This is a genomic window from Stenotrophomonas sp. GL_101 (assembly GCF_057835675.1).
Window position 1 is genome coordinate 4,097,236 of record NZ_CM174432.1, and the last position, 56,687, is coordinate 4,153,922.

Sequence of the window (56,687 nt, forward strand, 5' to 3'; positions counted from 1 at the left end):
GTGGACCTGGTCCGCGCCGGCGCCGCCGACTACGTGGCCAAGCCCTGGGACGACCGCAAGCTGCTGCTCACGGTGAACAACCTGCTGGAGCTGTCTGAAACCCGCCATGAGCTGGACCGCCGCCGCGAACGCGAACAGCGTGACCGCAGCGCGCTGGAGGCCCGCTACGACCTGCGGGGCGCGGTGGTGGCCGACCCGGCCAGCGAACGGGTGGTGAACCTGGCCTGCCAGGTGGCACGCTCGTCGCTGCCGGTGCTGATCACCGGCCCCAACGGGGCGGGCAAGGAGAAGATCGCCGAGATCATCCAGGCCAACTCGCTGGTGGCCAAGGGTCCGTTCATCGCACTCAACTGCGGCGCCATTCCCGCCGAGCTGATCGAGGCCGAGCTGTTCGGCAGCGAGGCCGGTGCCTACACCGGTGCCAACAAGGCGCGTGAGGGCAAGTTCGAGGCCGCCGATGGGGGCACGCTGTTCCTGGATGAGATCGGCAACCTGTCGCCCGGTGGCCAGATGAAGCTGCTGCGCGTACTGGAAACCGGACGCTTTGAACGGTTGGGGTCCAACCGCGAACGCCAGGTCAAGGTACGCGTGGTCAGTGCGACCAACGCCGATCTGGCCGCGATGATCCGCGACGGCAGCTTCCGCGAAGACCTCTACTATCGCCTCAATACCGTCGAGCTGGCGCTGCCGCCGCTGGCCGAGCGCACCGGTGACATCCTGCCGCTGGCCGAGCGCTTCCTCACAGGCGACAAGCCGCTGTCCAGTGCGGCCGCCAGTGCCCTGCAGCGGCATGGGTGGCCGGGCAACGTGCGCGAGCTGCGCAACGTGATCCAGCGCGCCGAACTGCTGGCGCAGGGCGCACGCATCGAGGTGACCGACCTCAACCTGCCGCGTACCGCCAGTGCACCGCGCCCGGCCAGCCCGGCAATCGACCCGGACCGCAGCCACATCGAATCGGCGCTGGCGCGCAACCACCACATCATCGCCCAGACCGCTGCCGAACTCGGCCTCAGCCGGCAGGCACTGTACCGGCGCATGGACCGCTACGGCATCCCGCGCGAATGAAGCGCAGCTCCTTCACCTTCCGCCTGTTCCTGCGCCTGCTGCCGGTGCTGGCGCTGGCTGCGGCGTTCCCCTGGGCGCTGGCCTTCTGGCTGGACCATGGCTGGGTGATTGCGCTGGTCTCGGTGGTGCTGCTGCTGGCATTGATGTGGTGGAGCCTGCGGCGGGCCACCGCCCCGGTGCGCTCGCTGCTGCGTGCCCTGTCGGGCACCACCAGCAGCTACCGCGATGGGGAATACAACTTCGGCGTGCATTGGCCCGGCAATGACGAGCTGGGCGACCTGGTACAGGCCCACCGCGAACTGGGCGATGTGCTGCGCGAGCAGCGCCAGGGCCTGGTCCAGCGCGAACTGCTGCTGGACACCATGGTGCAGAACACGCCGGTATCGATGCTGCTGCTGGCCAATGGCGGCGACGGCATCCAGCGCGTGATGTTCTCCAACCTGGCCGCACGCAAACTGCTGCACAACGGCTGGAAGCTGGAGGGCCAGCGCATGGCCGACGTGCTGGAAACCATGCCGGTGGAACTGCGCGATGCGATCACCCGCGGGGGCGACAGCCTGTTTGCGGTGCGCGAGGAAGGCAGCGAGGAGGACGACGATGAGGGCGAGCAGGTCTACCACCTGTCGCGGCGCAACTTCCATCTCAATGGCCGCCCGCACGACCTGCTGCTGATCCGCCTGCTCACCGCCGAACTGCGCCGCCAGGAAGTGCAGACCTGGAAGAAGGTGATCCGGGTAATCAGCCATGAACTGAACAATTCGCTGGCCCCGATCGCCTCGCTGGCGCATTCCGGCGGCGAACTGGTGCGGCGTGGCAAGACCGAGCGCCTGGAAGAGGTGTTTGCCACCATCGAAGACCGCGCGCGCCACCTGGAAGGCTTCATCCGCGGCTACGCACGCTTTGCCAAGCTGCCGCAGCCGCAGCTGCAGAACGTGCAATGGCTTCAGTTCCTGACCAGCCTGCAGCTCCAGATTCCGTTCCGCATGGCACCGGTGTCCGATGAGCTGCAGAGCCGGATCGACATCGCCCAGCTCGGCCAGGCGCTGCTGAACCTGCTCAAGAACGCACACGAATCGTGCAGTGAAGCCGATCCGCCCAACGACGATGTCGAGGTGCGCCTGACCCGGCTGCCGCAGTGGTTGCGGCTGGAAGTGCTGGACCGCGGCAAGGGCATGAACGAGGCCGTCCTGCAGAATGCACTGATGCCGTTCTACTCCACCAAGCGCAACGGCACCGGGCTGGGATTGGCACTGACCCGTGAGATCGTGGAAGCGCACGGCGGGCGCGTCTCGCTGCAGAACCGCCGCGAAGGCGGCCTGTGCGTGGCCATCTTCCTGCCGGCGTAGCCGGCGTGCCCACCAACGGTGGGCACCTACCCGGGGTTGCGGGGGGGCGCGCCGACGGTGGGCACCTCCCCCGGGTTGCGGGGGTGCGCACCGACGGTGGGCACCTACCCGGCGTTGCGGGGTGCGCGCCGACGGTGGGCACCTCCCCGGGGTTGCGGGGGTGCGCGCCGACGGTGGGCACCTACCCGGGGTTGCGGGGGTGCGCGCCGACGGTGGGCACCTACCCGGCGTTGCGGGGGTGCGCGCCGACGGTAGGCGACGACCGTTGGTCGTCGCGCGGTGATCAATGGGAACGCTGACAGCGTGTACCGACCAACGGTCGGTACCTACCGCGTGTTGGGCGGTACCTACCGGGTGTTGGTGAGTACCTACCGGTTGGTGGCGTCTACCGGCCACCGGCACCAGGAAAACGGGTAATCGCCAATCCGCTCCACCAACCCGGCCCTGACCGGATTCTCCACGACGTAGAGGGCGTGGCGGCGCAGCGGCCCATCTTCGTCGCATGAGCGCAGGCAGTGATCATGAAATCCTTTCTGCCATACTTGTCCCGTGCGATTGTGCAAGCGGTGGATGAACAAGGCACTGCGTGATTTGAAGCGCTGTGCAACATGGGAAAGCGGGGTGTGGCCCAGCTGGAAAAACCAATGGACGTGATCGGGCATGACCACCCAGGCCAGCGATATCGTCAGGCCTTGTGCATCAATCTGTGGGAACAGCTCGGTGATGACGCGAGCAGCATCCTGGCGGGTGAACCAGGGGTACCGGTGCGCGCAGACCATTGTGAGCAGGTATGCATGGTGGGCCATGGACGTGCGACCAAGACGAAGCCGTGGGCTGTTCATGCCACGATGATGGTCGACCCGGCAGCCCGACGATATCGGCACACCACATGCGTCGGGATCGGGGGGTTGGGCAACGCCGGGTAGGCGACGACCGTTGGTCGTCGCGCGCTCCCTCCGTATTAGCGTGCCCACCAACGGTGGGCACCCACCGGGCGCGTGTCGGCGTGCCCACCAACGGTGGGCACCTACCTGGGGTTGCGGGTTATTTCTTTACCGGGCGCTTCCAGCCATCGATGGTTTCCTGGCGTGCGCGCGCCAGGGTCAGCTTGCCCTCCGGCGCGGTGCGGGTGATCACCGAACCGGCGGCGATCGTGGCGCCTGCACCGATCACCAGCGGGGCCACCAGGGCGCTGTTGGAACCGATGAAGGCGTTGTCGCCGATGGTGGTCTGCGACTTGTTCACCCCGTCGTAGTTGCAGGTGATCGTGCCGGCACCGATGTTGACCTTGGCACCGATCACCGCATCGCCCAGGTAGGTCAGGTGGTTGGCCTTGCTGCCCGGGCCCAGGGTGACTTTCTTGGTCTCCACGAAGTTGCCCACGTGCGCGCCCTCGCCCAGCACCGTGCCCGGGCGCAACCGCGCGAACGGGCCGATCTCGGCTGCGCCATCGCTGACCACGCCGTCCAGGTCGCAATGCGGCTTGACCACCGTGCCGGCGGCCAGCCTGACGTCCTTGAGCCGGGTGAACGCACCGATGCTGACGCCGTCGCCGAGTTCCACCGTGCCTTCCAGGATCACGTTGACGTCGATCTGCACATCACGCCCCACGGTGACCGTGCCGCGGATGTCCAGGCGTGCCGGATCCAGCACGCGTGCGCCCTGCATGCACAGCATGCGCGCCTGGCGCAGCTGCCAGGCGCGCTCCAGCTGCGCCAGCTGCCACGGGTCGTTGGCACCTTCCGCTTCCTGGGCATCCTCGACAAAGGCCATGTCCGCCGGGGTGTAGTCGCGTGCCGCAGCCGCGAACACATCGGTGAGGTAATACTCGCCCTGCGCGTTGTGGTTGGACAGTTGCGACAGCCAGCCCCGCAGCGCGGTCGATTCGGCGCTGAGGATGCCGGTGTTGATGGTACGGAGGGCCAGCTGCTCCTCGTTGGCGTCCTTCTGCTCGATGATCGCCGCGACCCGGCCCTCGGCATTGCGCACGATGCGGCCATAGCCGGTCGGATTGGCGACCTCGGCCACCAATACCGCCAGCCGACCTGGCTGGGCGAGCAGATGGCGCAGTGTGTCGGCGCGGATCAACGGCACGTCGCCGTACAGCACCAGCACCGTCGCGGCGTCCGGTACCTGCGGCATCGCCTGCTGCACGGCATGGCCGGTGCCCAGCTGCTCGCGCTGTTCGGCCCAGCGCAGGTCGGGCTGGTCGGCGAAGGCCTCGCGCACCGCCTCGCCACCGTGCCCGTAGACGATATGGATCGCATCGGGCTGCAGGGTGCGTGCGGCGTCGATCACGTGGGCCAGCATCGGTTGGCCGGCGATGGGCTGCAGCACCTTGGGCAGCAGGGACTTCATGCGCTTGCCGGCGCCGGCGGCGAGGATGATGACGTGCAGGGGTTGGGTCATGGGGCGGCGGTGTGTAGGCGGTAGTCGCTGCGATTCTAGAACGCGGACAGTTAACATGCTGCGTTTCCGCATCGGCATCGTCTTCCCGTGAGCCTGATCCGCCAAGGCAGCAGCTTTCTGATCATCGGTGGGGTGCAGCTGGCCCTGGACTGGGGCGTGTTCGTGGCCGCCACCGCACTGGGCATGCCGGTGGCACCGGCCAATCTGCTGGGACGGGTATGCGGCATGCTGCTGGGGTTCTGGCTCAACGGCCGGCATACGTTCGCCGTTGCCGGGCAGGCGCGGCTGGGCTGGAGGCGCTTCGTGCGCTTCGGGGTGTTGTGGCTGCTGCTCACCGCGATCAGCACGTTGCTGGTGAGCGTTGCGGCCCACCGGTTGGGGCTGCGCGACGCCTGGCTGGCCAAGCCTCTGGTGGAGGGCGGCTTGGCGGTCGTGTCATTCCTGTTGATGCGGCGCTTCGTCTACCGTTGAGCGGCCGGCGCGACAACCGGGCACCTGCACGGTGCCCGGCCGCTATCAGCTTATTCGCACTTCAGCGCGCTGGCCACTTGGGCAAACTGGTCGTTGGCCGCCTTGCAGCCGGCCTCCAGCGCGGTCTTGTCCTGCATGGCGCCCCACTGGGCCTTGGCCTGGTCCACGCCCTGCTGGAAGGCCGCGGCCGTCTGCGCGTTGGACTTGTCAAAGCAGGTCTTGGCGCGGGTCAGGTAGGCCTCGCAGGCCTGCGGCAGGCCCGAGCCCACGCCGGCATCGGCGACCGGCGCGGTAGCGGCCGCCGGGGCGGGAGTTGCGGGAGCGGCAGCGTCTTCCTTCTTGCCGCACGCCACCAGGCCGGTGAGGACCACCGAGAGAATCAATACCTTCTTGAACATGGTCATTCCTTGATTGAACGGTCAGGGATTTCAGATGCCTGCATGACAGTCTCCAGCCGGGGGCATGTCGGGCGGTTGCAGTTCTAGCATCATTGCCCGGCAGAGTCATCCGGGGCCCGGGGCCGGGCAGGCGCGTCGCTCGTGCAGAAACCCACCGTGGCCCGCACCAGCGCGATACGACTGGCCTCCTCCCTCGTCGCCTCCGGCGCTGACCGCCGGGCGATGGCCTGTGCGAGCCGGTGCGGGCAGGTCGGCGCGGCACGCACATCGCCCAGCGGTGCCCAGTGCGAAAGCAGATGCTCATCGAGGACATCGATGCGTTGCCGGATAGCCTCCAGCGACGGCGCCGGCGGGGGTGGCGCGCCCAGCAGGAAGTGGTGCACGTCCACATGCTGCAGCAGCTTGTTGGCTTCGATCAGCTGGCGGTAGGTATCGACCACCCTGTCCGGGTCCAGCCCCATCCGTACGGCGCGCTCGCGCTTGTCCTCCAGTACGGCGGCCTCACGCTGCGGGTCTTCGATCGGACGTCCGGCGGGAAACTTGTAGGCCGCCACGTCGTGGGCGATGGCATTGCGCGCCGCCACCAGGTCGACCCAGTCGTCCAGGCTGTCGCGCGGCGCGCGCGCCGAAACGCTGGCCGACACCAGCAGGCTGCAGGCCATCGCGAGGGCCGTGGTGGTGCGTGCAGGGTTCATCATCAGCACTCGAGCAAGGGGTGCCGTCGATTCTGCCCGCCACACCCGCGCGCCGTTGCCGGATCGATCACACTCCCGGCCATTGCCACCCAGGTTGGCCCAGATACGACAACGCCGGCACAAGGCCGGCGCGGTCGAAAAACAGATGCGTGGTACTCAGTGCTTGAGCGTCTTGCGCAGGCGCTCCAGCGCCTGCAGCTGGACCACCGCTTCGGCCAGCTTCTGCTGCGCCTGCGCGATGTCCATCGCCTCACCACGGTTGGCCAGCATGCGCTCGGCTTCTTCCTTGGCTTTGCGCACCGACGCTTCGTCGATGTCCTGGGCGCGGATCGCGGTGTCGGCCAGCACGGTCACCACCTGCGGCTGCACCTCGAGGATGCCGCCGGAGATGGCGAAATCCAGCTGCTCGCCACTCGGCGTGGTCACCACCACCTTGCCCGGCTTCAGGCGGGTGATCAGCGGCGCGTGCTTGGGCGCGATGCCCAGCTCGCCCAGCTCACCGGTGGCCACGACCAGGGTTGCTTCACCCCGGAAGATTTCCTGCTCGGCGCTGACGATGTCGCAACGAATGGTGCTCATGTAACTCTCTTCGCTAGGGGGCGGGTGTTACCCACCGCAGGGATTCCGCAGCGGTGGGCATGCGCCCACCCCGTGTCACGGTCGGGACGGGCCATGCCCGCCCCTGCCGCATCAGGCCTTCTCGGCCATCTTCTTGGCTTTCTCAACCGCTTCTTCGATGCTGCCGACCATGTAGAACGCCTGCTCGGGCAGGTGGTCGTACTCGCCATCGACGATGGCCTTGAAGCCCCGGATGGTGTCCTTCAGCGACACGTACTTGCCCGGCGAACCGGTGAACACTTCGGCCACGTGGAACGGCTGGCTGAAGAAGCGCTCGATCTTGCGGGCGCGGGTCACGGCCTGCTTGTCTTCTTCGGACAGTTCGTCCATGCCCAGGATGGCGATGATGTCCTTCAGTTCCTTGTACTTCTGCAAGGTCTGCTGGACGCGCTGGGCGGTGTCGTAATGCTCGTGGCCGATGACCAGCGGGTCCATCTGGCGGCTGGTGGAATCCAGCGGATCCACGGCCGGGTAGATACCCAGCGAGGCGATCGAACGCGACAGGGTCACGGTCGAATCCAGATGGGCGAACGTGGTGGCCGGCGACGGATCGGTCAAGTCATCGGCGGGCACGTAGACGGCCTGGATCGAGGTGATCGAGCCATTCTTGGTCGAGGTGATGCGCTCCTGCAGGACGCCCATTTCCTCGGCCAGGGTCGGCTGGTAGCCCACGGCCGACGGCATGCGGCCCAGCAGCGCGGACACTTCGGTACCGGCCAGGGTGTAGCGGTAGATGTTGTCCACGAACAACAGCACGTCCTTGCCCTTGCCGTTCTCGTCCTTCTCGTCGCGGAAGTACTCGGCCATGGTCAGGCCGGTCAGCGCGACGCGCAGACGGTTGCCCGGCGGCTCGTTCATCTGGCCGTACACCATCGCGACCTTGTCCAGGACGTTGGAGTCCTTCATCTCGTGGTAGAAGTCGTTGCCCTCACGGGTACGCTCACCCACGCCGGCGAACACCGACAGGCCGCTGTGCGCCTTGGCGATGTTGTTGATCAGTTCCATCATGTTGACGGTCTTGCCGACGCCGGCGCCGCCGAACAGGCCGACCTTGCCGCCCTTGGCGAACGGGCACATCAGGTCGATGACCTTGATGCCGGTTTCCAGCAGCTCGGTGGCCGGGGACTGGTCTTCGTACGACGGGGCTTCGCGGTGGATTTCCCAGCTGTCGCTGGCGGTCACCGGACCGGCTTCGTCGATCGGACGGCCCAGCACGTCCATGATGCGGCCCAGCGTGCCTGCACCGACCGGCACCGAGATGGCGCGTTCGGTGTTGGTGGCCACCAGGTTGCGCTTCAGGCCGTCGGTGGAGCCCAGCGCGATGCAACGGACCACGCCGTCACCGAGCTGCTGCTGCACTTCCAGCGTGATTTCGGTGTTTTCCACCTTCAGCGCGTGGTACACCCTCGGCACCGACTCGCGGGGGAACTCTACGTCGACGACGGCGCCGATGATCTGAACGATCTTGCCCTGACTCATTGCTGCAATCCTCTAATGTGTGCTTTGACTGTGCGCGTCAGACTGCTGCCGCGCCGCCGACGATTTCGGAGATTTCCTGGGTGATCGCTGCCTGCCGGGCCTTGTTGTAGACCAGCTGCAGGGTTCCGATCAGCTTGTTCGCGTTGTCACTGGCCGACTTCATCGCGACCATGCGGGCTGCATGCTCGGACGCGACGTTTTCCAGCACCGCCTGGTACACCAGCGACTCGACGTAACGCGTCATCACATGCTCGAGCACGGTCGCGGCGTCGGGTTCGTACAGGTAGTCCCAGTCGTGATGCGCGACCTGCTTCTCAGCGGCCGGCAACGGCAGCAACTGGTCGAAGCTGGCCTTCTGCGTCATCGTGTTGATGAAGCGGTTGTAGACCAGGAACACGCGGTCGACCTTGCCGTCGGTGAACGCATCGAGCATCACCTTGATCACGCCGATCAGCTGTTCCAGGTGCGGCACGTCGCCCATGTGGGTGACACTGCCGACCATGTTGACCTTGACCCGGCGGAAGAAGGTGGACGCCTTCTGGCCGATGGTCACCACGTCGATCTCGGCACCCTGCTCCTGGAACTGGCGCATGTCACCGAGCATCTTGCGGAACAGGTTGTTGTTCAGGCCGCCGGCCAGGCCGCGGTCGGAGGAGATCACGATGTAGCCGACCCGCTTGACCTCGTCGCGCTGGACCAGGAACGGATGCTGGTAATCGGTGCTGGCCTGGGCCAGGTGGCCGATCACCTGCTTCATCGCCTGCGCATACGGACGCGACGTCTTCATCCGCTCCTGCGCCTTGCGGATCTTGGAGGCCGAGACCATTTCGAGCGCGCGCGTCACCTTGCGGGTGTTCTGCACGCTCTTGATCTTGGTTTTGATTTCGCGTCCGCTAGCCATCTCTTATTCCCGTAGAGCGGGGCGCTGCCCCGCTGCATTCAACGGTGTGGCGGGGCCATGGCCCCGCCCCACATGCGGCTTACCAGCTGCCGGTGGTCTTGAACTCGGCGATGCCCTTCTTGAAGGCCGCTTCGATGTCGTTGTCCCAACCGCCGGTGGCGTTGACCTTGCTGATCAGCTCGCCCTGGGTGTTGGCGAAGTGGGCATGCAGGCCCTCTTCCAGCGCCAGCAGCTTGTTGACCGGCACGTCGTCGAGATAACCCTCGTTGACGGCGTAGATGGTCAGCGCCTGGTTGGCGATCGACATCGGCGCGTACTGCTTCTGCTTCATCAGCTCGGTGACGCGCTGACCGCGCTCGAGCTGCTTGCGGGTGGCTTCGTCCAGGTCCGAGGCGAACTGCGCGAACGCAGCCAGCTCGCGGTACTGGGCCAGCGAGATACGGATGCCGCCGGACAGCTTCTTGATGATCTTGGTCTGGGCCGCACCACCGACGCGCGACACCGAGATACCGGCGTTCACGGCCGGGCGGATGCCCGAGTTGAACAGATCGGTTTCCAGGAAGATCTGGCCATCGGTGATCGAGATCACGTTGGTCGGCACGAACGCGGACACGTCGCCGGCCTGGGTTTCGATGATCGGCAGCGCGGTGAGCGAGCCGGTCTTGCCGGTGACGGCACCGTTGGTGAACTTCTCCACGTACGCTTCGGACACGCGCGCAGCGCGCTCGAGCAGGCGCGAGTGCAGATAGAACACGTCGCCCGGGTAGGCTTCACGGCCCGGCGGGCGCTTCAGCAGCAGCGAGATCTGGCGGTAGGCGACAGCCTGCTTGGACAGATCGTCGTACACGATCAGCGCGTCTTCGCCGCGGTCCATGAAGTACTCACCCATGGTGCAGCCCGAGTAGGCGCTGATGTACTGCATGGCGGCCGATTCGGACGCGGTGGCGGCCACGACCACGGTGTGGGCCATGGCGCCGTTCTCTTCCAGCTTGCGCACGATGTTGGCCACGGTCGAGGCCTTCTGGCCGATCGCGACGTACACGCACTTGATGCCGGTGGTCTTCTGGTTGATCACCGCATCGATGGCCAGGGCGGTCTTGCCGGTCTGGCGGTCACCGATGAGCAGCTCGCGCTGGCCGCGGCCGATCGGGATCATGGCGTCGACCGACTTGTAGCCGGTCTGCACCGGCTGGTCGACCGACTTGCGCCAGATCACGCCCGGGGCAACGCGCTCGACCGGCGCGGTGGCCTTGGCGGCGATCGGACCCTTGCCGTCGATCGGCTCGCCCAGTGCGTTGACCACGCGGCCGAGCATTTCCGGGCCGACCGGCACTTCCAGGATGCGCCCGGTGGTCTTGGCGACGTCGCCTTCGCGCAGGTGCTGATAATCACCCAGGACCACGGCGCCGACCGAGTCGCGCTCCAGGTTCAGGGCCAGGGCGAAGGTGGGCAAGCCGTTCGGAGCGAGCGGCAGCTCGATCATTTCGCCCTGCATCACATCGGCCAGGCCGAAGATGCGCACGATGCCGTCGGACACGCTGGTCACGGAGCCTTCGTTGCGCGATTCCGCGGCCAGCTTGACCTTCTCGATGCGGTTCTTGATCAGTTCGCTGATTTCGGAGGGGTTGAGCGTGGTTGCCATCGTCAAGTCCTAGTGCCGGCGGTTACGCCGGACGTTAAATGAATTCAGTTAGCGAGCGCGGTCTGCAGGCGCGACAGCTTGCCCTTGAGCGAGCCATCGATGACCACGTCGCCGGCATCGATGACGGCACCGCCGATCAACGACGCATCGACAGCAGTGGCGAGGTCCACTTCACGGCCGAAGCGCTTGCGCAGCGCGGCCTTGATGGCGTCCAGTTCCGCACCGGACAGTTCGGTGGCCGAGGTCACCGTGGCCTTGACCACGTGTTCGGCTTCCGCGCGCAGCTGGTCGTACATGCCGGCAATTTCCGGCAGCAGCGGCAGACGGTGCGCATCGGCCAGCACGGCCAGGAAGCGACCGAAGGTCTCGCTGGGCGATTCCGGGGCCAGCAACGCGACGGCATCGCCGCGGTCCAGTTCCGGGTTCGACAGCAAGGCCGCCACGCGCGGGTCGGCAGCTACGTGGGCGGAGAACGCAAGCGCGTCCGACCACGGCGCGAACGTGCCTTCGTCGCGCGCGGTCGCGAACGCGGCGCGGGCATACGGGCGTGCAAGCGTGAGGGCCTGGCTCATCGATCAGATCTCCGATGCCAGATCGTCGAGCAGCGCCTTGTGGGCGTTGGCGTCGATTTCACGCTTGAGCAGCTTTTCGGCACCGCTCACGGCCAGCGCGGACACCTGCTTGCGCAGATCTTCACGGGCACGGTTGGCGGCCGCATCGATTTCAGCGTGGGCCAGGTCTTTCTGGCGGTTGGCTTCGACGATGGCTTCGTTCTTGGCCGCTTCAACGATCTGGTTGGCACGTGCGTGGGCCTGATCGATGATCTCGTTGGCCTTGCCGCGTGCTTCCTTCAGTGCTTCGTTGACCTTGTCCTGCGCCTGGGCCAGATCCTTCTGGCTGCGGTCGGCAGCGGCGAGGCCTTCGGCGATTTTCTGCTGGCGCTCTTCGATGGCATTCATCAACGGCGGCCAGATCTTGGTCGCGATGATCCAGATCAGACCGGCAAAAGCCAGCGCCTGGGCAACGAGGGTAAAACCGATATCCATGGGGTTCGCTCAATCTGGGGTGATGGGGTGGATGGGCCGCCGTGGCGGCGCATCCGATCCTTCATCCGCGATCAGGCGCACACGGCGCCTGATCGTTTCGCTTTCGCTGGATCAGCCTGCAACGGCCGGCAGACGTGCAACGAACTCGCCGATGGTCGGGTTGGCGAAGGCCAGCAGCAGGCCGACGGCGACCGAGATGATGAACGCGGCATCGATCAGGCCGGCGGTGATGAACATGCGGACCTGCAGGACCGGAATCAGTTCCGGCTGGCGCGCGGCCGATTCCAGGAACTTACCGGACATGATGGCCAGACCGAGACCGGCACCCAGCGCGGCCAGGCCGATCATGATGCCGACGGCGAGGACGGTGGAGCTCTGGACTTGGGCGAGGTTGGTCAGGACGGCGAAGTACATGGTTATCTCCAGGAACTTAAGTTGCTAAGGGTAATGAAACGGATGAAGGGTGAAGCGAAAACTCAGTGAGCGTCTTCCGACAGGCTCAGATACACGATGGACAGCATCATGAAGATGAACGCCTGCAGCGGAATCACCAGCAGGTGGAACAGCATCCAGCCCAGGCCGAATGCACCGCCTGCGATGGCGCCGGCAATGCCTGCGCTGCCCAGCACCCAGATCAGCAGGAAGACGATTTCGCCGCCGAACATGTTGCCGAACAGTCGCATCGCCAGCGAGATCGGCTTGCTGAGCCACTCGACGATGTTGAGGATCAGGTTGAACGGCAGCATCCACTTGCCGAACGGTGCGGTCAGGAATTCCTTGGTGAAACCACCCAGGCCCTTGGCGCGCAACGCGAAGAACAGCATCAGGAAGAACACGCTGATCGACATGCCCAGGGTGGCATTGACGTCGGCGGTGGGCACCGGCTTCCAATACGGCACGCCCAGGGCTTCCAGCGGAATGGCGATGAAATCGGCCGGGATCATCTTGATGAGGTTCATCAACAGGATCCAGAAGAAGATCGTGATCGCGATCGGGGTCACCAGCTTGCTGGTGCCGTGGTAGGTGTCCTTGGCCTGGCGGTCAACGAACTCCAGGCAGATCTCGACGAACGCCTGCCACTTGCCCGGCACGCCGGCGGTCGCCTTGCGGGTCGCCATCCAGAAGCCAAACACCATCAACAAACCCATCAGGACCGAAGTCACAATGGTGTCGACGTGAATTGCCCAGAAACCACCTTCCTGCATGTGGAACGTCAGGTTGTGCAGGTGATGTTGGATGTAGGAGGTGGGTGTCAGCGCCTCGCCTGCCATGTGTCCGGAACCTTGAGTTAAATAAATTGGATCAGCGCCTGGCCAAAGCCAGGACCTGGAACATCAACCCGACGGCGATCCCGGCCAGCAGCGCCAATGCAGGCAGCTTGAAGACCAGGAAACCCACCATCAGGACGCCGAATACGAGCACCCACTTTGCCACTACCGCCAGGATCAGGCGTGCCATCGCCGAACCGGCCGCCTGCACCCCGCCACTCAGCGCCATCCGCGCCGCAACCCAACCGCCGGCCGATATCGCCACACCCGATGCCAGTGCACCCAGGGCGTACTTCGGGCCCACCAGCAGCAGGAAGCCCAGGGCCAGGACAGCCACTGCGGCAAGCGGGTAAACCGCTGCCCGCAGCATCAGTCGCCGACCCGCGTCAACGGAGTTCAGCACACGTATGTCCTGCATGGTCTTGAGTAGAAAAGGCCGAGGCCGCAGTCACACGCCTCGTCGAGCCGCCAAAGTATAGCAACGGGACAATTTGCGAGACAACCGCCCCCTGTTCATCCCGGATGTGCGCAGGTTGCTGCGTTGCCACAGAGGCGACGTTCCGCCGGTGGTCCAATCCCGGCCTGTCAGGCTTTCCGCCTGTTGCGACGCAACATATTGAACTTTGGTCGCAGCGCGCGGTCTGATCCAGCGACCTGCCGATTCGATCCTCGTCGGCGCCCCTGAAGCAGGTCTGCGCTCCGAAGTGGCCCCGAACTCTCTCCGGGGCCACTTTTTTATCCGGCTTCGGCGTCCGCGCGCCATCAACCGGCGACGCACCCGGCCCGCTCTGCGCCGCAACGCGATCGGTCGCTGCGGGCGGACAGCGGACACGACCGGCGGCCCGGCTCGCCGCATGAACGGTACACGCCCCGTCCACCATACGTTCACGAATGGTGGACGACGACGTCGGCAGAGTGATTCCACATCATTGAATCACTGCAAGGACACCTACCGATGCGCCTGATGCTTCCCCTGCTCGCCCTGCCGCTGGCCATGGCCGCGCTGACCCACGCCAACACCGCCAGCGCCGCGGAGGGCGATGATCGTTTCGCGCTGCGCCTGGGGGCGATGAACATCGATTCGGACAATACGATCCGCGGCAACAGCACCGTGGCCGGGCAGGACGTGGGCTTCTCCGAAGACTTCAAGCTGGGCGGCAAGGAATGGGAACCGCGTATCGACGGCATGTTCCGCATCAGCAACCGCCAGCGCCTGCTGTTCAACTACTTCAAATACGACAAGGACCGCCGCGAGACGCTCGGTGAAGGTGTGTCCTTCGGCGATGTGACGGTGCCGGCCGGCAGTTTCGTGAAGGGTGAGCTGAAGTACCAGGTGGCCAGCCTGGTATACGACTATTCGGTGGTGGACACCGACAAGTTCGACCTCGGCCTGCAGCTGGGTGCGGAGTACGCGAAGCTGAGCACGAAGGCCTATGCCGACGTGGGCGATCTGTACCAGGGGCAGTTCGTGGACGAGAAGGCCGACGGTGTCGCACCGGTGGTCGGCGCACGGATGAGCTTCACGCCGGCGGAAAAGTGGATGATCACCTTCCAGGGCCAGTACCTGAATACCAAGTGGGGCAACTTCGACGATTACGATGGCGACCTGACCCGCGCCAATGCGATCGTGGATTACCGCTTCACCGACAACTTCGGCGTGTTCGCCGGCTACGATTGGTTCAAGCTGGACGTGGACAAGAGTGGCAGCGATGGCACGATCGGCCTGAAGCAGGAATTCAAGGGTCCGGTGGCGGGTATCAGCGTTACCTTCTAAGCGTCAGTCCAAGCGTCACTGCCTGAGCGTCACCACGCTTCCAAGGCAAGCGTACAAAACAGCCCCGGCATTGTCGGGGCTGTTTTTTTTGTTCTTTTCTCGGTTGAGGGGAGAGCTTCAATCCAGCAGCGACGGCAGCCGGACGGTGGCGCTTGGTCCAAGTCTTGCGCGCGCATTGGGGGCCGCTTGGCGGCCGGCAGGCCCTTTCGCAAATGTCCCCCGGCGCCGGCCTGCGGCCGTCACCTCCTCCTTTATTTTGCCAAGGACCTGCCGGCCGCCAAGCGGCTCGGCTTGCGGACGGTAACGGCAACCCGCTCCTTGCTGCGGAGCTAGAGTGAGCATCGCCTCCCCTCTGGTAGGTCACCACCGTTGGTGGTGACGCTGTTGCTGTTGCTTGTGACGCTGCCCCTCGCCTACCGCAAGCCGAGGCCCCCGGACGCGCGCGCGAGGCCCGAACGAAGACACGCCGTTGCGAAAAAACAAAAACCCCGGCGCAGGGCCGGAGCTTTTGTGTGTCCGCAGGGCGATTTACCGCTTCTTCGGCATGTACAGATCGGTGATCGTGCCGTCGTAGATTTCCGCGGCCATCGCCACCGATTCGCTCAGCGTGGGATGCGCATGGATGGTGTGGCCGATGTCCTCGGCCTCTGCACCCATCTCGATCGCCAGGCCGATCTCGGCCAGCAGGTCGCCGGCGTGCACGCCCACGATCGCGCCACCGATGATGCGGTGGGTCTCTTCATCGAAGATCAGCTTGGTGAAGCCCTCGGTGCGACCGATGCCGATCGCACGGCCACTGGCCGCCCACGGGAACTTCGCCACGCCCACCTTCAGGCCCTGCGCCTTCGCTTCGGTCTCGGTCACGCCTACCCAGGCGATTTCCGGGTTGGTGTAGGCCACCGACGGAATCACCCGCGCCACCCACTCCTTCTTTTCGCCCGAGGCCACTTCCGCGGCCAGCTTGCCCTCGTGCGTGGCCTTGTGCGCCAGCATCGGGTTGCCGACGATGTCGCCGATGGCAAAGATGTGCGGCACGTTGGTACGCATCTGCCGGTCGGCCGGAATGAAGCCACGCTCGGTGACCTGCACGCCTGCCTTCTCGGCATCGATCTTCCTGCCGTTCGGCGAGCGGCCCACGGCCACCAGCACCCGGTCGAAGCTGCCCTGCTCCAGCGCCGGCTTCTCGCCTTCAGCGGCGGCTTCGAAGGTCACCGTCACCCCCTTGGCGTCGGCGCTTACACCGGCCGCCTTGGTCTTCAGGTGAACCTCGACGCCCTGCTTCTTCAAGCGGTCGGCCAGCGGCTTGACCAGGTCCTTGTCGGCGCCCGGCATCAGCTGGTCCATGAATTCCACCACCGTCACCTTGCTGCCCAGCGCCGCGTACACCGTCGCCATTTCCAGCCCGATGATGCCGCCACCGACCACCAGCAGCGTGCCCGGCACGTCGGCCAGTTCCAGCGCATCGGTGGAATCCATGATGCGCTTGTCGTCCCACGGGAAGTTCGGCAGCTTCACCGCCTGCGAACCGGCGGCGATGATGCACTGCTCGAAACGCAGCAGCTGGGTCTTGCCGTCGTCGCCGACGATTTCCAGCTCATTGGCCGAGACGAACTTCGCCAGGCCCTGCACCGTGCGCACCTTGCGCTGCTTGGCCATGCCGGCCAGGCCCTTGGTCAACTGGGTGACCACTTTTTCCTTGTAACCACGCAGCTTGTCCAGGGTGATCGTCGGCTTGCCGAACTCCACGCCGAAGTCACCGGCATGGGCGACTTCGTCGATCACCGCCGCGGCATGCAGCAGTGCCTTGGACGGAATGCAGCCCACGTTGAGGCAAACGCCGCCGAGGCTGGCGTAACGCTCGACCAGCACCGTGTCCACGCCCAGGTCGGCCGAGCGGAACGCGGCGGTGTAACCGCCCGGACCGGCGCCCAACACCACCATCTTGCATTCGATATCGGCCGGCTTGCCCGAGGACAGCGCCGGCTGCGGTGCGGCCGGTTCGGCCGGGGCGCGGTGCGACGGGGTCACCGGCGGCTTGCTGGCCGGCGTCTCGGCTTTCGGTGCCTCGGCCTTGGCCGGTGCGGCCGGTGCGGCGCCCTCGCCCTCGGCGTCCAGCACCAGCACCACGTCGCCTTCGGACAGGTTATCGCCGAGCTTGACCTTGATTTCCTTGATCACACCGGCCGCCGACGACGGCACTTCCAGCGTGGCCTTGTCCGATTCCAGCGTGACCAGGCCCTGGTCCTTCTTCACCGTGTCACCCACGGCAACCAGCACTTCGATCACCGGGACACCGCTGTAATCGCCGATGTCGGGAACCTTGATTTCAATTGCGGCCATTGTTGTTCTCCTGGTACTCAGCCGGCCTTGCCGGCGAGCAGTTGCTGCAGTTCGTCGAGCGACTCGTCCAGATCCTTCCAGCGACGGTCGAGCTTCTTTTCCTTGGTGTCGCTGGCTTCAATCAGCAGCGCCACCTGTTTCATCATCAGCCTGCCGCTGCCGCACTCCGGGCGCGGGCCGCTGAAGCGCTGCCCGTCCACCTGGAACGACAGCACCTCACCGTCCAGCACCGCAGCCTTGCGATCGGCCGGCACGGCCGTGTCCAGCGCGGCCTGCCAACCGCGCAGCAGGCGCTGCGCCAGTGCGGCCGGGATGTTCACCTGGTACTGGTCCGGCTGCTGGTCCACGCGCAGCTCCAACCCGCCCTGGCGGGCGCTGTTGTTCCAGTTGTAGACCCGCTTGTCGGCGCGGCTGTAGCGCAGCGTCCATTCCTGTTCCCGGGTGCCGGGCAGCAACGCAACGCCGGTCTCGACCCCGCTCTTGGGCAGGGTCACCAGCGACAGCGCCGGCTGCGCCTTGCCGTCGAACAGGGTTTCCACCGCCTGGCCATAGTTGCCCACCGCCGGCGGCCAGCCACGTCCCAGGCCGGACGCGCATTCCGCCGCGCCCGCCTGCGACGCCGGCAGTACCGCCAGCATCACGGCCACTGCCAGGCCATGCCTCACAGCAGCACGCGCCGCATGTCGGCCAGCACCTGGGACAGGTAGGTGGTGAAGCGTGCGGCCAGCGCACCGTCGATGACGCGGTGGTCGTAGCTCAGCGACAGCGGCAGCATCAGCTTCGGCGCGAATTCCTTGCCGTTCCAGACCGGCTGGATCGACGACTTGGACACGCCCAGGATGGCCACTTCGGGAGCATTGACGATCGGAGTGAACGCGGTGCCGCCGATGCCGCCCAGCGAGCTGATCGAGAAGCAGCCGCCACTCATGTCGGCCGGGCCCATCTTGCCGTCGCGCGCCTTCTTGGCCAGTTCGCCCGATTCCTGCGCGATCTGTACCACGCCCTTCTTGTCGACATCGCGGATCACCGGAACGACCAGGCCGTTCGGGGTGTCGGCAGCGAAGCCGATGTTGAAGTACTTCTTCAGGGTCAGGTTCTCGCCGCTGGCATCCAGCGAGGCGTTGAACTCGGGGAACTTCTTCAGCGCCGCCGCGCTGGCCTTGACCAGGAAGGCGAGCATGGTCAGCTTGATGCCGGCCTTCTCGTTCTCCTTGTTCAGCGCCACGCGCAGGGCTTCCAGCTCGGTGATGTCGGCCTGCTCGAACTGGGTGACGTGCGGAATCATCGCCCAGTTACGGGCCAGGTTCGCACCGGAAATCTTCTTGATCCGCGACAGCGGCTGCACTTCGGTCTCGCCGAACTTGCTGAAATCGACCTTCGGCCACGGCAGCAGGTTCAGGCCACCACCGGCAGCCACGGCGCCACCGCCGGCAGAAACGCCACCGGTCAGGGCCGACTTGACGAACTTCTGCACGTCGCCCTTGGTGATGCGGCCACCCTTCTCGGTGCCGCTCAGCTGGTTCAGGTCCACGCCCAGTTCGCGGGCGAACACGCGCACTGCCGGCGATGCGTACGGGACCTTCTGCGGCAGCACGCTGTCGGCATTGAACTGCACCGGCGGGCTGCTCGGCGAACCGGCCGACGGGGCGGCAGCGGCCGGTGCCGGCTGGGTCGGCCTGGCGGCGGCCTGCTCGATCTCGCGGGCGGCCAGCTTGTCCGGCTCCGCCGGGGCGGCAACCGGTTCGACCTTGGTCGCGGTTTCAGCCGCTTCGGTCTTGGCCGCGGCAGCCGGAGCGGCAGCGGCGGCGGGCTTGGCCTCGCCTTCGCTGACTTCGATCAGCGCCACGACCTTGCCCTCGGACAGGTTGTCGCCAATCTTGACCTTGATCTCCTTGACCACGCCGGCCACCGAAGACGGGACTTCCATCGTGGCCTTGTCCGACTCCAGCGTGACCAGGCCCTGGTCCTTCTTGACGGTGTCTCCAACGGCGACCAGCACCTCGATTACCGGGATATCGCTGTAGTCACCGATATCGGGGACAAGTGCTTCCTTGATTTCGGCCATGGGGATAACTCCGGCAATCTGGTGTAGGGAATCGCCTATTGTGGGGGCAGGAGGCGTCAGCGCCAACCGGTTCGCGGAATTTTCACTGCACCTGTCCCGGGACAGGCTGTTGCAGCGGCCTGCCTTGGCTGGATTGTGCTTGCGCCAGTGCAAAGCAGAATTTTCCAGTCGGCACCGTACTGTCGGCCCGGCGACGCCTGCTCAGTCGCGCAGGGCGTCGGCCACGGGCTGCCAGGCCACCTGCAACCGTGGCAACGGCCAGGCTGCGTTGGCCGGGCTGGTGGAGGGCAGCGCCCAGATCGGCGGCACCCGGGCCTGGGCTGCCAGCGATGGCACGATGAAACGCTGGAAGGCCCGGTGGGCAGCACCCCCATTGCAGGCCACCGCGCGCAGCCGGGGCAGCGTGGCGATCAGGGTCGCCAACGCATTGGGCACTTCACTGCCGCGCACGATCGAGGTGTCCAGGCTGCCGCGACGCTGGCAGCGCCCGATGACATCCCACACACCGACGCCGGCCTCGTTCAATGCGGCCATGCGCCCGGGGTACGGCTGCACGGCATCCACGCCGCACAGTTCCTGCATCAACGGCCAGAAACGATTGCGGGGGTGCGCGTAATACTGCGCGGCCTGCAGCGATGCGATACCCGGCATCGAGCCGAGCACCAGCACGCGGCAATCGCGCCGAACCTGCGCGGGAAAACCGATGCAGTGTGTTTGTTTCATCACATCTCCAACAGGTGCATGAATATCGGCGACCGCGTGATTGCCCGGAATTACAGGGCTTTTCCACTGATCGCTGAACGGAACAAACCAAATTTTAACGCGCGTCGGATGCGATTCATGTTCAGAGGATTACGTTTGCCTCGCCCCGGAAACAAGGGGCCAAGAACAAAAAAATTCTGAGGAGAATCCCCCATGCGCTCCATCCGTACTCTGACTCTGGCTACCCTGACCGCCCTTGCTTTCGCACCGGCAGCCTTCGCACAGGACTCCACCACCGACACCGCCTCGGGCAAGCATTTTGCCGTGGTCGGCGGCGTCACGCTGCTGCAGCCCAAGGGCGATCCGATCGACGGCGTGCGCAAGGTGGATGGCGGCCCGGCCCCGACCGTGAGCTTCAGCTACTACATCAATGACAACTGGGCCGTGGAACTGTGGGGCGCTGCCGACAAGTTCGACCACCGCGTGCGCGGCACCGATGGTGCACGCCTGGGTACCGTCGAGCAGCAGCCGATCGCGCTGAGCGGCCAGTACCACTTCGGCCAGGCCGACAACGTGTTCCGTCCGTTCGTGGGCGTGGGCTATTACGAGTCCAACTTCAGCAACGAAGACCTGGCAAGCGATGTCGGGCATGTGGGCCTGAAGACCGCCAAGGGCGCCATCGGCACCGTCGGCGTGGACATGAACATCAACAGCACCTGGTTCGCCCGTGCCGATGCCCGTTACATGCATTCGCGCCCGGAACTGACCATCAACGGCGACAGCACCGGCGACAAGGCCAAGCTGGACCCGTGGACCGTCGGCGTAGGTATCGGTGCGCGCTTCTAAGCACCTGCCGAGCAACACGCAGTAAAGCAACGGGCCCCTCGCGGGCCCGTTGTTGTTTCCCGCGCCAACTATTTCGGGTGGTCTGGGCTCAGCTGCGAAAAGGCGAACAGCTGCCAGTGCCTCTCTACTCCGGGGTGGGCGGGGGCGTGTGGGTTCACGGGACACGCTGCAAGTACATCCCTGTAAGCTCCGCGGCGCCATCCATGGCGCCGAGGGTCCCGTGAACCCACACGCCCCCACCCCAGACAGCTGGCTGGTAGCCACCGGAAAGCAGGACCCACGCATGCGATGCCGATGCTTCTGCTCTGGCAACGGGATGCCCTGCATGCGCGTGCTCCAAAGCCCTTGTGTAGAAACCTTTCATTCCGTTTTGCCCCGCCGTCGGCATACTGGCTGCGACGCGATACGGGGGACGCGAATGGCCGATACCGATGTGGTTGACGTGCTGGTGGTCGGCGGGGGCATCAATGGTGCCGGCATTGCGCGCGATGCCGCCGGGCGTGGCTGGTCGGTGTGCCTGTGCGAGCAGGATGACCTGGCCGCGCATACCTCCAGCGCCAGCACCAAACTCATCCACGGTGGCCTGCGCTACCTGCAGTACGGCGAGTTCGGGCTGGTCCGCAAGGCGCTGCGCGAGCGCAGCGTGCTGCACCGGCTCGCGCCCCACCTGGTCATTCCCACCCAGTTCGTGCTGCCGCACGCCGCGCACCTGCGGCCCGGCTGGATGCTGCATGCCGGGCTGTGGTTGTACGACCACCTGGGCCACGCCGGGACCGCGTTCCCACGTTCGCAGCGACTGGACCTGCGCCGTGACCCGCGCGGGGCGGTACTGCAGCCCGGCTTCCGCAGTGGCTTCAGCTATTCCGACGCGCGCGTGGATGATGCGCGGCTGGTGCTGCTCAACGCACTGGATGCCCACGAGCGGGGTGCGCAGGTCCTGGTGCGTACGCGCTGCGACCACCTCACCCGCCATGCCGATCACTGGGAAGCGGTGCTGCACGGCACCGATGGCGGCGTACGCCAGCTACGCGCCCGCACCGTGGTCAACGCCACCGGGCCGTGGGCCGGCACCCTGCCCCAGCGCGCCGGGATGGCGGCGCCGGCCGGCCTGCGCCTGGTCCAGGGCAGCCATATCGTGGTGCCATGCCTGTACGCGCACGACAGCGCCTACCTGCTGCAGCAGCCGGACCAGCGCATCGTGTTCGTGGTGCCCTTCGAACAGGAGTTCACCCTGATCGGCACCACCGACGTGGACTACCACGGCGACCCGGCCAACGTGCGGGCCGCCGACAGCGAGGTGGCCTACCTGTGCGAGGCGGTCAACCGCTGGCTGCGCACACCGGTGCAGCCGGCCGACGTGGTCTGGCAGTTCAGCGGCGTGCGTCCGCTGCTGGCCGACCATCACCACGACGCCGCCAAGGTCACCCGCGACTATCGCCTGCAGGTGGACAGCGCCCAGGCACCGTTGCTGAGCGTGCTCGGCGGCAAGCTCACCACCTACCGCACGCTGGCCGAAGAGGCGGTGGACCTGCTGGGCCCGCTGCTCGGCCGCAGTGAACCGGGCTGGACCGCCGACGGCGCCGTGCTGCCCGGGGGCGATGGCGGCGATGCGCAGCAGGTGCAGTCGCGCCTGCAGGCGCGCTATCGGCAGCTGCCGCCAACGTTGCTGGCCGGCCTTGCACGTCGCTACGGAACCCGTGCCGGCCTGCTGCTGGGCACCGCCACCACGCTGGCGCAGCTGGGCATCGATTTCGGTGCCGGGTTGTACCAGTGCGAGGTCGATTACCTGGTGGTGCACGAATGGGTGCGCACCCTGGATGACCTGCTGTGGCGGCGCACCCGCGCCGGGCTGCTGCTGGATGCAGCGCAGCGCGAGGTGCTGGCGCACTACCTGCAGCAGCGCCTGGCCGCGATCGCGTAGGCTGTGGCGTGGGCGGCGCCCGTGCCGTCATTTCCGATTCGCTGCAGGGAGCAAGGCATGGACAAGCAGTACGTGCTCGCCATCGACCAGGGCACCACCAGTTCCCGCGCGATCCTGTTCGACCGGGGCGGACGCATCGTGGGCAGCGCACAGCGCGAGTTCGCCCAGCTGTTTCCCGAACCCGGCTGGGTCGAACACGATCCGCGAGAGATCCTCACCAGCGTCTATACCACCCTCACCGAACTGCTCAACCGCGAGCAGGTCGATCCGCGCCGGATTGCCGGCATCGGCATCACCAACCAGCGCGAAACCACGGTGGTCTGGGACAAGGCCACCGGCCAGCCGATCCACAATGCGATCGTCTGGCAGTCGCGGCAGAGCCAGGCGATCTGCGAGCGGCTCAAGGCCGACGGCCACGACGCACTGGTACGCGAGCGCACCGGGCTGCTGATCGACGCGTACTTTTCGGCGACCAAGATCCGCTGGATCCTGGACCACGTGCACGGTGCGCAGGCGCGCGCCGAGCGCGGCGAGTTGCTGTTTGGCACCATCGACAGCTGGCTGGTGTGGAACCTCAGCGGCGGCGCGGTCCACGTCACCGATTACAGCAATGCCGCGCGCACGCTGTTGTTCAACATCCACACCCTGGACTGGGATGACCAGTTGCTGGCCCTGCTGGACATCCCGCGCGCGATGCTGCCGCAGGTGCGCAGCTCCAGCGAGGTGTATGCCAGTACCCAGGCGCAGTTCTTCTTCGACCAGCAGATTCCCATCGCCGGGATCGCCGGCGACCAGCAGGCCGCCTTGTTCGGGCAGGCCTGCTTCGAGCCGGGCATGGCCAAGAACACCTATGGCACCGGCTGTTTCATGCTGATGAACACTGGCGACAAGGCGGTGGCATCGCGCAACGGCTTGCTGACCACGCTGGCCTGGGGCATCGACGGCAAGGTCGAATATGCCCTGGAAGGGTCGATATTCGTGGCCGGCTCGGTGGTGCAGTGGCTGCGCGACGGGCTGCGCATGTTTGGCAAGTCCAGCGACTGCCAGGCCTATGCCGAGCGCGTGCCCGACACCGGCGGGGTGTACCTGGTGCCGGCCTTCGTCGGGTTGGGCGCACCGTACTGGCGCAGCGACGTGCGCGGGGCGATGTTCGGCATCACCCGCGGCACGCGCAAGGAGCACTTCATCCGCGCCGCGGTGGAATCGATGGCCTACCAGACCCGCGACGTGCTGGCGGCGATGCAGGCCGATGCCGGGATCGAACTGAAGGAACTGCGCGCCGACGGGGGTGCCATCGGCAACGACTTCATGGCCCAGTTCCAGAGCGACATCCTGGGCGTGCCGGTGCTGCGCCCGCAGGTGGCCGAAACCACCGCGCTGGGGGCGGCGTACCTGGCCGGGCTGGCCACTGGATTCTGGTCCAGCCGCGCCGAGATTGCCGCGCAATGGGCGGTGGACCGCCGCTTCGTACCGCAGATGGCGGTGGACCGGCGCGAAGCGCTGTATGCCGGCTGGCAGCAGGCGGTGGAAGCCACGATGGGGTTCCGCGTCGGCTGAGGGGCGTACCGACCAACGGTCGGTACCTACCGGTCATCGGTACCTACCGGTCATCGGCACGGGCCGATCAACCGTGTCCACCGGTCATGGGCACGTGCCGATCAACCGTGCCCACCGGCATGGGCACATGCCGATCAACCGTATCCGCCGGTCGTCGCTACGGGCCGATCAACCTGTATACCGGTAGGCGCCGACCGTTGGTCGGCGCGGATCCATCAGAACGCCGGCAACACCGCGCCCTTGTATTTTTCGGCGATGAAGGCCTTCACTTCCGGGCTGGTCAGGGCCTTGGCCAGCTTCTGTACGCGGGCATCGTCCTTGTTGTCCGGGCGTGCCACCAGGAAGTTCACGTACGGCGAATCCTTGCTTTCGATCGCCAATGCGTCCTGGGTCGGGTTGAGCCCGGCATCCAGCGCGTAGTTGGTGTTGATCAGGGCCAGGTCGACCTGGTCGAGCACGCGCGGCAGCATCGCCGAATCCAGCTCGCGGAACTTCAGCTGCTTCGGGTTGGCGGTGATGTCGCGCTGGGTGGCCAGGGCGTTGGTCGGATCCTTGAGGGTGATCAGGCCGGCCTTGTGCAGCAGGATCAGCGCGCGGCTGTTGTTGCTCGGGTCGTTGGGGATCACCACGTCGGCGCCGACGGGCACCTCATCGAGCGACTTGAAGCGGCGCGAGTAGGCACCGAACGGTTCGATGTGCACACCGACCACCTTGACCAGGTCGGTCTTGCGGTCGCGGTTGTAGGCATCCAGGTAGGGCTCGGTCTGGAAGTAGTTGACGTCCACCTGCTTCTGCACCAGCTGGTCGTTGGGCTGCACGTAGTCGTTGAACACGCGCACGTCCAGGGTCAGGCCTTCCTTCTGCAGCAACGGCTTGACCACGGCCAGGATCTCGGCGTGCGGCACCGCGGTGGCGGCCACCACCAGTTTCTGGGAGTCGTCGGCGCGCTTGCCGCAGGCGGCCAGGGCCAGCGTGGCGGCGAGCAGCGGGAGCAACAGGTACTTCTTCATGGGGGGTATCCGGGGGCAGCGATAGCGGCCAACCATACCGCACGCCCCGGCCCTTGCGGTATCGGGGCATATGACCGGCCGGCATGAGGGCCGGGCAGCACGGCAGCGGGGCAGCGCGCCGCGCTATGCGTAGTTGGTCAGGGCCAGTTCCAGCAGCGCCTTGGCCTGCTCGCGCAGCATGGCCGGCTCGATGATCTCCGCATCCGAGCCGTAGTGCAGCACGTCCATCAGCAGCTCGCGCGAGACGCTGTAAGGCACCTTGAGCTCGTAACGGCCATCGGCCAGGAAGCGGCCCTGCTGCTTGGAATGCCAGTGCTCATCGGCCACCCAGCGCGCGGCCTTGGCACTGAACACGATGGTGGCCCAGCCCTTGGGCGCACCGGAGAAGATGCCGTAGCTGGCGCCCAGCTGCTCGTCCAGCTCGTTTTCCTCGACATCGCGCGCGGTGGTATCCACCACCCGCGCCTTGTAGATGCGGTCCACCGCGAAACTGCGCAGGCCTTCGCGGCCGTGGTCCCAGGCGTCCAGGTACCAGTTGTCGCGGTAGTGGGTCATGCGTTGCGGCGAGACGATGCGCTTGGTCGCCTCGTCGGTGGAACGGGCACGGTACTCGAACGCCAGCTGCTTGCGCTCCAGCACGGCCGAGGCCACGGCACGGAAACTGGCTTCGTCGAACTTGCGGCCGCGGTGCGGGATGACCCGGACCCGGTCCACCGGCCAGGTGGACACCCCGGCCTGCGCTGCGAGCAGGCCTTCGATGCGCTGTTGCAGCGGGGCCAGCACCGAGGACAGCACACCGCCGCCGGTCCGCGCCAGCAGATGCTGGGAGGCCAGCAGCGCGTACAGCTCCTCCGAGCTGAGCCACAACCCGGGCAGCTCGAAACGGTCGCTCTCGTTGTCCTGGTAGCGAAATCCGGCCTCGCCGTCACCCTCCACCGGGGCCATCAGCGCGTCGCGCAGGAAGGCCAGGTCGCGGTAGACGGTGGCGCGGGAACACTCCAGTTTTTCCTGCAGGGTCGCCACCGTCACCGGATAGCGCGCGGACTTCAGCAGGCGATGCAGGGCGTTGATGCGTTCATATCGGTCCATGACCCGATTATGTCCGAGTCGCCGTCGTTGTGGCGGCTTCGACCGCGTCTTGGGCTATCGTGAGGGCCCGATTGCGTCCGTTGCCGCCTGTCATGCGCCTGTTGCCTGCCGTCCTTACCCTGTCCCTGCTGCTGTCCGGCTGTGGGCGCGCGCCGGATCCGGCCACCAGCACGCCCGGCCCGGCAGCGGGCACCGTGCCGGTCGCGGTCGATCCGGTGCAGGCGGTCCTGGCCGCCAGCCAGCGCTTCGGCCAGCTGCGCAGCTTCCATGCCAGCCTGCGCATGCAGGGCCCGCGCACGGTGGAGACGTCGATGGAGTTCGTCGCCCCGGATCGCTATCGCCTGCAGACCGATGACGGCCCGCAGCTGATCATCGGCGACACCTTCTTCCTGCAGCGTGCCGGCCAAGTACGCCAGGTCCCGGTGCCGCCGGGCCTGCTGGCGCAGTGGCGGAACCCGTTGCCGGCCGACCTGGCCCCGGCCCAGTTGCAGGTCCAGGACCTGGGCAGCGAGGCGGTCGGCGGCCAGCCGGCCCGCAAGTATCGCGTGCACCATGCCAGCGCCGGTCCGGACGGGATGGTGTATTGGATCAATGCGCAGGGGCTGCCGGTGCAGATCGAGCGCCAGGGCCAGACCCATGGCCAATCGTTCCGGATCACGCTGCGCTACTCGCGCTTCAATGATCCGGCGCTGCGCATCGAACTTCCCTGAACAGGCACTCAGACCAAACCCTCGCTAAAGCGCGGGGCGGCGGGGAAATCCGGCCCGAATCGCATCAAGTATCATTGACGGCTTCTATTTCCCTCCCCCCAGATCATGGAGAACCGTTGATGTTCCTGCGCGTCTCGCTGCTCGTTCCCTTGCTGCTGTGCGCCCCGGCGGCCTTCGCACAGGACACCCTCGACCCGGCCGCGATGACCTCGCCATGGAGCGGCAGCGGCGGTGAGTTCGGCTTCGCCTCGGCACGCGGCAACAGCAATACCGAAAGCGCCAACGGTCGCCTGCGCCTGCGCTACACCGATGATGACTGGGTGCACAGCATGGATCTGTTCGGCCTGCGCTCGCGGTCGGAATATGTGGAAACCGCCGACGACGGCACCGTGACCAAGCGCACCAACACCACCGCCAACCGTTACACCGGCAGCGCCGGCAGCGCGCTGCAGCTGGGCGAGCACCGCCAGCTGACCGCCACGGTGCGTTACGAGCGCGATGATTTTGCCACCTACGACCGCCAGAGTTCGTTCGGCCTGGGTTACGGCACCCGGCTGATGGAAGGCGACCGCTTCTACATGGATGCGCAGATCGGTCCCGGTGTGCGCCGCACCCACAACACCGAAGACGATGAAACCCGCACCGGCCTGATCGGCCGCGGCCTGTTCGACGTGAAGTACTCGCTGACCCCCAACACCGATCTGGTCAATACGCTGCTGGTCGAGTCGGGCTCGTACAACACCTTCGGCCAGAATGATTTCGGTGTGTCGGTGAGCATGAACGAGCACCTGGCGCTGAAGGCCGGCTGGCAGGCGCGTTACAACAGCGACGTGGCCGTGGACAAGCGCAAGACCGATACGCTGACCACGATGAACGTGGTCTACAAGTTCAAATAAGGGTCGTGGGCGCATCCGCGCCCACCCCGACGCGTAATGCCGGGCTCTGCCCGGCAACCACGCACACCCCACTAAAAGCGCATAAGGCAACGTAGTGCCGCCCGATGGCCGGCACTACGCGAGCAGTTCGCCCGCACCGCCTTCCAGCAACCCGCTTGCCACCCACCGGCCCAACGCATCCGGGTCGCTGCCCGGGCCACGCGCCTCGGCACGCACGATGCGGCCATCGGCAACGCCGCCCACCAGGCCCTGCAGGAACAGATCCTCGCCTTGCCACTGCGCATAGCCGGCCACCGGCACGTGGCAGCTGCCGTGCAGTGCACGGTTCATGGCGCGCTCGGCCTCCACGCAAGCGCGGGTGCGTGCATCGTCCAGCGCAGCGAACAGCGCCATCACCGGCGCGTCCTCGCCATTGCATTCCACGGTGACCGCGCCCTGCGCCGGCGCCGGCAGCCAGTCAGGTGCGGCGAGCCTGGCGACGATGCGATTGCCCAGGCCCAGCCGTTCCAGCCCGGCCACCGCAAGCACGATCGCGTCGTAGCCGCCGTTGTCCAGCTTGGCCAGGCGCGTGTTGACGTTGCCGCGCAGGTCCAGCAGTTCCAGGTCCGGGCGCAGCGCGCGCAGCTGGGCCTGGCGGCGCAGCGAGGAGGTGCCGACGCGCGCGCCGATCGGCAGCGCGTCCAGCGAGGCGTACAGGTTGGAAATGAAACCATCGGCCGGGTCGTGCCGGGTCAGCATGGCCGGCAGCGCGAACGGGGCGTCCAGCTCCATCGGCACGTCCTTGAGGGAGTGCACCGCGCAGTCGGCATCGCCGCGCAGCATCGCCAGCTCCAGTTCCTTCAGGAACAGGCCCTTGCCGCCGATCGCGGCCAGCGAGCGGTCCAGCACCTCGTCACCGCGCGTGCTCATCGGCACCAGCACCACGTCCAGCCCGGGGTGTGCCTGGCGCAGGCGGTCGGCGACGTGTTCGCTCTGCCACAGGGCAAGCGGGCTCTTTCGGGTGGCGATGCGCAGGGTTTTCATGTGGACATTATCCGCGCACGGGCCGCATTTGCCACGCTGCAGGGGTGTATCGACCAACGGTCGATACCTACCGGGCCGTGGTGGGGCACGACCGTGGGTCGTGGCACGCGGTGCCCGGTTACAGGTGCTTGAGGTCCTGCTTGATGCTGGCCACGCACCGCCGGCTGACTTCCAGCGGCGCCTTGCCATGCCGCAGCACGGCCTGGACCTGGCCTGCGCCATTTCGTCGCAGCTCGACCAGTTCATGGCGGGCGACCAGGCAATTGCGGTGGATGCGCACGAAGCGGTTGGCGAATTCCTCCTCCAGCGACTTCAGCGATTCCTCGATCAGGTCTTCGCCGCGTGCGTGGTGGACCACCACGTACTTTTCCTCGGCCTGCAGGTAATGGATGTCTTCGATCGGAATCAGCCGCAGGCTGCCGCGCAGGCGCGCGCACAGCAGCGTGCGCGCCTGTTGGCTGGGCGTGCTGGGCTGGCCACTGCGGCCGGCCAGGAAGGTGCGTGCACGCTCCAGGGCGGCCGCCAGGCGTTCCGGGCGCACGGGCTTCATCAGGTAATCGATCGCGGCCGCTTCGAATGCCGACAGCGCGTGCGCATCGTAGGCGGTGCAGAACACCACCGCCGGGCGCGGGTCGAAGGTGGCCAGGTGGCGCGCCGCTTCCAGCCCGTCCAAGCCGGGCATGGCGATGTCGAGCAGGACCAGGTCCGGCTGCAGCTCGGCACAGGCGTGCAGGGCCTGCTCGCCGTTCTCGGCCTCGGCCACCACCTCCACGCCGGGTTGTTCGGCCAGCAGGCTGCGCAGGCGCTCGCGGGCCAGCGGCTCGTCGTCGGCAATGACCACCTTCAAGGCTGTTTCCTCATTGCACCGGGACGGTGATGTCGCATGCATAGTAGCCGTCGCTCCATGCCCCCGTCATCCGCGCCGCCGGGCCGAAGCGCCAGGCCAGGCGATGGGCGATGCTGCGCTGTGCATGGCCGGCGCCCTGTGCCAGCGGCAGCGACAGCGCGCGCGCCTGCGGGTCCGGGGCCGGGTTGTGCACCCGGATGTGCAGCTGGCTGCCTTCGCAGGTCAACGCAATGACGATGGTGCCGCCGCCGGGCAACCGCGAGATGCCATGCAGCACCGCGTTCTCAACCAGCGGCTGCAGCACCAGCCGCGGCATCGGCAACGCCCACGGCAGCGGCTCGTTGCGTTGCCACTGCACCTGCAGGCGCTCGCCCAGGCGCAGCGTTTCGATCGACAGGTAGCGCTCGGCCAGTTCGCATTCGTCCTGCAGCGTGGAATTGCCCTCGCCGGCGCCCAACGCGGCGCGGAACAGGTCGGACAAGTCCAGCACGGCGCGTTCGGCCACGACCGGATCGCGGCGCACCAGGCTGGCAATCAGGTTCATGCTGTTGAACAGGAAGTGCGGGCGGATCCGCGCCTGCAGGGCATCGGCCTGCGCGCGCGCGTTGGCCACGGTCTGCGCGCTCCAGCGATCGCTGACGTAGAAGTAGCGCAACGCCAGCGCCACGATCAACGCGGTCATGGTGGCGCTGCCCAGGGTGAAGCGCCAGAACCCCACCTGCTGGACAACCCCCGTGCTGCCAAGTACGCCATACAGGCCGTGCACCACCCCGGCGCAGACCACGGCAATCAATGCGGTCATCGCCACCGCCAGCGCCGCACCGGCCGCCTCGGGCAGGCGTGACAACGCCACGCGCGCCGCGCACAGGCAGACCGTCACCGCCAGCGCCAACCACAGCGCAAACGCGCTGGCGGACAGGAAATCGGACAGGCTCCAGTGCCGGCTGCCGTCAGGCGCCAGCGCGACCACCACCACCACCAGCTCGGCCAGCCCCAGCATCGCCGCCAGCCGCGGCAGGCGGCACAGCTCGGGCAGCCACGCTTGCTGGCGGGGGTCGTTCATGGCTCAGGCGGCCTGGAAACGCGCGTCCAGCCAGTCGCCCAGCGCCTGCAGTTCGTCAGCGCAGACCTGGTGGGCCATCGGATAGGAATGCCATTCCAGCGGGAAGCCGAGATCCTTGAGGGTCTGCGCGGTGTGCGCGGCAATCGCCTGCGGAATCACCGGATCCTGCACGCCATGGGCCATGAACACCGGTGGGCGGATGCCCTCGGGGGCGCGCTGGGCGGCGGCGTTCTCAGGATCGGGCAGGTAGGTGGACAACGCGATCAGCCCGGCCAGCGGACGGGTACGTCGCAATGCCGCGCTCAGGATCACCGCGCCGCCCTGGGAGAAGCCGGCCAGCACAATGCGCTCGGCGGGAATGCCGTCGGCAACCTGCTGTTCGATCAGCGCATCCAGTGCCTGCACGGAAGCCTCGACGCCGGCCGCATCGGCGCGCGAGCGGAAGTCCATGCTGACGATGTCGTACCAGGCGCGCATCGGCACGCCATTGTTGATGGTGATCGGCTGCACCGGTGCATGCGGGAACACGAAGCGGATCGCCGGCCAATGCGGACGCAGCAGCTCGGGCACGATCGGGGCGAAGTCGTGCCCGTCGGCACCCAGGCCGTGCAGCCACAGCACCGCCCATTGCGGGTCGGTGCCGGTTTCATTGAGGACGGTTTCCAGCATGGTGCGGCTCCAGGACGTTCAAGCCGCATTATGCCGCGCAGCTGCACCGATGGGTGCCGCTGCGCGAAGTGCCTGTGACGGGGGTCTCAGGCCGACGTCTTGTGTTCGGCCGCCGCCTGGCGCAGCTGCGCCGCGCGGACCAGTACCTTGGGCGGTGCGCTTTCCTCGGGGATCTCCATCAACCCAAGCCGATGCATCCAGGTGCCGGCACTGCGCGAAGAGGTCAGGGCCACCACCGGGATGGCCAGCACCATGCCGATCACCACCGGGGCCATCCACGCCGCCAGCGAGGGCGATACCGCGTAGGCCAGCACGCCCATGAACAGCCCGAACACGCTCAACCCACCGTAGCCGCGGATCAATGCCGGCCAGGAGATGCCACCGTCGTCGCGCTGCTGCGCATCCCAGCCGGAATCCTTGCCGGCCAGCACTTCGGCCACGCCGCGCGACTGCACATACATCACCACCGGCGCCATCAGTGCCGCCAGCAGGGTTTCCAGCAGCATCGACAGCAACGCGCGGAGGGTACCGCCGCAGCCACGTCGCTCCACCCGGTCCAGAAGCATGGCCAGGTAGCCCAGCACCTTCGGCGCCAGCAGTACCACCATGGTGATGGCGAACATGCGGATGACCTTCTCTTCGTCCTGGTGGCGCCAGTACACGCCGGGCGAGAGGTGCAGCACTTCATTGAGATCGATACCGCCCTGGAACAGCGGAATGGCGATGCCGACCAGCATCAACATGCCCCACATCGGCGCGGTGAAGTAATGGCCGATGCCGATCATCATGTGCATGCGGCTGACCCAATGCAGGCCCTTGGAGCCCACTACCTTGGCGTGTTGCAGGTTGCCCTGGCACCAGCGGCGGTCGCGTACCAGCATGTCGGTCAGGGTGGGCGGGCCTTCTTCGTAGCTGCCCTTGAGGTAGGGCACCATGTGCGTGGCCCAGCCACCGCGACGCATCAGCGCCGCTTCGACGAAATCGTGGCTGAGCACATGGCCGCCGAACGGCTCGCGGCCCGGCAACGGCGGCAGGCCGGCGTTCTCGGCGAATGCTTCGGTGCGGATGATGGCGTTGTGGCCCCAGTAGTTGCTTTCCGCACCGTGCCACCAGGCCACGCCCCGGCCGATCACCGGTCCGTACACGCGGCCACCGAACTGCTGCATGCGGGCAAACAGGGTGCGCCCGCCGATCACCGCCGGCAGGGTCTGGATCAGGCCGACGTCGGGGTTGTGTTCCATGCCGGCGACCAGGCGCACGATGGTGTCGCCGGTCATCAGGCTGTCGGCATCGAGAATCAGCATCTGCGGGTAGCCGCCGCCGAAACGGCGCACCCAGTCGGCGATGTTGCCGGCCTTGCGCCCGCTGTTGTCGCCACGGCGGCGGTAGAACAGCCGTTCGTGGCCGCCCACCGCATCGCACAATGCGGCGAAGGCGGCCTCTTCGGCAGCACCGATGTCCTCGCGACGGGTATCGCTGAGCACGAAGAAGTCGAACTGCGCCAGTTGCCCGGTCTCGGCCACCGATTCGTAGATGGCCTGCAGGCCGGCCAGCAGGCGGCGCGGGTCTTCGTTGTAGGTCGGCATCAGCAGTGCGGTGCGGGTATGCACCACCGGCAGCGGCTGGTCCGGGTCGATGCCCAGCTTGTAGCCGCGGTCGAACACGGCGGTGAGGAACCCCGCTACCGCGCCGGCGAAGGACAGCGCGATCCAGGCGAACAACGCCACGAACAACACCAGCAGGCAGGCCTCCAGCACGCTGATGCCATTGACCGCCAGCACCTTCCACATCATCACGGTGGCGGCGATGGTCATCGCTGCAGTGCCGCCCAGGATGTAGAAGCGGCGCAGCGCCATCAGCCGCGGTGCGGTGCGCTGGCGCGGCACCTGCAGGCGACCTTCGCGGAAGGATTGCTCGGGCATCCCCATCGGCACTTCGGCCGGCAGGATGGCGTGGCCGGCGTCGAGCACGGCATTGGCGGACTGCACGCTCATGGGTGGTTGCCCCGGGTCAGTGGTGCCATGCCGGGCTGGCCCGGTGCGGAGGGGGTCATCCAGATCCCGGCACGCCCAGCGGCGTGCCTGTGTCCTGCCTGCGCGAGGCCGTGGGCGGCACGCAGCTGTTGTCTGTCACTACCGGAACCCACGAACTCTCCAACGGATCTGAGACGAAAAATGCGGCCCAGCATAGGGCGGCAAATGTAAGCCGGGCGCGAAAGTTCCTTTCGCGATTTCTCCCCATTCAGTAAATTCCAGCCATCACCGCCGGGATCCTGCTGCGACATATCGCCGCAGCCCTAGCGCCACGGGCCTCTCCCCATTCATTTTGTAAACGGTTATCATTCCGTTAACCAGGCAGGCATGCGATAGCGCACTACCCACCCAGACGCGCCGGCCCCCGCCGTGCGCAGTCCCACCGGTCGGGTTGCCTGCTGCGTCGTACTGACATCGCGAGCCGCTTCCCGGTCGGGGATCCAATTTCCCTCCATGGAAGACCGTCATGTCTGCTTTCAACCCCTCCCCCCTCCGCTCTCCCGTGCGGCTGGCGCGCGCGCCGCTCGCCGCCGCCGTCTGCCTGCTGCTGGCCAGCCCCGGCATCGCGCTTGCCGACGCCGCTGCCCCGGCGGCCAAGGATCTCGATACGGTGGTGGTCACCGCCTCGGGCAACCAGCAGTGGATCAAGGATGCGCCGGCCAGCATCAGCGTGATCACCCGCGAAGACATCGAGCGCCAGCCGGTGCACGACCTGGGCACCCTGCTCAGCCGCATTCCCGGCGTCACCGGCGGGCTCAGCGCGGCCGGCGAACAATCCAAGATCAAGCTGCGCGGCATGCCGTCCAACTACACGCTGATCCTGGTGGACGGCAAGCGCGTGGGCAGCTCGGCCTCCACCAACTACCGGCCCGACCTGGGCCGCCAGGACCTCAACTGGATTTCGCCGGACCAGATCGAGCGCATTGAAGTGGTGCGCGGGCCGATGTCCTCGCTGTACGGGTCGGATGCGATGGGCGGGGTGATCAACATCATCACCCGGCGCATCGGCGATACCTGGGGCGGCAGTGCCACCCACAACTACACCTCGCCGCAGGACAGCAAGCGCGGCGATACACAACAGATCGGCACCACCTTCTCCGGCCCGCTTACCGACCGCATCGGCATGCGCGTGGGCGCCAACTACACCCACCGCGACTCGGACCGCAGCAATGGCGGCGTCTACGGCAATGCGTATGGCGGCGAGAAGGACCGCAATTTCGATGCCCTGCTGGACTGGACACTGAGCGAGGCGCAAAGCCTGCAGCTGGAAGCCGGCTACGGCGTGCAGCAGGCCTTTGCCAGCACCACGCTGGAAGACGAAGGCGACGGTGCGTGGGGGGCAAGCGAGCTCAAGCGCACCAGCCTGTCGTTGAGCCACAACGGCAACTGGTCCTTCGGTACGTCCAAGGTGACCGGGTACTGGACCGAGTTCAAGAACGACATCGGCCCGACCGGGCGCTCGCAGGCCAAGGACATGATCGTGGAAGGCAGCCTCAGCACGCCCTTCACGCTGTGGGTGGACCACCAGTTCAGCGTGGGCGGGCAATGGAAGCGCCAGCAGTTGACCAACACCGACACCATCGGCCAGGCGCCGGTGGATTACGCCGGCAACCCGGTCGATGGGTCGTCGCTGGAAGTGGACACCTGGGCGATCTTCGTCGAGGACGAACTGAAGCTGCACGAGAAGCTGGCGCTCACCGTGGGTGCGCGCCTGGACCACCATGAGCAGTTCGGCAGCCATGTCAGCCCGCGCGCCTACCTGGTCTACCACCCCGCCGAACACTGGACCCTGCGCGGCGGTATTTCCAAGGGCTTCCGCGCCCCCAGCCTGACCGAGAACGCGGCCTCGGCGGCTACCCAGTCCGGCGGTCGCGGCTGCGGCTCGCTGCGTCCGCTGGGTTACATCACCGGCGGCTGTTACATGGCCGGCAACCCGGACCTGGATCCGGAAACCAGCAGCAACCGCGAAATCGGCTTCAACTTCGACAACGGCACCGTCGATACCGGGTTGACGTACTTCCATACCGACTTCAAAAACAAGATCGAGTACGAACCCCTGGGCAAGTTCAACGACTACTGGTGGACGCGTATGGAGAACGTCGAGCGCGCGCGCACCAGCGGCATGGAAGGCAACCTCAACCTCACCTTCGGCGAGCACTGGCGCTGGCGGACTGCGGCCACCTGGATGAAGGAAGCCAAGAACCTGACCACCGGCGAGAACCTGATCGACACGCCGGAGTTCTCCGGCTATTCGTCGGTGGACTGGACGCCGGTGGATGCGTTCTCGGCAACGGTATCGGCGCAATACACCGGCAAACAGGCCGGGGTGGCCAGCAGCTTCATCAAGGCCTACACGCTGTATGACCTGACCGGCGCCTGGCACGTCAATTCGACCCTAACGGTGCGCGCGGGGATCAGCAACCTGGCCGACAAGAAACTGTATGCCGAAGGCGCTACCGATTACTTCGTGGCCGGACGCAGCTACTTCCTGGGGATGACCGCGCGCTTCTAAGCGCGGCGCGGCGGCGCGCGGATGACTCCGCGCGCCTGCCGGTCAGGCTGGCAGGGCGTCGACCACTACGTCGGCGGCCAGCGGCGGGCGCGACAACGCGCGCGAACCGGCGTGCGAAAACTGCAGGTGCGCCAACTGATGCTGGGCCTGGGTGGCAATGGGGCACGGCACGATGCAGGGACCGGCCTGGGCGAGGTCCGGCGGTGTCACAACACTCGACATGGTCTGGTTTCTCGATGCATTCCAGGTACGCCACACGGCCCCTGCCGCGCGGAATGCGCACCCTATATCAAAATGCCTACGGTTGTGTGACGGGGTCGGCACTGTTGACTACAGGGCGCCAGAATACTGGCGGGCCGATTTGTCCCCCGCTATGATGGAAGCGTTTACACCTACGATACGGACATGGACTCCAATACCTCTTCTTCCGCACCGCTCAGCCCGAAGTGGCAGTTCCGCTTCAACTTCTTCAACCAGCACGGCGCACCGAACTCGCCGGGCTTCAAGGCCGCGCTCAAGGCGCTGCCGTTTGCTGAGAAGCTGAAGGTCAACGTCAACTTCTTCGCGCTGTTCTTCAGCTGGATCTACTTCTTCATCCTGGGCATGTGGCGCAAGGCACTGACCATTCTGGGCCTGACCATCGTGGTGATGATCCTGGCCTCGTTCATGCCCCGCGTGGTCGGCAACGGCATCGGCTTTGCCTGGTCGCTGCTGATCGCACTGACCGCCAACTACGCCTATTACCTGGAGAAGGTGAAAGGCGACACCGGTTGGAACCCCTTTGCGGGCATGCGCTGGTAAGCGCTGACGCCGCAGGTTGCTACAGGGCCCGGTCTGATGACCGGGCTTTTTTTTGGTTCTTCACCCAGTGGTAGGTCACCACCGTTGGTGGTGACGCTGATCGCGGCATCGTTCGGCATGACGCGAGCGTACTTCGATATTTCCCGTGGGCCGCCGGCATTCTCGACACGCGGGTACCGATGCCCTTGCGTGCGAAATAAAGGAGGAGGTGACGGCCGCAGGACGGCGCCGGGGGACATTCGCACGCAAGGGCATCGGTGCCAGGCGCTCGACCCACCTGCCGCATCCTCACCCCTCTTTCCACCGCGACCGCTCACCCTGCCGACGACCGTCCCCAGGAGCCGAGCATGTCCACCACGCCCACCAACGACCGCCTCGAACGCGCTGCCCGCTGGCTCGGGCGACAGACCCATGACCTGGACGCCGTTGCGCGCCGGGTGATCGGCCGCCAGGCCGTGATCGATGATCCCAACCGACGGCTCGCAGAGCAGTCCACGTTCGGCGAACGGCTCGCCGACCAGGTCGCCCGCTTCGGCGGGTCCTGGCGCTTCATCCTGCTGTTCGGCGCGGCACTGCTGGTCTGGGTGGTACTGAACAGTGAAATCCTCGGCAGCACCGCGTTCGACCCCTACCCGTACATCTTCCTCAACCTGATGCTGTCGATGCTCGCGGCGATCCAGGCACCGGTGATCATGATGAGCCAGAACCGGCAGGCCATGAAGGACCGGCAGATGGCCAGCTACGACTACGAGGTGAACCTCAAGGCGGAAATGGAAATCATGTCGCTGCACGACAAGGTCGATGCCGTGACCCATGAAACCCTCCTGCAGATCCTGCAGCAGCAACAGCGCCAGATCGATCTGTTGAGCACGCTGGTGGCACGCGGCAATGCCGCCCCTGACGAGCGCGGCTGAGCGGGGATGCATGCCTGGACCACCGCCGTGCCCCGCTTGCGCTACCGCGTTGACCTTGGTCGATCTGCGCCATGACATGCCCATCATCGGAGCAGCACCAGTCCGGTCTGACCCTGGGGGTTTACTGCGCAGTATCCCGGCCCGATCGCAATCGCTGACGACCGCGAATGGACGAGCATGCCGCGGTGATAGCATGCGCCACTAAGATCGTGCCCTCAGGTGCGACCTCCACCCGCGTGCGCAAGGCGTCTGCCAAGCGCCTGGACAACGACCGCCATGCCCCCGTCGAACCGACTCGCTTTCCTGGATGCCCTGCGTGGCCTGGCCGCGGTCTATGTGGTGCTGTTCCATGTGATGGCGATACCGTCGCCGGCCGTGGCCACGGGCCCGGTGCTGGGCGCAGTGCTGGCGATGGGCGATACGGGCGTGGCGCTGTTCTTCGTCATCAGTGCGTTCTCGCTGGCCTACACCATGCCACGCCACGAAAAAACGCCCAGTCCACTGCTCAGCTTCTACCTGCACCGCCTGTTCCGCATTGCGCCGCTGTTTTTCCTGTTGCTGGTGTTCTCGATCTGGCGCGACGGTCGGGGCAGCCACGCCGGCCATTCGGCCGCCGAGATCCTGGCCAATGTCACCTTCAGTTTCAATCTTTTCACCGGCTGGGAAACCGGCATCGTCTGGGCCAGCTGGGCGATCGGCGTAGAGATGCTGTTCTATGCGGTATTCCCGTTGCTGTACTGGATCATCGACCGGCCGCAGCGCGCCTGGATCGCCGCATGCGTGGTCACGGCCGCCAGCGTCCTGGCCAGTATGGGTCTGTTCGGTGCCGGTGGCGTGGATGCAGTGAGCAGCTACGGCCTGCTGCGCCACCTGCCGGTGTTCCTGTACGGGATACTGGCCTATCACCTGTTCGCTGCGCTACCACGGGTGCCCGAAGCCGCAGCGCGCCGTCGATGCCAGGCGGCGCTGGTCGGCGGTGGCGTAGTGCTGCTCGGCCTGATCATGGGCATCGCGTACGCGGCAATCAGCCCCGGTATGGTCTGGGTGGTTTCCGGTGCGGCCTATTCGGTCGTGCTGCTTGGAATGTCAAAACTCCCGCTGCGGCTTGTGGTCAATCGCGCGACAACCTACCTGGGCCAGGTGAGCTACTCGTTGTATCTGGCACACCCGATCGTGGTCGCGATCCTGGTTCCGGTGTTCCGTCGCATCCAGGCGGCGGTGGCATCGCCTGAACTGGCATATCTGGCCTGCGCGGTGCTGACGTTGGCCATTGCACTGCCGCTGGCGCACCTGGGGTACCGCCTGATCGAAGTACCCGGCATCCGCGCCGGGCACCGCGTACTGGCCGCCATCAACGCGCGGCGCAATATGGTATCCACTGGAACCGACGGCCGATGAGCCATCGTGCCGGGGCCTGATAGGCCGGCGCAACGGTTGGCTCAGAACGTCTGCCCGTCACCGCCAGCCAATGCTTTGGCAGACGCGCGGGTGTTGTTACGGGGAACTTCGGCAATCAGTCTGGCCAGCCTTGGTGCTCGGCTGCTGGCCGGCGTTGCCATTTCACTGGCCCGGGTACGGAAGATCGCCACGGCCGTACCCAACTGCTGGGCCTGCTCTTCCATCGCGCGTGCGGCGGCAGTGGCCTCCTCCACCAGCGCGGCGTTCTGCTGGGTGGTCTCGTCCATCTGGGTGATGGTCTGGTTGACCTGCTCGATGCCGGCCGACTGTTCCTTCGAGGCGGCCGAGATTTCGGCCATGATGTCGTTGACCCGGCGCACGCCACTGACGATCTCCTGCATGGTGTCGCCGGCGGTGCGCACCAGCGCCGACCCTTGGGTCACCTGGTCAACCGAGTCGTCGATGAGGATCTTGATCTCCTTGGCGGCACCGGCCGAGCGCTGCGCCAGCGCGCGCACTTCGGTGGCGACCACGGCGAAGCCGCGGCCCTGCTCACCCGCACGCGCCGCTTCCACGGCCGCATTCAAGGCCAGGATGTTGGTCTGGAAGGCAATGCCGTCGATCACCGAAATGATCTCGGCAATGCGCTTGGACGAGGCCTCGATGCCGGCCATGGTGGTGACTACCTGGCCCACCACCTCACCGCCCTGCGAAGCCACCTGCGCGGCGTTGGCAGCCAGCATATTGGCCTGCACGGCGTGATCGGCGTTCTGGCGCACGGTGGAGGTGAGTTCCTCCATCGATGCGGCGGTTTCTTCCAGGCTGGCGGCCTGCTGTTCGGTACGGCGCGACAGGTCGCTGTTGCCCGAGGCGATTTCACCAGCGGCCAGGTTGATGCTGTCGGTGGCCTGCTGGATGCGGCCGACGATGTCGGTCAGCTGGGTCACGGTGGTGTCGGCATCGTCGCGCATGCGTGCAAACACGCCATGGAATTCCCCATGCATGCGCGCGGTGAGGTCACCAGCGGCGATCGCGCGCAACAGTGCGGAGATCTGCTGCAGGTTGTCGTCGCTGACCTGCATCATGGTGTTGAGGTTCTCGACCATGCCGCGGAAATCGTGGTCGAAACGCACCACGTCGCCGCGCCGGGTGAAATCGCCCAGCGCGGCCGCACCCGCCAGGTCGCGGATCTGGGTATTGATCGCGCGCAGGTTGGCCTTGGTGGTATCCATCGCGTCGGTGAAGCGCGCCTGCTCGCCCGGCAGGCGATCCATGTCCTGGGACAGGTCGCCCACTGCATAGCGCTGCATCACCTCGACCAGGCGCCGGGTAACAGCGATGTTGGCGCCCACCAGCTGGTTGCTGCCATCCACCATCGTGCCGTACTCGCCCGGGAAGGCCTGCGCATCCATCCGGTAGCTCAGCTCACCGGACTGGTGGCGTTGCGCCATTTCAGCCTGTGCGGCCATTACCGCCCGCACCTGGCTGCGCATGCGCTGCATCGATTCAAGCAGGCGCCCCACTTCATCATTGCGCGGCGGCGGCAATGCGGTATCCAGGCGGCCTTCGGCAACCTCGGCTGACAGGCGTACCGCATCGGCCAGCGGGCGGATCGCCTGGCGGCGCAGCAGCAGGTACACGCTGGCACTGAGCACCAGCGCCGCACCCAGCCCAACGGCCAGGATGATCCACAGCAGCGCACGTGCCTGCGCGGTGATCAACGCATACGGCACCACCACGCCCAGTGCGAAGCGCTCCTGGCTGTTGCCGATGCGCAGCGGCACGTAAGTCTTTACGTTGCCGTCGGCATCCACCTGGAAATTCTCGAACGGTTTGTCGGCGCCGATTGCCGCCAGGACCTGGCGCGTGCCAGCGTCGTCGCGACGCGTGCCGATGTCGCGCGGATCGTCCGCCGCCAGCATGATGCCGCCCGGCGAGATCAGTTCGACATGACCCTCGCCCATTGGACGCAACGCGGCCAGCCGCTCCTGCAGTGCGCCCAGGCCGACGTCGACTGTGACCGCTCCCAGGAACGTGCCGTTGTCCAGCACTGGCGTGGCCAGCGTGGTCATCAGCACCTGCTTGCCGGCGATTTCGTAGTTGTAGGGCTCGGTCACCAACGGCCGCTTGAGCTCGCGCGGGCGCAGGTACCAGTCGCCGTCGCCGGGCACGTCGTAGCCCTTCAACGCATCCTGCACCGGGGTGCCGTCCTGCCAGGACCAGTAGCTCATGAAGCGACCGGTGGCATCGTGTGCCGGGGCACCGACAAAGTCGCTGTCCTTGGCGTCGAAGGCCTGCAGCTCCCACAACGTGCCCAGGCCCACCCACTCGGGGTGGGAGCGCAGCTGCTGCTGCAGCACCTGCGCGACGGTGGCGCGCGACAGGCTGCCGGCGCTGTGCTGCACCACCAAGCTGTCGGCCAGCGCCTGGCTGGTGGAAAACGCCACGCCCAGTTCGGCACCCACCCGGCGCGCTTCGGCATTGGCCTCGCTCTGCATGGTCTGCCGCGAGGAATCGATCAGCGCCTGGCTGGCCTCGCGGTAGCTGATGGCAGCGGTAACGCCAAAGCAGAGCATGGCAATCAACGCAGTACCCAGCATCAGCCGGTTGGCGATGCTGCCGGGGCGCTTGGTAGCGGAGGAACGGGACATGGGGGCGGTTCCGGAAAGGAGTACAGATCAGCAGACGCCGGCAAGCGCCACTACGACTTCACGCAGTCCTTTGCGGTCCGGGTCGGCGCGGTGCAACGCACGCGCGAGCCAGCAGGGGAAACGGTGCGGCATCCACCCCGGTGGCACGCGCCGGGGCATCAGGCTGGATAACGGCCTCCCTGCGCAGAGATTGAGCCTGGCTTCCTGACTGGATTCAGTGTCCGCCTGGCGGAACCGCGGTCTTCGCCGGCTGTTTGCCCAGCCGCTCGATCAGGGTCTGGCTGGCCACGTTGAGCCCCAGTACCTCCACCTGCGCGCCCTGCGCCTGCAGCTTGCCCACCACCCGTTCCAGCGCGGCCACCGCACTGAGGTCCCAGAAATGCGCGTGGGTCAGGTCGATGACCACCCGTGCCGGCACCTGGTGCAGGTCGATACTGGCCGCGAACTGCCCGGCCGAGGCAAAGAACACCTGGCCGCGTACCGTGTAGGTGCGGGTGCCGTCGGCGTCGGTGCTGTCGGCTACCTGCAGCATCCGCCCCACCTTGCGCGCGAAGAACAGGGCCGACAGCAGCACCCCGGTCAGCACGCCCTTGGCCAGGTCGTGGGTGGCCACGGTAACCGCCACCGTCGCCACCATGACCAGCGAAGAGCTCTTCGGATGCAGGCGCAGTTCGGCGAACGAACGCCAGTGGAAGGTGCCGATGCTGACCATGATCATCACTGCCACCAGGGCGGCCATCGGGATCTGCCGGACCCACTCGGCACCGTAGACCACCAGCAACAGCAGCAGCACGCCGGCCACCAGGCACGACAACCGCCCGCGCCCGCCGGACGTCACGTTGATCACCGACTGCCCGATCATCGCGCAGCCGCCCATGCCGCCAAACAGCCCGGCGGTGATGTTGGCCAGGCCTTGTCCTGCGCACTCGCGGTTGCGCTGGCTGGGCGTGTCGGTCATGTCCTCCACGATCTGCGCGGTCATCATCGATTCCAGCAGGCCCACCACCGCCAGCGTCGCCGATACCGGCAGCAGCACGCGCAGGGTCTCCCAGCTCAGCGGCACGTCGGGGAACAGGAACACCGGCAGGCTGTCGGGCAGCGCACCCATGTCGCCCACGGTGCGGATATCCCAATGCAGGCCGATCGACAGCGCGGTAAGCACCACGATCGCCACCAGTGCCGAGGGCACCGCGCGGGTAAGGCGTGGCAGCAGGTAGATGATCGCCAGGCCGGCCGCGCACACTGCCCATACGTGCCACGAGCGCCCGATCAGTTCGGGCATCTGCGCCAGGAAGATCAGGATCGCCAACGCGTTGACGAAACCGGTGATCACCGAGCGCGAGACAAAGCGCATCAACACGCCCAGTTTCAGCACCCCGGCAACCAGCTGCAGCACGCCGGCCAGGATCGTGGCGGCCAGCAGGTACTGCAGGCCGTGGTCACGCACCAGGTCCACCATCACCAGCGCCATTGCACCGGTGGCGGCCGAGATCATGCCCGGGCGGCCGCCAGCGATGGCGGTCACCACCGCGATGCAGAACGAGGCGTACAGGCCGACCTTGGGGTCGACCCCGGCGATGATCGAGAAGGCGATGGCTTCGGGAATCAGCGCCAGCGCGACCACCGCGCCGGACAGCAGGTCACCGCGGATATTGCCGAGCCATTGCTGGCGCAGCGGATAGGAAACAGACATTGAAATCTCCACGTGTCGGCACTGCGCGCGACACGTTGTGTGATGAGGACAAAACACTCCCTGGACCCGGCGTTGGCGCGGGCGCGTGGTCAACGCGGTATCAGGGTGGGGTCATCACAATGGGATCCGGCCGGAAGGGGCGACAGCGGCGCGCAGGATACCCCAGCGCAGTCGATGGCTCAAACCAGCCACGATCGATGCCGGCGCAGGGACAACCAGTCAACGACGCCAGGCACTCGGCGTGTGGCCGACGACACGCCGGAAGGCGGCCGCGAACTTGCCCGGATTGGCGTAGCCGACCGCCAGCGCCACCTCGGTAACGGCGCGACCGGCCAGCAGCAGCGTCTTGGCCGCCTCCATCCGCCGCCAGGTGAGGTAGGCATAGGGCGTCATCCCGGTGGCCTGGCGGAACCGGCGGCTGAAGCTGCTGCTGTCCAGCCCGGCTGCGCCGGCCATGCCGGCCACGCTGAGATCCTCGCCGAGGCCATGCTCGATGAAGTCGTGCACGCGACGTACCCGCGCCGGCGACAGCGCACGGACCGGGGAGGTCCGCAGCGGCTCGCGGCCGCCGATGCGGCTGAGCCGCTGCAGCACGATGTCCACGCCGTGGTCGAAAAACGCGGTCGACGCCGCATGTGCCTGTGCACAGTGCCAGAGCGCCCACAACACCGATGCCACCACGGGGTCGTCATGCAGATCGGCCGCCGCCGCGTGCAGGCCCTCCATCGACACACCGGCCCCGGACAGCCGCGCCGGGTCGATCACCAGGCCGAGCAGGTCCAGCGGCGGGCTGCGGTACTCGCCATGGCACCCCGGCAGTGCCACGTTGATCACGCCGGGCCGCCACGGCCGTTCGATCCGGCCCAATGCAGTGCGCTGGTATAGCGGGCCGCCACCGGCGTCGAGCAGCCCGATTCGAACGCCCGCACCGCTGCCCATGCCGCCGGCGGCAGCGCCGAAACGGTGCCGGGCCAACAACACCGCACCGTCTGCCGTGCCGACACAGGCATCCAGCGCGCCACCGCTTTCGGCGGCCAGGCGCGCGGCCGCCCTGTCGGCCGGATCCAGCGTGGAACGGGTCATCGCGTCTCCTGCTTTGGAGCGATCCGCGCAGGAATGGAGCGGCGCCTCTCAATTGTTACACAATAACATGCGGGAATCATTCTCAATACCGTGGCGCCTGCGCCACCGCCAAAGGGGTTCCGTGTGAAGCACGCCGTACTCGCTGTCGCGCTTGTCGCAGCGTTCCCGTTCCTGCAGGCCCGCCCTGCCTCCGCGCAGCGCGCGCCCACCGCCAGCAAGGCCACCGACCTGGACGGCATCGTGGTGACCGGCAGCAAACGCGATACGCCCTACCTGCGCAGCGACATCTCGGTCACCGTGCTCGACCGCGAGGCCCTGCAACAGGCCAACGTCAGCGAGTTCCGCGACTTGGACAAGCTCGCCCCCAACGTCAAGTTCAATGTGATGGGCCAGCTCAGCGACATGTTCATCTCCATCCGCGGCATCGAGTCCAATCCGTTCCTGGTCAACCGTGCCTCGGTGTACATCGATGGCATTCCGTTCCGCGAGCTCAGCAACGCGGTGCTCAACCATGTCGATTCGGTGGAGATCCTGCGCGGCCCACAAGGCACCCTGTACGGCGCCAACAGTGAATCGGGCCTGGTACTGGTGCGCACCCGCTCGCCCTCGGCCACCCCCGAGGGCGAGCTCAACCTGCGCGCCACGCACTTCGGCAACGGCCATGGCAGCAGCGTGGATGGCTTCCTCGGCGGCGCACTGGGCAACAGCAGCCGGCTGTTCGGCTCGCTGGCGTTCATGGCCTCCGATGAAGACAGCCATCTGCGGAACCTCACGCCGTTCGCGGGCATCCAGGGCAAGGTCAAGGAAACCTACCTGCAGGGCAAGCTGCGCTGGGAACCCACCGACTACCTGGCCATCAACGCCATCGCCTATCACCTGGGCACGCGCGCGCCGGGCATGTTCGAGTACGAATACCTGCCACTGGACGTGGGCCTGTACAACCGCACTTACGCCGACCGCTACAACGGTGGCCGCCACGCCGGCGATTACACCTACATCAACGATGCGCCCAAGCGCACCAGCAAGACCGAGAACGTCGCCGGTGCCAGCGCGCAATGGCAGCTGGCGCGGGGCACGATGGATGCGGCGGTGTCCTACCGCGAACAACAGGACACCTCCGGCGGTTACGACTTCGACATGACCGCCACGCCCGCGCTGGCCGGACGCATCCATGACAAACAACGCAACTGGAATGGCGAACTGCGCTTCACCTCGCCCAACGACCAGCCGCTGACCTGGATCGGCGGTGTCTCCACCTACCGCGTCCACAAGGACTCGATGCTGGGCACGCTGGTCGGCCCGCCACCACGCGGGCTGGAAAGCTATGTGCTGGCGCCGCGGCAGGGCGCCGACGGCCAGGACTACAGCGTGTTCGGTACGCTCAGCTATACCCCGCCCGCGCTGCCCAGACTGACCGGCAGCCTGGGCCTGCGCTACGAACAGGCCCGCCGCTCCACCCGCCAGCAGGCCGGGCTGCTCGACCTGGGACCCGGCGGCATCGTCTACTACCGCGACGCCGCGCTGTCGCACACCTTCACCGCCACGCTGCCGCGCCTGTCGCTGCGCTACGACGCCTCCGACACGCTGTCCTTCTACGCCGCGTCCGCCAAAGGCTACATCCCCGGTGGCTTCAACCTGGCCGCTGCACAAAGTGACGTGGTCAACGACAAGGTGCTGCGCTACGCCTCGGAAATGATGTGGAGCCACGAAGCCGGCTTCAAGATGAACGTCCTGGACGGTCGTGGCCATGTCGGTGGTGCCGTGTTCCAGATCGACTCGGACAACTGGCAGGAAATCCAGCTGGCCACCGATGCCAACGGCCGCCCAATCTCCTCGGACTACGTCGGCTCGGACGCCTCCATCCGCTCACGCGGGGTGGAACTGGAAGGCGCGCTGCAGGTCCTGCCCGGCCTTACCCTGACCGCCAACGCCGGCTATGTGGACGCGCAGTACCGCACCCTGCTGGTGGGCGACAACCAGAGCCTGGCCGGCAACAAGGTCAAGCTGACACCGACCTACACCGCGTATCTGGCGGCGCGTTACCAGCACCGCTCCGGCGTGTTCGCGCGGGTGGAGTCTTCGTTCAACGGGCGCATGGCGCTGGACGAACGCAACCGTGCCTTCCAGCCGGCGGTGGCGGTCATCGGCGTGCAGCTGGGCTACGAACAGGGGCCATGGACCACCCGCGTCTACGTGGACAACCTCACCAACAAGCGCCGCATCAACGGCCTGATCTTCGACAACCTGGCATTCGGTCGCGACGGCAATGTCTACGGGCCGGTGGACCGCCCGCGGATCGTCGGTGCCGAGCTGGGCTACCGGTTCTAGAAACCACGCACCGATGCGCTACTTCAACACCGCTTCGGCATCCACCACGTCCACTCCGGACATCTGCCCCAGCCAGGCATCGAACCACGGTTTATGCGATGCCCCCGCGATGGACAGCACGCGCGCGCCGGGATGGTCGCGCACTACCTGCAGGATGTTGCCGACCATGCGCAGGTTGCGCAGCTCCCAACCGTTGACCCAGATCTGCGGGTAGTGCTCGGGCGAGCGCGCCGCCAGTGCAGGCTGAACATTGGCAGCGGCCAGCTGGGCCAGGCGCTCGGGGCGATTGATCACCCGGTACAGCGGCAGCATGTCCTGGCCCCGGATCAACTGCGCGGTCTCCGCCTCCAGCGCTGCCACCACACGGCGATCGGCCTTCCATGCCTGCTCGACCGCCGTGCCGAATGCCTTGCGGTCGCCGATGCGATGCGCATCGCCGGTGTGGTCATCCACCGCATACACACGCTCAAGCCCGAGCCGCGCGGCCAGCACGGCAGCAATCTGGTAGCTCTCGTTGCTGCGCCGCTCCAGCGTCTGCAGCACCTGCACCAGGGCCGCATCCAGCCCGTCACCGGCCTGCCGTTGCGCCGGTGCCAGGCGCAGCCATTGCACATACGCCGACGCGCGCTCGCCGGCGGCCAGGAACAGTGCCGCCAGCCGGCGCCGGTCGGCCGGCTGCGGCTGGCTCGGCCAACCGGCCAGCAGCGCGTCCACCTGCACGATCGCCTCGGGGATCGACAGCCCGGTGGCGGCCCGGGCCTGGGCGGTGCTGGCGCAGTAATCGTCACCGTAGACCGTGGCATGCCGCACCGCCAGGTCGCACTGCTCGCCACTGATGTCCTCGGTGGTGATGTAGCCCGGCTTGAACGCCGCCAGCCGCGCCAGCAGCGGCTCCAGCGTCTCCGGCCGGAAATCCTTGTGCTGGGACAGGTGGATGCTGCCCAGTACCAGTACCTCGGTGCGCGGGCCGACCATGCCCGCATCCAGACCGGTCAGGTCGATCGCCGGTTGCGCGGCGGCCGGCACCGCCAGCCCCACGCACAGCGCCGCGGCCATCCATTGCTGCTTCATGCCTGTCCTCCGGTGATGTGGCGCTGTTGTAGCAAACCCCGGCGCGGGCCCGCATGTGACCAAAGGCCCGGGGCTCCGTTTTGCAAACAATAATCATTTACAATCGCGCACTTACGCCTGCTGCCGTCCGCCCGGATGACCCCGCCCCCACCCTCCCCGCAGCCCCCTGTGTCGCTGCTGTCCTCGCTGATCCAGCATTACGAGGAACTGGTGGACTACGTGCGCCGCCGCTTCACTGCGCCCGGGATGGCCCGTGAGGTCGTCCATGACGTCTGCGTGCGCCTGCTCGAACGGCCGGTCGCCAGCGACGTGCGCCAGCCACTGGCGATGCTGCACCGGATCGCCCACGATGCGGCAGTAGACCGTTACCGCGCCGAGTCGCTGCGGCGCCACTGGGTGGACTCCCATGCCGTGCTGCCCGACCCCGCCTGCACCACGCCCACCCACGAGCAGCGGCTGGACGGCGAGCAGGAACTGGCCCGGCTGGTGGCCGTGATCGAGGCGATGCCGCGCCGCCGCCAGCAGGTGTTCGTGCTGCACAAGATCCATGAGCTGCCGCAAGCGGACGTGGCCCGGCGCATGGGCATCGGCCTGAAGGCCGTGGAGCGCCACCTGCGCCTGGCCATGCGGGCCTGCCGGGGTGCGCTGGCGCGGTGTGCAGCGCGATGAACGCCGATCTCCCCCACGCACCGCCGCCAGCCCCGGCCGAGCCGGCACTGGACCGGCATCGCGACGCGCTCAAGCAGCGGTTCCCGCTGCCTGCTGCCCACGCGTTGCACCGCACCCCGCCGCTGCGTCGCACTGCCGTGGCCCTGCTGCTGGCCATGCTCGGCGCTGGCGGCCTGTCCGCGTGGGACCCGGGCGGGCCGGCCAGCGAGTATCAAACCGGCACCGACGGCCGCCGCCGCATCGCGCTCGCCGACGACAGCCAACTGCTGCTGGATGCGTCCAGCCGGGTGCGCGTGCGCCAGCACCTGCGCTCGCGCCGGGTGGAACTACTGGCCGGGCGTGCCCGTTTCGAGGTGGTCCACTCGGCCTGGCGCACCTTCCAGGTGGATACCGGTGCGGTGCGCATCCGCAACTACGGCACCGTGTTCGACGTGGCCCGCCAGGGCGATGGCAGCAAAATCACGCTATGGAAGGGCCAGGTAGGGGTATCGGTCAACGGCATCGAAGGCGAGCGCAGGCTGCGGCCCGGGCAACAGCTGCTGGCCAGCGCCCACGGCATGGCCGAACCGCAGCCCGCCGAGGCCGCGCGGGCCGGATGGACGCAGGGGCGGCTGGCCTTCGTCGGCACCCCGCTCGGCGAGGTCGTGGGCGAACTGCAGCGCTATCACCGCGGCCGCATCGTCCTGGTCGATCCCGGCCTGGCCAACCTGCAGGTATCGGGCAGCTTCGACAGTGATCGCGCCGCCAGCGTGCTGGCGCTGCTGCCCGACATCCTGCCGGTCCAGGTGCAGGCGCAGGACGATGGCAGCGTCCGGATTGCCGCGCGCCGCCCGTGATCGCGGCCACCTCCTGCACCAGCGACAGCCCGCGGAGGGTGGGGTGGCGCCCGCCTCGCACGGCAGCTGCTGGAACCCCCTGAAGGAATCCGCATGTCCCGTCCCGCCCCGCGCACTGCCCTGCGCCACCTTCCACGCACGTTGCTGGCAATCGCCCTGTGTGCCGCCAGCCCGGCCTGGGCGCAGGCGCCCACCGCACCGGTCGAACTGCATCTGGCGGCCGGCCCGCTCGACCAGGCCCTCAACAGCCTGGCCCGGCAGACCGGCCTGCAACTGCTGTTTGCCGCCGACGTCACCGCCGGCCGCCAGGCCCCGGCCGTCGATGGCCGCTATCGCCCGCAGCAGGCACTGCAGCTCCTGCTTGCCGGCCAAGGCCTGGCCATGGAAGAACGCAGCCCCGGCATCGTCGTGATCCGCAGCGCCCCGGCCCCGCGCCGCGCCGCTTCGCCGCCCGCGTCCGCGCCATCGGCACCGGCTCCCACCGCGCTCGGCCGCGTCACCGTCTCTGCCTCCACCGCGCGCCTGCCCAAGGGCGAGACCGCGATGCCCAACACCATCACCGTGCTCACCCGCGAAGACATCGAGCAGCAGCTGGCGCTGGGGTCGGATATCTCGCGCGTCCTGTCGGCCCAGATTCCCGCCTTCGCCCCGGCGCGCGAGAAGATGTCCAACTACGGGGAGAGCATGCGTGGGCGCGGCATCCTGTACATGGTCGACGGCGTACCGCAGTCCACGCCGCTGCGCGATGGCTCGCGCGATTCGCACACCATCGACGCGGCGATGATCGAGCGCATCGAGATCATCCATGGGGCCAATGCCCTGCAGGGCATCGGCGGCACCGGCGGCATCGTCAACATCATCACCAAGTCGGCACCGGCCGAAGCGGGCGCGGTGATGTTTGAAAGCAACCTGTCGCTGTCGATGGCCGCACCTGGCCGCCACGACGACGACGGCCAGCGCGCCTCGGCGATCATCGGCACGCGCGGTGCGCAGCTGGACCTGGTGGCCGGCATCGCCTACGAACGCCAAGGCCTGTATTACGACGGCGAAGGCCGGTCGATCGGCACCACCGCGCAGGGCGAGCTGATGGATTCCACCTCGTCCAACGTGTTCGCCAAGGTCGGCTGGACCTTCGACAACGGCCACCGCCTGCAGGTGGGCGGCAACCGCTTCGAGCTGCGCGGGCTGGACAACTACATGGCGGTCAACGGCGACTTCCGCAGCGGACGCCCCACCATTGCCGTGCCCGGCGACACCCCGCTGGACCCGCCGATGAACCGCTCGCGCTCGCTGACCCTGGACTACTCCGCACCGGGCCTGCTCGGCGGTGATTTCCAGGCCCAGGCCTTCGCGGTCGACTTCGAAGGCCGCTACGGGGCCAGCCAATGGGACCCGTGGGGCACTACCGGTGCCAATGCGGCCTGGGACCAGACCCAGAATGAATCGGACAAGCGCGGTTTCAAGCTCACCCAGTCCTGGCGGCGTATCGGCGACAGCACGCTGGACATCACCCTGGGCCTGGACGGCCTGCGCGACCAGACCCACCAGGTGCTGCTTGCCAGCGGACTGAACTGGGTGCCACAGACCACCTACCAGAGCCTGTCGCCGCTGCTGCAGGCGCACTGGTGGCCCCTCTCGCAGGTGATGCTGTCGGCCGGCGTGCGGCAGGAAAAGGGCGAGCTGGAGGTGGCCGACTATGTCACCCTGCCGCGCTATGGCAGCCGCAAGGTGGCTGGCGGCAAGCCGACGATGCGCGAGACCCTGCCCAACCTTGGGGCGGTCTGGTACATCAACGACCGCCTCACTGCCTACGCCTCCTATTCGGAAGGCTATACCGTGGCCGACGTCGGCCGCGTGCTGCGCGCGATCAGCATCGATGGCCAGGCCGTGGACAAGCTGGTCGACCTGTCGCCCGTGGTATCGGACAACCGCGAAATCGGCCTGGAGTACGACGATGGCCGCTTCAGCGGCGACATCGCCTACTACATCTCCGAATCCAAACTGGGCTCATTGCTGGTCTACGACGCCGGCATCGATGCCTACAACGTGCAGCGCCAGGCCACCAGGGTCGAAGGGGTCGAAAGCAACCTGGCCCTCACCCTGGGCAACAGCCGTTTCGGGGTGGGCTATGCGCGCGCCAACGGCCGCTTCGACGCCGACCTGGACGGTCGCCTGGACAGCGACCTGGCCGGCGTCAACATCGCGCCCAACCGCATGACCGCATTCTGGGAACAGCGTTGGACGCCCGCGCTCAGCACCCGCCTGCAGGCCAGCCATGCCTTTGACCGCGACTTCGCCACGCAGGGCAAGGCGATCGCCGACTTCCGCGGCTATACCACCGTCGACCTGGTCACGCGCTACGCCCTGGACAACCACGTCTTCACCCTGGGCGTACAGAACCTGGCCAACACCCAGTACATCAGCTACTACGCCCAGACCACCCCGTCCAACGCCAACTACTTCGCCGGGCGCGGCCGCGTGCTCAAACTGGCCTGGCAGTACCGTTACTGAGCCCTGCCGTGGCGTGCGTTGCGGACGCCGGGTGATTCCGGCGCCCGCAACGCACACCACCGAGTGCGCCACGCAATGCAGCGGCATGCTGCATCGCCATCAGGAATTCACCGGTCCTTGATCAAGCGCAGCGGTACGCTCAAGGTGCAGCGTCAAGGAACCACGGTGATGCCCAATACAGGACTGTTCTACCTGCTCGACGTCAAAGGCGACGCCGAACCAGAGGATCCATACGCGCTTTCCAGACTGGCCTTCATCCGCGCCGAATGCCTGCTCTGCCATACCATCCTCAGTGCATCGGGAGTGCCCGGCCTGGTCAACGTGGCGCACGGGGGTGCCGTGCTCACCTGCCTCCATTGCAGCAACCGGCAGGCTGTTTCCGGTGCCCGCTTCGCCGACTACCTGCGGCGGGCGCGGAGCGGGCTGATTGCACCGCGCACCGACAACCTCCCGGCCGTTCCAGCGGCGGCGTCGGAACTGCAGCCCCCGGCCTGAAGGCACTGTCGGCCCTTGCACCCCGCCAGCGCCAAGCGCGGTATGGCGCATGCGTTCACTTGGCCTGCGGGTGCGCCAATGCCGCCTTCTCGGCGTCGGTCAGCGCGCGGTGCCCGTAACTCAGCACGCGCGTCATCTGCCACTGGCCCTCCTGCAGCCGCCACACCATCACGAACCTGGCACTGCCCTCGCACTGGCCCCCGGCCAGGTCGCAGAAGCGATGCTCGCCTTCCTCGATCGCCCCGAAGTCCTTGATCGGATACACCTTGAGCGTTCCGGGGACCCGTTCCCGGCGGACCTTGTTGCAGATGTACTTGCGCGTATTGTCGATGACCGTCTCGCGATCGAACGTGGCGCCGCCGCTGTCATGGTAGAACTCGACAGTGGGGGAGAAGAAGCGGCTGAAGGTGTCCAGGTCGCAGCGGTTGTAGGCATCGAAAACCTCTGTGTCCAGGGCCGCGATGGTCGCCGTCAGCGGGTCCACCGCCAGCTCGGCGGGGCCGGGGGCGGCAGGCGCCAGGCCGGAAACCAGAAACAGCAACAGACCGGTGAGCGCTTGATTGGACATGGATTTCCCCTGTTCAGTGGCCCGATCCGGGCATGGTCCGCAGCCGGCCCCACTATCGACATGCACCGACCCCCACTTCAAGTGCCGTAAGCACCGCCAGATGTGCCATGCTCCGCGCAACCACCACGGAGAACACTGCAATGGCCAAGAGTATGGACAGGCAGAAAGAGCAGAAAAAGAAACCTGCCAAGACAGCAAAAGAGAAGAAGGCAGAGAAGAACGAAAAGAAGACCACCCGCGGTTTCGCGCCGACCTGATCGACGCCCGCAGCCGGCAAGGCGCCCGCCGCTCCCACGTGAGCGGTCGTGGCCCGGCCGCCGCTGCGCACTCCCCCACCCGCAGGCTCGCCGCGGGCATCACACCGCGCATCACATGGCGGTGGCAGCATTGGTCGTTGTCCGGACACCCGTCCACCAGGAGACTGCCATGGATTCCCGTACTGCCATCCTGCCCCGGCCATGGGCCATCCACCCGTTCCACGCGGCCATGCTCGGCGGCGTGCTGCCGCTGTTCCTCGGCGCATTGCTTGCCGACTACGCGTACTGGAGCAGCTACGAGATCCAGTGGAGCAACTTCGCCGCCTGGCTGTTGATTGGCGCCATGGTGATGACCAGCATCGCCCTGCTGTGCGCAATCATCGGCATGGTCCGGGGCAACCGCAGCCTGTTCTACGTGCTGGTACTGGTCGTCACCTGGATCGTGGGCTTCCTCAATGCGCTGCACCATGCGCGCGACGCGTGGGCGATCATGCCGGCGGCATTGATGTTCTCGGTGATCTGTACGGTGCTGGCCCTGCTGGCTACCTGGATGGGGTTTTCCAGCCTGCGCGCCGGGGGTGCACGATGAAGCGTCACACGATCAGGATCGTTGCGGTTTCCGTGCTCGCCACGGCGCTGGCCGCCTGCAGCCAGGGCCAGGCACCGGAGATGCACCAGTACGGCGCCGATCCGGAGATGCCCTCGCCCAACCGCGGGTTGATGCCGGACATGACCATCGCCAAGCCGGCCGCCTGGGGCGAGCGCCTGCCGACCGTGCCCAAGGGTTACCGCATTGCCGCCATCGCCACCGACCTGGCCATTCCGCGCCAGACCCTGGTGCTTCCCAATGGCGACATCCTGGTGGCCGAAGGCCGGGGCGGCAGCGCACCCAACCTCAAGCCCAAGGACGTCATTGCCGGCAAGATCAAGGCCAAGGGCAACACTGCGGTAAAGAGCGGCAACCGCCTGACCCTGCTGCGCGACGCCGATGGTGACGGCACCTACGAGTTGAAGACCGTATTCGCCGACAACCTCAATGCGCCCTATGGGCTGGCGCTGATCGGCAACGCACTGTATGTGGCCAACCAGGACGCGGTGGTGCGCTTTGACTACCGCCCGGGCCAGACCAAGGCCAGCGGCGCGCCGACCAAACTCACCGACCTGCCCGCCGCCATCAACCACCACTGGACCAAGGCACTCACCGCCAGCGCAGATGGCAGGTACCTGTACGTGGCGATCGGTTCCAACAGCAACATCACCGAACGCGGCATGGCGGTGGAAATCGACCGTGCGCAGGTGTGGCAGGTGGATGCCACCACCGGCGCACACAAGGTGTACGCCACCGGCCTGCGTAATCCCACCGCGCTGGCCATCCAGCCGGGCAGCGGTACGCTGTGGGCGGTGGTCAATGAACGCGATGAGATCGGCCCGAACCTGGTGCCCGATTACCTCACCTCGGTGCGCGAAGGCGGCTTCTACGGCTGGCCCTACAGCTACTGGGGCAAGAACGTGGACCGCCGGGTAATGCCACAGAACCCGGAGAAAGTCGCCTCGGCGATCGTTCCCGACTACGCCCTGGGCTCGCACGTGGCCGCACTCGGCGTTGCGTTCTCCTCGGCGGCGATGGGCACGTCGTTTGCCGATGGCGTGTTCGTCGGCGAACACGGCAGCTGGAACCGCAACCCGCCGGTAGGCTACAAGGTGGTCTTCGTTCCGTTCCGCGATGGCAAACCGGCCGGCGACCCGATCGACGTGGTCTCCGGCTTCCATGGCGAGGATGGCAAGACCCGTGGCCGCCCGGTGGGCGTCAGCGTCGACCCGCGTGGTGCGCTGATCGTGGCCGACGACCTGGGCAATACCATCTGGCGGGTAACCCCGGATGCGCAGGCGGCTGCTGCGCCGCAGTGAGCGGTGCCGTTGAATGATCCGGCCATGGTGGTTGCCGCCATGCCAACAACGTCCCTGCGTCGGTCGATCGACGCAGGGCGTTTAAAATTGCCGTCTACAAACGGGTGGTCATACGCCATCTGGAAGTGCAACACGATGGCTCGGACAACCGGATGGATGAATGGCTCGCCAGCGCCATCCGACGTCCCCCCAGCACGGTGGGCCCGTGGTTGATCAGGCGGTACGCCTTATCAAGTGGTACCGGCCGTATGTTCGGATTCATTGGCCACCCTCTACGCGCTTCATCCCAGTTCAACGACGCTCGAAGCGTCGCACGGACTCATCAACCGGCGTGTCACCCTGGGTCAGCTCGATGATCACGCGACTGACCTTCGGACGTTCGATGATTTCCAGCAATGTGGCAGCGACGTCATCACGGGCAACCTCACCGTACGGAATGGCCAGACCGGTGCGAACCTTGCCCGTGCCCGGTGTATCCACCAGCGTCCCTGGCCGCAGAATCACCCAGTCCAGATCGCTTTCCGACAGATGGACGTCCGCCAGCTTCTTGACCGCCATGTAGTTTTCGAAGCTCTCTGAGACCTTCCCACCGCGGAATGACTCCGGAAATGCCGAGACAAGAATGAAACGACGGATCCCCGCTTGCGTGGCGGATGCAACGGCGAGCTCGAGACCGCGCCCATCAATGGCATTGGTCATTTCCATACCCCCCTTTCCGCCGGCACCTGCGGAAAAAACTACGACATCGCTTCCTGCCATCAGCCCGGCCAGACCTGCGGCATCGAGGTCGAGAAGGCTGCCAGGAACCGGAACAGCGCCAAGACTCTGGATCTCTTCAACCTGCTCCGGCTTTCGGATCAGGCCAAGGGTCCGATGATCACGCTCGCTCAGTCGCTGAGAAAGGCGGCGGGCAACCTTGCCTGCGCCACCGATGATGAATACCTGAGTCATGAGATGCTTCTCCTGGAAAGACCGATGCTGCGCCCTGCACCTGAATCAACGTTGCGTATCAGGCGCCCCGAACCGGTATACGCCGCATCCTTCGATGCGGCGTACCGGATGCCTTACGGCGCCACGTGCGTGTGGTAAATCTTGCTGACAACGGTCCA

52 protein-coding genes (2 of these 52 only partly in view) are annotated in these 56,687 nt (G+C 66.7%); 20 read left to right on the forward strand and 32 right to left on the reverse strand.

What is annotated here, in order from left to right; all coding sequences use genetic code 11:
• On the forward strand, positions 1-1,065 hold the 3' portion of the coding sequence (locus AC3IR9_RS18020) for a sigma-54-dependent transcriptional regulator (protein WP_489292447.1). Its footprint begins 279 nt before the window's first position; the window shows 1,065 of its 1,344 coding nt (coding positions 280-1,344); its start codon lies beyond the left edge, outside the window; it ends in the stop codon at positions 1,063-1,065.
• Positions 1,062-2,411, forward strand: coding sequence for a sensor histidine kinase (locus tag AC3IR9_RS18025; RefSeq protein ID WP_489292448.1), 1,350 nt, complete (start codon positions 1,062-1,064; stop codon positions 2,409-2,411). Before AC3IR9_RS18020 ends, AC3IR9_RS18025 begins: the two co-directional genes overlap by 4 nt.
• A 368-nt stretch (positions 2,412-2,779) precedes the next feature.
• Here the strand turns inward: AC3IR9_RS18025 and AC3IR9_RS18030 are convergent, their stop codons facing one another.
• Together AC3IR9_RS18030 and glmU are read right to left on the reverse strand one after the other, a co-directional pair.
• Positions 2,780-3,253 carry an REP-associated tyrosine transposase gene (locus AC3IR9_RS18030; RefSeq protein WP_489292449.1) on the reverse strand — a complete coding sequence of 158 codons (474 nt, stop codon included), beginning with the start codon at positions 3,251-3,253 and terminating at the stop codon, positions 2,780-2,782.
• Between the two features lie 202 nt (positions 3,254-3,455).
• A complete protein-coding gene (glmU, locus tag AC3IR9_RS18035) occupies positions 3,456-4,820 on the reverse strand; it encodes a bifunctional UDP-N-acetylglucosamine diphosphorylase/glucosamine-1-phosphate N-acetyltransferase GlmU (RefSeq protein ID WP_489292451.1) in 1,365 nt (454 codons plus the stop codon).
• Positions 4,821-4,907: 87 nt separating this feature from the next.
• Between glmU and AC3IR9_RS18040 the strand changes: the two genes are divergently transcribed.
• On the forward strand, positions 4,908-5,291 hold the full coding sequence (locus AC3IR9_RS18040) for a GtrA family protein (protein WP_489292452.1): 384 nt from the start codon (positions 4,908-4,910) through the stop codon (positions 5,289-5,291).
• Between the two features lie 50 nt (positions 5,292-5,341).
• On the opposite strand, the gene AC3IR9_RS18045 is transcribed toward AC3IR9_RS18040, so the two are convergent.
• From AC3IR9_RS18045 to AC3IR9_RS18095, 11 genes are all read right to left on the reverse strand, one after another.
• A complete protein-coding gene (locus tag AC3IR9_RS18045; protein WP_489292453.1) occupies positions 5,342-5,689 on the reverse strand; it encodes a hypothetical protein in 348 nt (115 codons plus the stop codon).
• Between the two features lie 89 nt (positions 5,690-5,778).
• Positions 5,779-6,384, reverse strand: coding sequence for a gamma subclass chorismate mutase AroQ (gene aroQ, locus AC3IR9_RS18050; protein WP_489292455.1), 606 nt, complete (start codon positions 6,382-6,384; stop codon positions 5,779-5,781).
• 156 nt (positions 6,385-6,540) lie between these two features.
• Positions 6,541-6,963, reverse strand: a complete 423-nt coding sequence (locus tag AC3IR9_RS18055) for a F0F1 ATP synthase subunit epsilon (protein WP_489292457.1) — start codon at positions 6,961-6,963, stop codon at positions 6,541-6,543.
• Between the two features lie 111 nt (positions 6,964-7,074).
• Entirely contained in the window at positions 7,075-8,481 is a 1,407-nt protein-coding gene (atpD, locus tag AC3IR9_RS18060; protein ID WP_489292458.1) for a F0F1 ATP synthase subunit beta, read from the reverse strand.
• Positions 8,482-8,518: 37 nt separating this feature from the next.
• Complete coding sequence (atpG, locus tag AC3IR9_RS18065; RefSeq protein ID WP_489292459.1) at positions 8,519-9,382, reverse strand: F0F1 ATP synthase subunit gamma; 864 nt, start codon at positions 9,380-9,382, stop codon at positions 8,519-8,521.
• Positions 9,383-9,461: 79 nt separating this feature from the next.
• The gene (atpA, locus tag AC3IR9_RS18070) at positions 9,462-11,024 is read right to left on the reverse strand and encodes a F0F1 ATP synthase subunit alpha (RefSeq protein ID WP_489292461.1); all 1,563 of its coding nucleotides are present in this window, start codon (positions 11,022-11,024) and stop codon (positions 9,462-9,464) included.
• Between the two features lie 44 nt (positions 11,025-11,068).
• On the reverse strand, positions 11,069-11,596 hold the full coding sequence (locus AC3IR9_RS18075) for a F0F1 ATP synthase subunit delta (protein WP_489292463.1): 528 nt from the start codon (positions 11,594-11,596) through the stop codon (positions 11,069-11,071).
• Between the two features lie 3 nt (positions 11,597-11,599).
• Positions 11,600-12,070 carry a F0F1 ATP synthase subunit B gene (locus AC3IR9_RS18080; RefSeq protein ID WP_489292464.1) on the reverse strand — a complete coding sequence of 157 codons (471 nt, stop codon included), beginning with the start codon at positions 12,068-12,070 and terminating at the stop codon, positions 11,600-11,602.
• A 111-nt stretch (positions 12,071-12,181) separates the two neighbouring features.
• Positions 12,182-12,484: a F0F1 ATP synthase subunit C gene (atpE, locus tag AC3IR9_RS18085; protein ID WP_088433762.1), complete on the reverse strand. Its 303-nt coding sequence runs from the start codon at positions 12,482-12,484 to the stop codon at positions 12,182-12,184.
• Positions 12,485-12,546: 62 nt separating this feature from the next.
• The gene (atpB, locus tag AC3IR9_RS18090; RefSeq protein WP_489292466.1) at positions 12,547-13,341 is read right to left on the reverse strand and encodes a F0F1 ATP synthase subunit A; all 795 of its coding nucleotides are present in this window, start codon (positions 13,339-13,341) and stop codon (positions 12,547-12,549) included.
• A 31-nt stretch (positions 13,342-13,372) separates the two neighbouring features.
• Positions 13,373-13,741 (reverse strand): hypothetical protein, encoded by a 369-nt coding sequence (locus tag AC3IR9_RS18095; RefSeq protein WP_489292467.1) that lies wholly within the window; start codon positions 13,739-13,741, stop codon positions 13,373-13,375.
• A gap of 552 nt (positions 13,742-14,293) precedes the next feature.
• On the opposite strand from AC3IR9_RS18095, the gene AC3IR9_RS18100 reads away from it, so the two are divergent.
• Entirely contained in the window at positions 14,294-15,112 is an 819-nt protein-coding gene (locus AC3IR9_RS18100) for a hypothetical protein (RefSeq protein ID WP_489292469.1), read from the forward strand.
• A 528-nt stretch (positions 15,113-15,640) separates the two neighbouring features.
• Here the strand turns inward: AC3IR9_RS18100 and lpdA are convergent.
• The 4 genes from lpdA to AC3IR9_RS18120 all read right to left on the reverse strand — a co-directional run bounded on the left by lpdA (position 15,641) and on the right by AC3IR9_RS18120 (position 20,240).
• The gene (gene lpdA / locus AC3IR9_RS18105) at positions 15,641-17,452 is read right to left on the reverse strand and encodes a dihydrolipoyl dehydrogenase (RefSeq protein WP_489292470.1); all 1,812 of its coding nucleotides are present in this window, start codon (positions 17,450-17,452) and stop codon (positions 15,641-15,643) included.
• Positions 17,453-17,469: 17 nt separating this feature from the next.
• On the reverse strand, positions 17,470-18,117 hold the full coding sequence (locus tag AC3IR9_RS18110) for a hypothetical protein (protein ID WP_489292471.1): 648 nt from the start codon (positions 18,115-18,117) through the stop codon (positions 17,470-17,472).
• Complete coding sequence (gene aceF, locus AC3IR9_RS18115) at positions 18,114-19,517, reverse strand: dihydrolipoyllysine-residue acetyltransferase (RefSeq protein WP_489292472.1); 1,404 nt, start codon at positions 19,515-19,517, stop codon at positions 18,114-18,116. The genes AC3IR9_RS18110 and aceF overlap by 4 nt, the downstream gene beginning before the upstream one ends.
• 201 nt (positions 19,518-19,718) lie before the next feature.
• On the reverse strand, positions 19,719-20,240 hold the full coding sequence (locus AC3IR9_RS18120; RefSeq protein WP_489292473.1) for a DNA-deoxyinosine glycosylase: 522 nt from the start codon (positions 20,238-20,240) through the stop codon (positions 19,719-19,721).
• A 192-nt stretch (positions 20,241-20,432) separates the two neighbouring features.
• Here AC3IR9_RS18120 and AC3IR9_RS18125 point away from each other — a divergent pair, with 192 nt between their 5' ends.
• From AC3IR9_RS18125 to glpK, 3 genes are all read left to right on the forward strand, one after another.
• On the forward strand, positions 20,433-21,065 hold the full coding sequence (locus AC3IR9_RS18125; RefSeq protein ID WP_489292474.1) for an OmpW/AlkL family protein: 633 nt from the start codon (positions 20,433-20,435) through the stop codon (positions 21,063-21,065).
• Between the two features lie 418 nt (positions 21,066-21,483).
• Entirely contained in the window at positions 21,484-22,986 is a 1,503-nt protein-coding gene (glpD, locus tag AC3IR9_RS18130; RefSeq protein ID WP_489292475.1) for a glycerol-3-phosphate dehydrogenase, read from the forward strand.
• 57 nt (positions 22,987-23,043) lie between these two features.
• Positions 23,044-24,543 (forward strand): glycerol kinase GlpK, encoded by a 1,500-nt coding sequence (gene glpK / locus AC3IR9_RS18135; protein WP_489292477.1) that lies wholly within the window; start codon positions 23,044-23,046, stop codon positions 24,541-24,543.
• Between the two features lie 215 nt (positions 24,544-24,758).
• Here glpK and AC3IR9_RS18140 read toward each other — a convergent pair whose 3' ends face one another.
• Together AC3IR9_RS18140 and AC3IR9_RS18145 are read right to left on the reverse strand one after the other, a co-directional pair.
• Complete coding sequence (locus AC3IR9_RS18140; RefSeq protein WP_489292478.1) at positions 24,759-25,553, reverse strand: MetQ/NlpA family ABC transporter substrate-binding protein; 795 nt, start codon at positions 25,551-25,553, stop codon at positions 24,759-24,761.
• Positions 25,554-25,676: 123 nt separating this feature from the next.
• On the reverse strand, positions 25,677-26,642 hold the full coding sequence (locus AC3IR9_RS18145) for a helix-turn-helix transcriptional regulator (RefSeq protein ID WP_489292479.1): 966 nt from the start codon (positions 26,640-26,642) through the stop codon (positions 25,677-25,679).
• 92 nt (positions 26,643-26,734) lie between these two features.
• Here AC3IR9_RS18145 and AC3IR9_RS18150 point away from each other — a divergent pair, with 92 nt between their 5' ends.
• Both AC3IR9_RS18150 and AC3IR9_RS18155 read left to right on the forward strand, forming a co-directional pair.
• Positions 26,735-27,352: a LolA family protein gene (locus AC3IR9_RS18150; RefSeq protein ID WP_489292480.1), complete on the forward strand. Its 618-nt coding sequence runs from the start codon at positions 26,735-26,737 to the stop codon at positions 27,350-27,352.
• A gap of 119 nt (positions 27,353-27,471) precedes the next feature.
• Positions 27,472-28,248 carry a DUF481 domain-containing protein gene (locus tag AC3IR9_RS18155; RefSeq protein ID WP_489292481.1) on the forward strand — a complete coding sequence of 259 codons (777 nt, stop codon included), beginning with the start codon at positions 27,472-27,474 and terminating at the stop codon, positions 28,246-28,248.
• A gap of 114 nt (positions 28,249-28,362) precedes the next feature.
• On the opposite strand, the gene hemC is transcribed toward AC3IR9_RS18155, so the two are convergent.
• The 5 genes from hemC to mdoH all read right to left on the reverse strand — a co-directional run bounded on the left by hemC (position 28,363) and on the right by mdoH (position 33,844).
• On the reverse strand, positions 28,363-29,271 hold the full coding sequence (hemC, locus tag AC3IR9_RS18160; RefSeq protein WP_489292482.1) for a hydroxymethylbilane synthase: 909 nt from the start codon (positions 29,269-29,271) through the stop codon (positions 28,363-28,365).
• 118 nt (positions 29,272-29,389) lie between these two features.
• Positions 29,390-30,160: a LytR/AlgR family response regulator transcription factor gene (locus AC3IR9_RS18165; RefSeq protein WP_489292483.1), complete on the reverse strand. Its 771-nt coding sequence runs from the start codon at positions 30,158-30,160 to the stop codon at positions 29,390-29,392.
• Complete coding sequence (locus AC3IR9_RS18170; RefSeq protein WP_489292484.1) at positions 30,129-31,181, reverse strand: sensor histidine kinase; 1,053 nt, start codon at positions 31,179-31,181, stop codon at positions 30,129-30,131. The genes AC3IR9_RS18165 and AC3IR9_RS18170 overlap by 32 nt, the downstream gene beginning before the upstream one ends.
• A 3-nt stretch (positions 31,182-31,184) precedes the next feature.
• Complete coding sequence (locus AC3IR9_RS18175; protein ID WP_489292486.1) at positions 31,185-31,850, reverse strand: alpha/beta hydrolase; 666 nt, start codon at positions 31,848-31,850, stop codon at positions 31,185-31,187.
• An 86-nt stretch (positions 31,851-31,936) separates the two neighbouring features.
• Positions 31,937-33,844 (reverse strand): glucans biosynthesis glucosyltransferase MdoH, encoded by a 1,908-nt coding sequence (gene mdoH, locus AC3IR9_RS18180; protein ID WP_489292487.1) that lies wholly within the window; start codon positions 33,842-33,844, stop codon positions 31,937-31,939.
• 505 nt (positions 33,845-34,349) lie between these two features.
• Here mdoH and AC3IR9_RS18185 point away from each other — a divergent pair.
• Positions 34,350-36,395 carry a TonB-dependent receptor domain-containing protein gene (locus tag AC3IR9_RS18185; RefSeq protein ID WP_489292488.1) on the forward strand — a complete coding sequence of 682 codons (2,046 nt, stop codon included), beginning with the start codon at positions 34,350-34,352 and terminating at the stop codon, positions 36,393-36,395.
• Positions 36,396-36,437: 42 nt separating this feature from the next.
• Here AC3IR9_RS18185 and AC3IR9_RS18190 read toward each other — a convergent pair whose 3' ends face one another.
• On the reverse strand, positions 36,438-36,617 hold the full coding sequence (locus tag AC3IR9_RS18190; protein ID WP_489292489.1) for a hypothetical protein: 180 nt from the start codon (positions 36,615-36,617) through the stop codon (positions 36,438-36,440).
• Between the two features lie 183 nt (positions 36,618-36,800).
• Between AC3IR9_RS18190 and AC3IR9_RS18195 the strand changes: the two genes are divergently transcribed.
• The 3 genes from AC3IR9_RS18195 to AC3IR9_RS18205 all read left to right on the forward strand — a co-directional run bounded on the left by AC3IR9_RS18195 (position 36,801) and on the right by AC3IR9_RS18205 (position 39,508).
• Positions 36,801-37,196: a DUF2628 domain-containing protein gene (locus AC3IR9_RS18195; RefSeq protein ID WP_489292490.1), complete on the forward strand. Its 396-nt coding sequence runs from the start codon at positions 36,801-36,803 to the stop codon at positions 37,194-37,196.
• 347 nt (positions 37,197-37,543) lie between these two features.
• On the forward strand, positions 37,544-38,110 hold the full coding sequence (locus tag AC3IR9_RS18200) for a DUF1003 domain-containing protein (protein ID WP_489292492.1): 567 nt from the start codon (positions 37,544-37,546) through the stop codon (positions 38,108-38,110).
• 276 nt (positions 38,111-38,386) lie between these two features.
• A complete protein-coding gene (locus AC3IR9_RS18205) occupies positions 38,387-39,508 on the forward strand; it encodes an acyltransferase family protein (RefSeq protein WP_489292493.1) in 1,122 nt (373 codons plus the stop codon).
• 41 nt (positions 39,509-39,549) lie between these two features.
• Here the strand turns inward: AC3IR9_RS18205 and AC3IR9_RS18210 are convergent, their stop codons facing one another.
• The 3 genes from AC3IR9_RS18210 to AC3IR9_RS18220 all read right to left on the reverse strand — a co-directional run bounded on the left by AC3IR9_RS18210 (position 39,550) and on the right by AC3IR9_RS18220 (position 44,935).
• Positions 39,550-42,159, reverse strand: a complete 2,610-nt coding sequence (locus AC3IR9_RS18210) for a methyl-accepting chemotaxis protein (protein WP_489292495.1) — start codon at positions 42,157-42,159, stop codon at positions 39,550-39,552.
• 214 nt (positions 42,160-42,373) lie between these two features.
• Positions 42,374-43,852: a SulP family inorganic anion transporter gene (locus tag AC3IR9_RS18215; protein WP_489292496.1), complete on the reverse strand. Its 1,479-nt coding sequence runs from the start codon at positions 43,850-43,852 to the stop codon at positions 42,374-42,376.
• 219 nt (positions 43,853-44,071) lie between these two features.
• On the reverse strand, positions 44,072-44,935 hold the full coding sequence (locus AC3IR9_RS18220; protein WP_489292497.1) for a helix-turn-helix transcriptional regulator: 864 nt from the start codon (positions 44,933-44,935) through the stop codon (positions 44,072-44,074).
• Between the two features lie 123 nt (positions 44,936-45,058).
• Between AC3IR9_RS18220 and AC3IR9_RS18225 the strand changes: the two genes are divergently transcribed.
• Positions 45,059-47,263, forward strand: coding sequence for a TonB-dependent receptor (locus tag AC3IR9_RS18225; protein WP_489292498.1), 2,205 nt, complete (start codon positions 45,059-45,061; stop codon positions 47,261-47,263).
• A gap of 18 nt (positions 47,264-47,281) precedes the next feature.
• Here AC3IR9_RS18225 and AC3IR9_RS18230 read toward each other — a convergent pair whose 3' ends face one another.
• A complete protein-coding gene (locus AC3IR9_RS18230) occupies positions 47,282-48,319 on the reverse strand; it encodes a DUF5694 domain-containing protein (RefSeq protein WP_489295895.1) in 1,038 nt (345 codons plus the stop codon).
• A gap of 150 nt (positions 48,320-48,469) precedes the next feature.
• On the opposite strand from AC3IR9_RS18230, the gene AC3IR9_RS18235 reads away from it, so the two are divergent.
• The 4 genes from AC3IR9_RS18235 (at position 48,470) to AC3IR9_RS18250 (ending at position 52,845) form a co-directional block, all read left to right on the forward strand.
• Complete coding sequence (locus AC3IR9_RS18235) at positions 48,470-49,003, forward strand: RNA polymerase sigma factor (RefSeq protein WP_489292499.1); 534 nt, start codon at positions 48,470-48,472, stop codon at positions 49,001-49,003.
• Positions 49,000-49,839: a FecR family protein gene (locus AC3IR9_RS18240; RefSeq protein WP_489292501.1), complete on the forward strand. Its 840-nt coding sequence runs from the start codon at positions 49,000-49,002 to the stop codon at positions 49,837-49,839. Before AC3IR9_RS18235 ends, AC3IR9_RS18240 begins: the two co-directional genes overlap by 4 nt.
• Before the next feature lie 93 nt (positions 49,840-49,932).
• The gene (locus AC3IR9_RS18245; protein WP_489292503.1) at positions 49,933-52,350 is read left to right on the forward strand and encodes a TonB-dependent receptor; all 2,418 of its coding nucleotides are present in this window, start codon (positions 49,933-49,935) and stop codon (positions 52,348-52,350) included.
• Positions 52,351-52,467: 117 nt separating this feature from the next.
• A complete protein-coding gene (locus tag AC3IR9_RS18250; RefSeq protein WP_489292504.1) occupies positions 52,468-52,845 on the forward strand; it encodes a hypothetical protein in 378 nt (125 codons plus the stop codon).
• A gap of 55 nt (positions 52,846-52,900) precedes the next feature.
• On the opposite strand, the gene AC3IR9_RS18255 is transcribed toward AC3IR9_RS18250, so the two are convergent.
• Positions 52,901-53,413 (reverse strand): nuclear transport factor 2 family protein, encoded by a 513-nt coding sequence (locus AC3IR9_RS18255; protein WP_489292505.1) that lies wholly within the window; start codon positions 53,411-53,413, stop codon positions 52,901-52,903.
• Between the two features lie 426 nt (positions 53,414-53,839).
• Between AC3IR9_RS18255 and AC3IR9_RS18260 the strand changes: the two genes are divergently transcribed.
• Together AC3IR9_RS18260 and AC3IR9_RS18265 are read left to right on the forward strand one after the other, a co-directional pair.
• Positions 53,840-54,259, forward strand: coding sequence for a DUF2231 domain-containing protein (locus AC3IR9_RS18260; RefSeq protein ID WP_489292506.1), 420 nt, complete (start codon positions 53,840-53,842; stop codon positions 54,257-54,259).
• Complete coding sequence (locus AC3IR9_RS18265) at positions 54,256-55,578, forward strand: PQQ-dependent sugar dehydrogenase (RefSeq protein WP_489292507.1); 1,323 nt, start codon at positions 54,256-54,258, stop codon at positions 55,576-55,578. The genes AC3IR9_RS18260 and AC3IR9_RS18265 overlap by 4 nt, the downstream gene beginning before the upstream one ends.
• A 291-nt stretch (positions 55,579-55,869) precedes the next feature.
• Here AC3IR9_RS18265 and AC3IR9_RS18270 read toward each other — a convergent pair whose 3' ends face one another.
• Together AC3IR9_RS18270 and AC3IR9_RS18275 are read right to left on the reverse strand one after the other, a co-directional pair.
• Entirely contained in the window at positions 55,870-56,529 is a 660-nt protein-coding gene (locus AC3IR9_RS18270; RefSeq protein ID WP_489292509.1) for an NAD(P)H-binding protein, read from the reverse strand.
• 113 nt (positions 56,530-56,642) lie between these two features.
• Positions 56,643-56,687 carry the final stretch of a nuclear transport factor 2 family protein gene (locus AC3IR9_RS18275; protein ID WP_489292510.1) on the reverse strand. It continues 339 nt past the right edge of the window, so the window shows 45 of its 384 coding nt (coding positions 340-384); its start codon lies beyond the right edge, outside the window — the gene reads right to left on this strand; the stop codon is at positions 56,643-56,645.

Coding starts and splice junctions, on each gene's coding strand:
- AC3IR9_RS18265 (WP_489292507.1), top strand. CDS start 54,256: ATGAAGCGTCACACGATCAGGATCGTTGCGGTTTCCGTGCTCGCCACG.
- AC3IR9_RS18230 (WP_489295895.1), bottom strand. CDS start 48,319: ATGGCCGCGGCGCTGTGCGTGGGGCTGGCGGTGCCGGCCGCCGCGCAA.
- AC3IR9_RS18120 (WP_489292473.1), bottom strand. CDS start 20,240: ATGAAACAAACACACTGCATCGGTTTTCCCGCGCAGGTTCGGCGCGAT.
- AC3IR9_RS18030 (WP_489292449.1), bottom strand. CDS start 3,253: ATGAACAGCCCACGGCTTCGTCTTGGTCGCACGTCCATGGCCCACCAT.
- AC3IR9_RS18195 (WP_489292490.1), top strand. CDS start 36,801: ATGGACTCCAATACCTCTTCTTCCGCACCGCTCAGCCCGAAGTGGCAG.
- AC3IR9_RS18080 (WP_489292464.1), bottom strand. CDS start 12,070: ATGGATATCGGTTTTACCCTCGTTGCCCAGGCGCTGGCTTTTGCCGGT.
- mdoH (WP_489292487.1), bottom strand. CDS start 33,844: ATGAGCGTGCAGTCCGCCAATGCCGTGCTCGACGCCGGCCACGCCATC.
- AC3IR9_RS18200 (WP_489292492.1), top strand. CDS start 37,544: ATGTCCACCACGCCCACCAACGACCGCCTCGAACGCGCTGCCCGCTGG.
- AC3IR9_RS18145 (WP_489292479.1), bottom strand. CDS start 26,642: ATGGACCGATATGAACGCATCAACGCCCTGCATCGCCTGCTGAAGTCC.
- AC3IR9_RS18220 (WP_489292497.1), bottom strand. CDS start 44,935: ATGACCCGTTCCACGCTGGATCCGGCCGACAGGGCGGCCGCGCGCCTG.
- AC3IR9_RS18235 (WP_489292499.1), top strand. CDS start 48,470: ATGACCCCGCCCCCACCCTCCCCGCAGCCCCCTGTGTCGCTGCTGTCC.
- AC3IR9_RS18025 (WP_489292448.1), top strand. CDS start 1,062: ATGAAGCGCAGCTCCTTCACCTTCCGCCTGTTCCTGCGCCTGCTGCCG.
- hemC (WP_489292482.1), bottom strand. CDS start 29,271: ATGAAAACCCTGCGCATCGCCACCCGAAAGAGCCCGCTTGCCCTGTGG.
- AC3IR9_RS18175 (WP_489292486.1), bottom strand. CDS start 31,850: ATGCTGGAAACCGTCCTCAATGAAACCGGCACCGACCCGCAATGGGCG.
- AC3IR9_RS18245 (WP_489292503.1), top strand. CDS start 49,933: ATGTCCCGTCCCGCCCCGCGCACTGCCCTGCGCCACCTTCCACGCACG.
- AC3IR9_RS18260 (WP_489292506.1), top strand. CDS start 53,840: ATGGATTCCCGTACTGCCATCCTGCCCCGGCCATGGGCCATCCACCCG.
- AC3IR9_RS18150 (WP_489292480.1), top strand. CDS start 26,735: ATGCGCCTGTTGCCTGCCGTCCTTACCCTGTCCCTGCTGCTGTCCGGC.
- AC3IR9_RS18155 (WP_489292481.1), top strand. CDS start 27,472: ATGTTCCTGCGCGTCTCGCTGCTCGTTCCCTTGCTGCTGTGCGCCCCG.
- AC3IR9_RS18205 (WP_489292493.1), top strand. CDS start 38,387: ATGCCCCCGTCGAACCGACTCGCTTTCCTGGATGCCCTGCGTGGCCTG.
- atpD (WP_489292458.1), bottom strand. CDS start 8,481: ATGAGTCAGGGCAAGATCGTTCAGATCATCGGCGCCGTCGTCGACGTA.
- AC3IR9_RS18165 (WP_489292483.1), bottom strand. CDS start 30,160: ATGCATGCGACATCACCGTCCCGGTGCAATGAGGAAACAGCCTTGAAG.
- glpD (WP_489292475.1), top strand. CDS start 21,484: ATGGCCGATACCGATGTGGTTGACGTGCTGGTGGTCGGCGGGGGCATC.
- AC3IR9_RS18045 (WP_489292453.1), bottom strand. CDS start 5,689: ATGTTCAAGAAGGTATTGATTCTCTCGGTGGTCCTCACCGGCCTGGTG.
- AC3IR9_RS18055 (WP_489292457.1), bottom strand. CDS start 6,963: ATGAGCACCATTCGTTGCGACATCGTCAGCGCCGAGCAGGAAATCTTC.
- atpE (WP_088433762.1), bottom strand. CDS start 12,484: ATGTACTTCGCCGTCCTGACCAACCTCGCCCAAGTCCAGAGCTCCACC.
- AC3IR9_RS18240 (WP_489292501.1), top strand. CDS start 49,000: ATGAACGCCGATCTCCCCCACGCACCGCCGCCAGCCCCGGCCGAGCCG.
- atpG (WP_489292459.1), bottom strand. CDS start 9,382: ATGGCTAGCGGACGCGAAATCAAAACCAAGATCAAGAGCGTGCAGAAC.
- AC3IR9_RS18140 (WP_489292478.1), bottom strand. CDS start 25,553: ATGAAGAAGTACCTGTTGCTCCCGCTGCTCGCCGCCACGCTGGCCCTG.
- AC3IR9_RS18210 (WP_489292495.1), bottom strand. CDS start 42,159: ATGTCCCGTTCCTCCGCTACCAAGCGCCCCGGCAGCATCGCCAACCGG.
- AC3IR9_RS18215 (WP_489292496.1), bottom strand. CDS start 43,852: ATGTCTGTTTCCTATCCGCTGCGCCAGCAATGGCTCGGCAATATCCGC.
- aceF (WP_489292472.1), bottom strand. CDS start 19,517: ATGGCCGAAATCAAGGAAGCACTTGTCCCCGATATCGGTGACTACAGC.
- lpdA (WP_489292470.1), bottom strand. CDS start 17,452: ATGGCCGCAATTGAAATCAAGGTTCCCGACATCGGCGATTACAGCGGT.
- glmU (WP_489292451.1), bottom strand. CDS start 4,820: ATGACCCAACCCCTGCACGTCATCATCCTCGCCGCCGGCGCCGGCAAG.
- AC3IR9_RS18170 (WP_489292484.1), bottom strand. CDS start 31,181: ATGAACGACCCCCGCCAGCAAGCGTGGCTGCCCGAGCTGTGCCGCCTG.
- AC3IR9_RS18255 (WP_489292505.1), bottom strand. CDS start 53,413: ATGTCCAATCAAGCGCTCACCGGTCTGTTGCTGTTTCTGGTTTCCGGC.
- AC3IR9_RS18190 (WP_489292489.1), bottom strand. CDS start 36,617: ATGTCGAGTGTTGTGACACCGCCGGACCTCGCCCAGGCCGGTCCCTGC.
- aroQ (WP_489292455.1), bottom strand. CDS start 6,384: ATGAACCCTGCACGCACCACCACGGCCCTCGCGATGGCCTGCAGCCTG.
- AC3IR9_RS18270 (WP_489292509.1), bottom strand. CDS start 56,529: ATGACTCAGGTATTCATCATCGGTGGCGCAGGCAAGGTTGCCCGCCGC.
- AC3IR9_RS18100 (WP_489292469.1), top strand. CDS start 14,294: ATGCGCCTGATGCTTCCCCTGCTCGCCCTGCCGCTGGCCATGGCCGCG.
- AC3IR9_RS18125 (WP_489292474.1), top strand. CDS start 20,433: ATGCGCTCCATCCGTACTCTGACTCTGGCTACCCTGACCGCCCTTGCT.
- glpK (WP_489292477.1), top strand. CDS start 23,044: ATGGACAAGCAGTACGTGCTCGCCATCGACCAGGGCACCACCAGTTCC.
- AC3IR9_RS18185 (WP_489292488.1), top strand. CDS start 34,350: ATGTCTGCTTTCAACCCCTCCCCCCTCCGCTCTCCCGTGCGGCTGGCG.
- atpA (WP_489292461.1), bottom strand. CDS start 11,024: ATGGCAACCACGCTCAACCCCTCCGAAATCAGCGAACTGATCAAGAAC.
- AC3IR9_RS18075 (WP_489292463.1), bottom strand. CDS start 11,596: ATGAGCCAGGCCCTCACGCTTGCACGCCCGTATGCCCGCGCCGCGTTC.
- atpB (WP_489292466.1), bottom strand. CDS start 13,341: ATGGCAGGCGAGGCGCTGACACCCACCTCCTACATCCAACATCACCTG.